Origin of the sequence: Cyanobium sp. NIES-981 (assembly GCF_900088535.1) — a bacterium.
Classification (GTDB): domain Bacteria; phylum Cyanobacteriota; class Cyanobacteriia; order PCC-6307; family Cyanobiaceae; genus NIES-981.
The window spans coordinates 2,029,703-2,084,668 of the sequence record NZ_LT578417.1 but is presented as its reverse complement, the minus strand read 5'-3'; the positions used below and the strand labels follow the sequence as shown (position 1 = coordinate 2,084,668).

Here is a 54,966-nt window from a genome sequence, read left to right as displayed (position 1 = left end):
GCGAGATGCTGGAACTCCAGCGCAGCTCGGGACAGCAGCTGAGTGCTCCGGTGATCTCCCGCGAGGCGGCCGGCTGGTGGCAGCAGCTGCTGATCGGCCGCGGTTCCCTCCAGGGTGTGGCGCCCGGGGATGCCGTGGTGGCTCCCGGCGGCCTGATCGGCCGGGTGGCCACGGTCACTCCCACCACGGCCACGGTGACCCTGCTCACGGATCCGTCCAGCCGGGTCGGCGTGTGGGTGGGCCGCTCCCAGCGGCACGGGTTGCTGGTGGGCACGGGCACCGCCCGACCCCTGCTCCGCTTCATTCAGAAGGACCTCAACCTGCGGCCGGGCGATGTGGTGGTGACCTCCCCGGCCAGCACCCTGGTGCCCCCCAACCTCACCGTGGGCGTGGTGCAGAGCGTCGATGACGATGCCGTACCCGCCCCGGAGGCGGTGGTGCAGCTCAGTGCCCCTGTGGATGCCGTGGACTGGGTGCAGGTGAGGGTGCGATGAGCGTGCTGTCCCGCCAGCGCTGGTGTGTGGCCACGGCTCTTCTGGTGCCGCTGCTCACCCTGGCCTCGCCCAGCCTGCTCAAGCTGGCCGGCGTGGCGCCGAGCTGGGCGGTGCTGTGGCTGTTGCCCTGGGCCCTGGTGGACGGCCCATCGTCCGGGGCTCTGGCCGGCCTGGCCCTGGGGTTGGCCCTCGATGCGGTGCATGCCGGCCCCGTCACCCAGATCCCCGCGCTGGTGGTGCTCGGATGGTGGTGGGGGCGGCTGGGGAGGAAGGCTCCCCCGATCGAACGCAGCTTCAACCTCGGTCTGCTGGCCCTGCTCGGTGCCGCCCTGCAGGGCGGCACGGTGGTGCTGCAGCAGCGCTGGCTGGGGCTGGACGGTGTGGCCTCCCTGCACACCCTGGCCGCCCAGACCCTGATCACCGCCCTGCTGGCACCGATGCTGTGTTCGCTGCAGCTGCTGCTGTGGCGCCAGCAGGCTCCGGGTCTGCGCACCGATCTGGGAGGAATGGGCCGATGGGGATGAAGCGCCGCCAGCTGCTGCAGGGGCTCGCTCTGGCCGGGGCCTCCGCCGGCCTCAGCGGTGCGCTGGCGGCCTGCGGGGGTTCGCGTTCCAACGGCGACGGGCGACGGGAACTCAACGTGTGGACCCTCGATCTGGCCCCCAAGTTCAACGACTACCTCAACGGGGTGATTCAGGCGTGGGAGCAGCGGAACCCCGGGGTGCGGGTGCGCTGGACCGATGTGCCCTGGGCCTCGGTGGAACGCAAGCTCCTGGCTGCCGTGTTCGCCCGCACCGCCCCGGATCTGGTGAATCTGAATCCCCCCTTCGCGGCCAATCTGGCCAGCAAGGGGGGGCTGCTCGACCTCACCCCGGTGCTGCCGGCCGGCGCCGCGGAGCTCTACCTGCCGCGCATCTGGCAGGCGGGGCGGCAGGGCGGCGATCAGTTCGCCATCCCCTGGTACCTCACGGCCCGGATCACGATGGCCAACCGCGGCCTGCTGCAGCAGGCGGGGTACGCCGCCCCACCGGCCCGCTGGCGGGATGTGCCGGCCTACGCCGAGGCGGTGCGGCGACGGACCGGGCGCTACGCCCTGTTCACCACCGTGGTGCCCGACGACTCGGCCGAGCTGCTGGAGTCGATGGTGCAGATGGGCGTGCGTCTGCTCGACGACCGCCAGCGGGCCGCCTTCGACACCCCGGCCGGCCGGCGCGCCTTCGCCTTCTGGAGCGATCTCTACCGCCGTGGCCTGCTGCCCCGGGAGGTGGTGAGCCAGGGGTACCGCCGGGCGATCGAGCTCTACCAGTCCGGCGATCTGGCCCAGGTGTCCACCGGGCCCGATTTCCTGCGCAACCTCCAGACCAACGCCCCCGGCGTGGCCGCCCGCACCGCCCCCTATCCCCCCCTCACGGGCGCGGACGGTGCCGCCAACGTGGCCGTGATGAACCTGGTGGTGCCCAGGCAGAGCGCCATGGCCGCCGAGGCGGTGAGCTTCGGCCTCTACCTCACCGACGCCGCCAACCAGTACCGCTTCGCCGAGCAGGCGCGGGTGCTGCCCTCGGCCACGGGGGCGCTGGAGCGGCTGCAGGCCAGCCTGCGGGACCCGGGTCCGCTGGATCCGCCCCAGCGGCTGGTGGAGCAGGCCCGCCTGCTCTCGGCCACCACGCTGGAGCGCGCCCAGGTGCTGGTGCCGGCGATTCCGGGCATCAAGCGGCTCCAGGCGATCCTCTACACGCAGCTGCAGCGGGCCATGCTGGGTCAGCTGGACAGCGACGTGGCGCTCCGCACGGCCCGGCAGGAGTGGGACCGCTACGCCACCGCCCGCTGGCCCTGACGGGGTGTCCTGGTCGGCCTGCGCGGCCTTAGCAGGACTGTGCCGTGCTGTCTGTTTCCAGAGAAATTCTTAAGTCTGGGGAGAGGCGCCAGGCCGGAATCGCACTGGGGGATGACCGTTCGGCGCTCTCAGGGGTATGGTTGCGATTCTTCACTCCGAAGGCGCCGCGCCCATGCCCTCTGCGGACATGTCGACCACGCCCGCAGAGCCCAAGGCCACGCTCCTTGTCGTGGATGACGAAGCCGCCGTCAGGCGTGTGCTGGTCATGCGGCTGCAGCTGGCTGGTTACCGGGTCATCTGCGCCGAAGATGGCGAGGAGGCCCTCACCCTCTTCCACCAGGAACAGCCCGACCTGGTGGTGCTGGACGTGATGCTGCCCAAGCTGGACGGCTTCGCCGTCTGCCGCCGGCTGCGGGCCGAATCGTGCGTGCCGATCATCTTCCTCTCGGCCCTCGATGCCATCGCCGAGCGGGTGTCGGGGCTCGATCTCGGCGCCGACGACTACCTCCCCAAGCCCTTCAGCCCCAAGGAGCTCGAGGCGCGCATCGCCACGATCCTGCGCCGTGTGGGCCGCGGCTCCGCCTCCGCCGAGCCCCGGGAGCAGCCATCCGGCACCGGTGTGCTGCGGCTGGGGGATCTGGTGGTGGACACCAACCGGCGTCAGGTGACCCGCGATGGCGAGCGCATCGCCCTCACCTACACCGAGTTCAGCCTGCTGGAGCTGCTGTTCCGCGAGCCGGGCCGGGTGGTGCCCCGCGCCGAGATCCTCGAGCAGCTCTGGGGCTATCCGCCCCGCCGCGCGGCTGATCTGCGGGTGGTGGATGTGTACGTGGCCCGTCTGCGCGGCAAGCTGGAGCCCGATCCGCGCAATCCCGAGCTGATCCTCACCGTGCGGGGCACGGGCTACGCCTCCCAGCGGGTGGGCGATGCCGGCCTCACGGCCGCCGGCTGATCGCGGCAGCGCGCTTCTGGGCGCCACGCTCCTGCAGGATGGCCCGCAACTGACTGTCCTGCCCCCGTGTCGGAGCTGCGCCAGACCCGCCTGGAGAAAGCCCGGACCCTCGCCAGCCTGGGCCAGGGGCCCTATGCCCTGCGGTTCGCTCCCAGCCACAGCACCGCGGAGCTGCAGCAGGCCCATGCCGACCTGCCCAAAGGCGAGGAGAGGGATGTGGTGGTGGCCGTGGCCGGCCGGGTGATGACCCGCCGGGTGATGGGCAAGCTGGCCTTCTTCACCCTGGCCGATGAGAGCGGCCCGATCCAGCTCTATCTGGAGAAGGCCACGCTGGAGGCGGCAGCGCCCGATGCGCCGCCGCCTGGGGCCTTCGGCCAGATCACCACCCTGGTGGATGCCGGAGACCTGATCGGCGTGGAGGGCAGCCTGCGCCGCACCGACCGGGGCGAACTCTCGGTGAAGGTGAAGGGCTGGACGATGCTGAGCAAGAGCCTGCAGCCCCTGCCGGACAAGTGGCACGGCCTGGCCGACGTGGAGAAGCGCTACCGGCAGCGCTACCTCGACATGATCGTGTCGCCCCACACCCGCGAGACCTTCCGCCGCCGGGCCCTGGCGGTGAGCGCCATGCGCCGCTGGCTCGACGAGCGCGGCTTTCTGGAGATCGAGACGCCGGTGCTGCAGAGCCAGCCCGGGGGCGCCGATGCCCGGCCGTTCGAGACCCATCACAACGCCCTCGATCTGCCCCTCACCCTGCGCATCGCCACCGAACTGCACCTCAAGCGGCTGGTGGTGGGTGGTTTCGAGCGGGTGTACGAGCTGGGTCGCATCTTCCGCAACGAGGGGGTGAGCACCCGCCACAACCCCGAGTTCACCTCGGTGGAGATCTACCAGGCCTATGCCGACTACACCGACATGATGGAGCTCACCGAGCAGCTGCTCGCCCATGTGTGCCAGCAGGTGTGCGGCACCACCGCCATCACCTACCAGGGCACCGCCATCGAGCTGGCCCCCCCCTGGCGGCGCGCCACGATGCACGCGCTGGTGCAGCAGGCCACCGGGCTCGACTTCACCACCTTCTCCACGCGGGCGGAGGCTGCCGCCGCCATGGAGGCCTGCGGGCTGGCGGTGCCGGAGCTGGCCGATTCCGTGGGCCGGCTGCTGGTGGAGGCCTTCGAGCAGAAGGTGGAGGACACCCTGATCCAACCCACCTTCGTGCTCGACTACCCGGTGGAGAATTCGCCGCTGGCGCGGGCCCACCGCAGCAAGCCCGGTCTGGTGGAGCGCTTCGAGCTCTTCATCGTGGGCCGGGAAACCGCCAACGCCTTCAGCGAGCTGATCGATCCGCTGGATCAGCGCCGGAGGCTGGAGGCCCAGCAGGCGCGCAAGGCCGCCGGCGACCTCGAGGCCCAGGGCGTGGACGAGGACTTCCTCCAGGCGCTGGAGGTGGGTATGCCCCCCACCGGTGGCCTCGGCATCGGCATCGACCGGCTGGTGATGCTGCTCACCGACAGCGCCTCGATCCGCGATGTGATCGCCTTCCCGCTCCTGAAGCCGGAACAGCCCGAGCAGGGCGGCTAGCCGGCGGGGCCGGCAGGGCGCAATGGGATAATGCTCACGGTAGGCAATCTCCCCCGACAGGGGCAACGATTCCATGAGTGGAGAGCGCGTCGGTTTTCGCTTCCAGCACGCAGACGCCGTTGTGAAGCGCAACCCCCAGGGACGCTCCCGCCGGGGCTGGGTGATGGAGCCCGTGGAGCAGACCACGAGCCGTGGCACCAAGATGCCCGCCTATCGGATCCGCTGGCGCGACAGCGAACGTCCGGAGATTGTGCTGCAGCACATGTTGATCGCCGATCCCGATCCCACCCCGCCGCCCGAGGGCGTGAGCCTGGTGCCCCCCGCTCCCAAGCAGTGAAGGGTGCCCGGGCAGGCTCAGCTCCAGCCCCGTAGGCGGTACACCAGCAGTCCGAGGTGCTCCTTGAGCATCACGCTGCTCAGATAGAGCGCTTCCGCGTCGGGCATCAGGCTGAGCAGCAGGCTTGCCGGGGTCGGGTTGCCGTAGCGGCTCCGTGCCGGCAGCTGGAAGTCCGTGGGCACAGCCACCACCTCCACCCCGCTGCGGCGCCGGAAGCTGGCCAGGGCCCGGGGCATGTGGGAGGCGCTGGTCACCAGCAGGACCCGCCTCCAGCGGCGGCTTCGCGCCAGTTCGCCGAGGTCGCGCGCTTCCTCGGCGGTGGTGCGGGATTCCCTGTTCAGCAGGATCCGCTCCGGGGCGACGCCGAGCTCCACGGCCAGATCCCGGGCCCACTGGGCTTCGGGGGGCGGCGGTTCCCCGGCGGTGAAGTGCACCCGGCCGCCGCTGGTGACCAGCAGGGGAGCCTTCCGCTGGCGAATCAGCCGTACGCCGGTGAGCAGCCGGTCGCCGGCTTCCCCCACTTCCACACTGCGGCGCGGGGGCAGGGCGGGACGCAGGCCGCCGCCGAGCACCACCACCGCATCCGCGGCCGGCAGGGAGGCCGGCCTCAGTGCGGCACTCCGCTCCTCCAGCCCCCAGATCAGCTGGCGGCTGGTGATCGGCATCGCGAACAGCCAGATCAGGCCCAGCCCGCCCCAGCCCAGCAGCCGGGCCCAGCGGCGCCGGCCGCCGGCTTCGCGGGCCAGCAGCAGCAGCAGGCCCAGCCCGAGGGGGTAGAGCCCCAGGGGCAGCAGCTTCGAGAGCAGAAATCCCACGGTGCCCTGCTCCTGCCGCCGCGGTGGTCAGCCCTGGCGGCGCCGCAGCCGCTCCAGCTCCTGCTCGGCCTCAAAGGCTGCCCATTCGCGTTCCAGGTCCACGCCCTGGCTGGAGCGGCGGGCTTCGGCCTGGCGGGCCGCCAGGGCCGTGATCGCCTGCTCCACCTCGGCGAAGCGCACGCCCAGGTCCGCCAGCTCCTGCCAGCGCCGGCGGCCCTGCTGCATCAAGGCCTCCAGATGGGCCTCGGCCCGATCCGCCAGGTCCGTGGCTCCGGCGGCCCGGGCCTTGCGGCAGCGTTCCTGCCACTGGCGGATCTCGCCGGCCAGCTGCAGCAGTCCATGCCGCTGGCGCTCGGCCTGGTTCTGCAGGGAACGGCGCTGGCTGAGCAGCTCGCGGCGGTGATCGCGGTCCTCCTGGTCCTGGAGCAGGGCCTCCTGGTCGGGATTGGCGGCCAGGAAGCGCTCCAGTTCCTGCTCCAGCTTCGTCTCCAGCTCGTCGAGCCAGCTCATGGGCTGCCGGATCCGGGGTGAGCCTCCCCGGCAGCGCGGGTGATCAGGGGAGCCTCGATCTCCTCCTGCAGCGGGGTGATCGCCGCTTCGCGGGAACGCAGCAGCAGCTGGGTGAGGCGGGCGATGGCGCCCTCGCCGAGGTCCTGGTCGCCGATGCGGTCGAAGGCGTTGCGGTACAGCTGCTCCAGTTCGTGGATCAGGCCTTCACGCACCTGCCGCATCGCCGCCCGTTGCTCCTCCCGACCCATGCCTCAATCCTCCCGCTGTTCCGGCCGCTGTTCCGGCGCTGTGCACTCCGAGTCTGCTGCCTGGGCGCCGGTCTGCAGGGATGGGGCCGGCACCAGCAGGTGGAGGCTGAGGTCGTCGGCCGGATCACTCCAGCGGCGGACCGCTCGCCAGCCCGAGGCGGCCGCCAGGCCGGCGAAGGCCTCGGGGCTGTACTTCACGCTGTACTCCGTGATCAGCTCCTCGCCGGCCCGGAAACGCCAGCGCCTGCCGGCCAGCTGCACCTCCTGGTCGCGCCGGCTCACCAGGGCCATGGCGATCCGGCTGGGCTCGGCCTCCCAGCGGGCCTGATAGCGAAAGGCCTCCGGCGCGAAGGTGCCGCCCAGGTCGCGGTTGAGCCGCACCAGCAGGTTGCGGGCGAAGGCGGCCGACACACCGGCCGCGTCGTTGTAGGCGGCTTCGAGCCGCCCGGGGGCCTTGGGCTGGTCGATGCCGATCAGCAGGGCGCTGCCGGGGCCCAGCAAGCGGCGGAACTGCGACAGCAGGTGCCGCGCCTGCGCCGGGCTGAAGTTGCCCAGGGAGCTGCCCGGGTAGAACCCCAGCAGCCGCTCACCATCCAGCAGCGGGTGGGGCGGCAGCTTCTCCAGAGCGCTGTAGTCGCAGCAGATGCCCAGCACCGGAACGGTCGGATGGCGGGCCTGCAGGGCCTCGCAGGCGGATTGCAGATGGTCGGCGCTGATGTCCAGGGGCACATAGGCCGGGGGCTGCAGGGCCTCCAGCAGCGGACCGACCTTGCGGGCGTTGCCGGCGCCGAACTCCACCAGCACGCCCGCGCCCAGGGCGGCGGCCAGATCGGCCGCCCGTGCCTCCAGCAGGGCTGTTTCCACCCGGGTGAGGCTGTATTCCGGCTGGGCGCAGATCGCCTCGAACAGCCTCGAGCCCTCGGCGTCATACAGCAGCCAGGCCGGCAGCTGGCGCGGCCGTTGCTCCATCCCTGCCGTGACCAGCCGCACCATGTCGGCCGGCTCGGGGTGCAGATCGATCAGGCGGGCCGTGGTGGAGGGAAGGGCTGTCACGCGGCGGGGGAATCGGGGACGGAGATGGGGTCAGCGGGGCCCTTGGCCAGCCTGAGGCCTGCGGCCATCCAGCGGCAGGCCGGCGGGTAGAAGTTGCGGTAAGTGGGCCGGGCATGGCCTGCCGGTGTGAGAAAACAGCTGCCCCGCAGCACCATCTGGGAACTCATGAACTTGCCGTTGTATTCCCCCACCGCGCCGGGGGCCGGCCGGAAGCCCGGATAGGGGCGGTAGGGGCTGGCGGTCCACTGCCACAGCACCCCCTCGGCCTGGGGCAGCCGGGGGGCCAGCACTTCCCACTCGGCTTCCGTGGGCAGCCGGGCCCCGGCCCAGCGGGCGTAGGCGTCGGCCTCGAACCAGCTGAGGTGCCGCACCGGCGCCGCGGGCTGGAGCGGCCGCAGGCCCGCCAGGGTGAACTCCTGGCCCTCGAGCGGGCGGTCGGCCCCGCCGCGCCAGTAGCGCGGGGCCTGCCAGCCCCGGCGGCCCACCTCCGCCCAGCCCTCGCTCATCCACAGCTCCGGCCGCCGGTAGCCCCCATCGGCGATGAAGGCCGCGACGTCGGCATTGGTCACCAGCCGCTCGGCGATGGCGAAGGGCTCGAGCCACTGCCGGTGGCGGGGCGTTTCGTTGTCGAAGTGGAATCCTGCGCCGCCGTGGCCGATCTCCACCAGGCCGCCGGGGTGCTCCAGCCAGCTGCCGCCTGCCTGGCCGTTGCCCCAGGCGGCCTCGTACCAGGTTTCGGGGGCCGGGCCGTAGGCCGGCGCCAGGGGGTTGCGGCTGAGGCCGTCCAGCAGGTCCATCAGCAGCAGTTCCTGGTGCTGCTGCTCGTGCTGCAGCCCCAGCTCGATCAGGGCCAGCTCGCACGGCGGCAGCTGCCCGGCCCCGCCGCTCAGCAGCAGCTCCAGCGCCCCGTCCACCCGCTGCCGCCAGGCCAGCACCGCCTCGATTGAGGGGCGGCTGAGCAGCCCCCGCTCCGGCCGCGGATGGCGGGCGCCGACGGCGTCGTAGTAGCTGTTGAACAGGTAGCCCCAGGCGGCGTCGGCAGGGGTGTAGGCCAGGGCGGCGCCGGCCTCGAGCCGCGGCTTCAGCACGAAGGTGTCGAAGAACCAGGTGGTGTGGCCCAGGTGCCACTTGGGCGGGCTGGCATCGGCCATCCCCTGCAGGCAGAAATCCTCGGGCTGCAGCGGTTCCACCAGCGCCACGCTGTGCTGGCGCACCTGGCGGAGCCGGGCCTGCAGGCCGGTGGTCATGGGTTCACCGGGTTCAGGCCCGACCTTAGGGAGCTTGCCTACGATCCCGCCACGCGGTTGTCAGGGCATGGGCGGGATCACGCAGGGGTTTGTTGGTGCGGTGGGTCACACTCCGCTCATCCGCCTGGCGGCCCTCAGCGCCCTCACGGGGTGCGAGATCCTCGGCAAGGCGGAGTTCATGAACCCGGGGGGATCGGTGAAGGACCGGGCCGCCCTGGGCATCCTGCTGGAGGCGGAGCAGGAGGGCACGCTGCAACCGGGGGGCACCGTGGTGGAGGGCACCGCCGGCAACACGGGCATCGGCCTCACCCACCTCTGCAACGCCCGCGGCTACAAGGCCCTGATCGTGATTCCGGACACCCAGTCGGCCGAGAAGATCGGCCTGCTGCGCAGCCTCGGGGCCGAGGTGCGCACCGTGCCCGCCGTGCCCTACCGCGACCCCAACAACTACGTGAAGCTCTCGGGCCGCATCGCCGCCGAGACCCCCGGGGCCGTGTGGGCCAACCAGTTCGACAACCTGGCCAACCGCCGGGCCCATTACGCCACCACCGGCCCGGAGATCTGGGAGCAGACCGGCGGCCAGGTGGATGCCTGGGTGGCGGCCACGGGCACGGGCGGCACCTACGCGGGGGTGGCCCTCTTCCTCAAGGAGCGCAACCCCCGGGTGTGCTGCGTGCTGGCCGACCCCTACGGCAGCGCCCTCTACAGCTGGGCCCGCACCGGCGAACTCAGCAGCGAGGGCAATTCGATCACCGAGGGCATCGGCAACAGCCGCATCACGGCCAACCTCGAGGGGGCGCCGGTGGATGACGCCGTGCGCATCGACGACCAGGCCGCCCTCGACACGATCTACCGCCTGCTGTGGCAGGAGGGCCTGTTCCTGGGGGGGTCGGTGGGCATCAACGTGGCGGCGGCGGTGGAGACCGCCCGGCGGCTGGGCCCCGGCCACACCATCGTCACCGTGCTGTGCGACAGCGGCGACCGCTACCGGTCGCGGCTCTACGACCGGGACTGGTTGGCGGCCAAGGGGTTGCGGCAACCTGAGCGGGCTCTGGCCGCGGCTGGCTGATGCCTCCTGATTCCGCCACACCGTCCGCCGCCTCGCCGGCGTCCTCGCCCCAGCCCGGCGCCCTCATCGGCGAGCGCTACCGCCTCGAGCAGCGCCTCAGCCAGGGCGGCCAGGGCAGCCTCTGGCGCGCCCGGGACCAGTTGGCCGGTGAGGGGCCCGTGGCGCTGCGGCAGCTCGGCCCGGAGTTCGACCACGGGGCGGCGGTGGCCCGCTGGAACCGGCTCCAGGGCGTGCTGCACCCCCAGGTGCCGCGGCTGGGCAGCCCGCTGCGCCAGGACGGCGACCTCTGGCTGGTGCGGGAGTGGCAGAGCGGCCGCACCTTCCAGCAGCTGCTGCAGGTGCGGGCCGAGCGGCAGATGGTGTTCGGCGCCGGGGAGGTGCTGCTGCTGCTGCGCCAGCTGCTGCCGGTGCTGGCGGTGCTGCATGGTCAGGACCTGGTGCATGGGGATCTCTGCCCGGCCAACCTGCTGCGCCGGGACAGCGACGGTCTGCCGGTGCTGCTCGATTTCGGCCTGGTGGCCGGGGGCGTGGTGGCCACCCCCGGATTCGCCCCGCCTGAGCTGGCCGAGAGCGGGCAGCCGCTGCCCTGGATGGATCTCCATGCCCTCGGGGTCACGGCGCTGGTGCTGCTCAGCGGCGACCCGCCGGCCGGCCTCTTCGACCCGGTGAGTTTCAGCTGGCGCTGGCCCGTGGCCCTGGCGGCCGAACCCGATCTGCAGCGGGAGCTGCAGCGGCTGCTGCAGCGCCAGCCCGACCAGCGCTTCCGATCCGCGGGTCAGGCGCTGGCGGCCTTCCAGGCGGTTCCGATGCCGGAGTCCACCGGGCCTGTCGCCCGGGCCGACCGCACCGTGGTGCTGGTGCCGCCGGCGGCACCCCCCGACCTGCCTCCTGCCGCTGAGGTGGCCGCGGGGCCTGCCGCAGCTCCCCCGGAGCTGCCCCCCCTGGGGGCTCCCGTGGCTGCCGTGACCCCGCTGAGCCGCGCCGAAGCCCGGGATGAGGCGGCCGAGGGAGGGATCTGGCCGGTGGTGATGGCTCTGGTGGTGTCGGCCGTGGTGGGCACCGCCCTGGGCTGGTGGTGGCTGAGCCGCGGCAAGCAGCCCCCGCCCACCACCCCCGAGGCGGCCCTGCAGCTGCCCAGCAGCCTGCCCCCTTCGGAGGTGGATCAGCGCCAGCAGCTGCTGAACCGGCTGCGGGCGATGCAGGTGGATCGTGGCTGGTTCCTCAAGCTGGTGGATGCCAGCCTGCTGGCCCAGTTCCCGGAGCGGGGCGGCCGGCTGCCCAGCGATGCCCTGGAGGACGCGCCGCTGCGCAAGATCTGGAATGAGCTGGCCGAGGAGTGGCTGGCTCGGGTGGAGCAGCTCCCCATCGAGCTGCGCCGCCGGCTGGGCAACTACAGCAACGGCGACTGGGAGCGACGCCAGAAGGCCCTGGTGAACCAGGGCATCAGCCCCGAGGTGCTGCGTCAGCTGGTGTCGGGCAGTGCCCAGAACCTGCTGCCCGGACGCTCGGGAGCGGCGATTCCGCCCGAACCCTTCCGCCAGCTGTGGTACGCCGCCGCCGAGCAGATCCTCGCCACGGTGCAGATCGAGGCGATCCAGGCCCAGCCCCTCCAGACCCAGGTGCTGTCGGCCGCGGTGGACGCCGGCGGTGCCCGCCTGTTTCCGGTGCGGCTCACCCCCGGCAACCGGCTGGTGCTGGGGGTGAACGGCTCGCCGCTGATGCAGATGAGTGTGTTCGCGGCCGATGGCAGCCTGCTGGAGCCGAAGGGACCGCTGCGGGTGGTGAGCCTGCCGGCCCAGACGCAGTCGCCGGTGCAACTGCTGGTCACCAACGACGGTGTGGCGCCGGCCATGATCACGCTCTCGCTGCGGGCCGATCCCCCGGCGGCGGCTCCCGCACCGGAGCCGCCCCAGCCCCTGGCGCCCGATCAGCTGTCCCGGCCCCAGTCCCTGCCGCCCGAGGCCGACCGCAACCCCGCCCCCCGGCCGGATCCAGCCCGGGGCCCGGATGCCGAGGGCCCGCCGGAGCCCCTGCCGCCCCTGTCGAACTGACCGGCAGGCGTTCCGGGGAGAGGACCGAAGGGAGGTTCAGTAGCGGGCGATCGCGGCCCGCGTTTCCCGGGCCTCCTGTTTGCGGCGCTCCTCCTGCCGCTTGTCGTGCAGCTTGCGGCCCTTGCCCAGCCCGAGCGTCACCTTGATCCAGGAGCCCTTCAGGTGCATGTTCAGCGGGATCAGGGTGAGGCCCTTCTGATCGAGGGCGCCGCGCAGCTTGTCGATCTCGCGGCGGTGGGCCAGCAGCTTGCGCACCCGCAGGGGGTCGTGGTTGAAGTAGGCCCCGGCGTGGCTGTGGGGCGAGATGTGCACGTTGTGCAGCTGCAGTTCGCCGTTCCTGATCAGGCAGAAGCCGTCGCGCAGATTCACCTGCCCCGCCCGGATCGACTTCACCTCGGTGCCGAGCAGTTCGATGCCGGTCTCGAGGGTGTCGAGGATCTCGTACTGATGGCGCGCCAGCCGGTTGTCGGCCAGCAGCCGGTTGGCGGCGTCCCGCCGGGCGCGGGCGGCGGCCTTCTTTGCTCCGCCCTTGGCCATGCCGTTCCGCCCTCTGGTTCCGATCCGCTCGACTCCCGACCCTAGGCAGAGGCCGGTACCCTCCAGGGATGGCGATCGTGTCCTCTGCCTCCCCGGCGCCCCGTCGCCGCCCACCCAGCCGTGGCGCCGCGGCCAACGCTGCTGGGGACGCGGCGGCGGCCCCGGTGCCGCGGGAGGATGGACTGCGGCCCCGGCGCCTGGCCGACTACATCGGCCAGGGGGAACTCAAACAGGTGCTCGGCATCGCCATCGAAGCCACCCGCGCCCGGGGGGAAGCCCTCGATCACGTGCTGCTCTACGGCCCCCCGGGGCTCGGCAAGACCACCATGGCCCTGGTGCTCGCCGAGGAGCTGGGGGTGCGCTGCCGGATCACCAGCGCGCCGGCCCTGGAGCGCCCGCGCGACATCGTGGGGCTGCTGGTGAATCTGCAGCCGCGCGACCTGCTGTTCATCGATGAGATCCACCGCCTCAACCGGGTGGCGGAGGAACTCCTCTATCCGGCGATGGAGGATGGCCGCCTCGACCTCACCGTGGGCCAGGGAACCACGGCCCGCACCCGCTCCCTGCCGCTGCCGCCCTTCACGCTGGTGGGGGCCACCACGCGGGCGGGCTCGCTGAGTTCGCCCCTGCGCGACCGCTTCGGGCTGATCCAGCGGCTGGAGTTCTACGGCCTCGACGACCTGCAGGCGATCGTGCTGCGCGCTGCCGGTCTGCTGGAGCTGGAGCTGGAGGCGGAGGCGGCCCTCGAGGTGGCGCGGCGCTGCCGCGGCACGCCCCGCATCGCCAACCGCCTGCTGCGCCGGGTGCGGGATGTGGCGGCGGTGGCCGGCCACCGCCGCGTCTGCGCGGTGGTGGTGCGCCAGGCCCTCAGCCTGCATCGCGTTGACGCCCGCGGCCTCGATGCCCACGACCGCCGCCTGCTCAGCCTGATGCTCGAGGCCTATGGCGGCGGGCCGGTGGGCCTCGACACCCTGGCGGCGGGGCTCGGGGAGGATCCGGCCACCCTCGAGACAGTGGTGGAGCCCTACCTGCTGCAGCAGGGCCTGCTGCAGCGCACGCCCCGCGGCCGCGTGCTCACCGAGGCGGGCCGTGCCCACCTCGCCAGCCTGGCCGAGGCGGCATGACCCGCCTCGCCCCCCTGCCCCCACGCCCCCCATCGGGCCCGCGACGCCGGCCGGCCCGGATCGTGCGGATGCTGCTGAGCGGCCTGCTGGTGCTCACCCTGCTGCTGGGCGGGGCCTGGGGCCCTGGGGCCGCCCTGGCAGCCGAGGCCGCCGACCACCAGCGGCTGTTCGAGCAGGCCCTCGAGGCCAGCCGCCAGGGCCGTTTCGCCGAGGCCCTGCCCCTCTGGGATCAGGTGCTGGCCCTCGCCCCCGACGATGCGGCGGCCTGGAGCAACCGCGGCAATGTGCGGCTGGCCCTCGGCGATGCCGAGGCGGCCATTGCCGACCAGAGCCGGGCGGCCGAACTCGATCCCTCCAGCCCCGACCCCCACCTCAACCGCGGCACCGCCGAGGAGGCCCTCGGCCGCTGGGAGGCCGCCGCCGCCGACTACGCCTGGATTCTTGCCCGCGATCCCGGCGACGCCTCGGCCCTCTACAACCTCGGCAATGTGCTCGGCTCCCAGGGGGACTGGGCTGCGGCCCGGGCCAGCTTCGAGGCGGCCGCGGCGGCCCGGCCGGGTTTTGCCATGGCCCGCTCCAGTGCGGCCCTGGCCGCGTTCCAGCTGGGCGACCTGGCCACGGCGGAGCAGGCCCTGCGCTCCCTGATCCGCCGCTATCCCCTCTTCGCCGACGCCCGTGCCGGCCTCACGGCGCTGCTCTGGCGCCAGGGGTCCCGCGGCGAGGCCGAGAGCAACTGGGCCGCCGCTTCCGGTCTCGATCCCCGCTACCGCCAGGAAGAATGGTTGCGACAGACGCGGCGCTGGCCGCCGGGTCCGGTGGAGGCTCTGAGCCAGTTTCTGGCTCTCGCCTGAGTCCCTCTTCCGCGTTGTTCTGACCCCATGACCCTCAGCCCTCCCGCTTTCAGCCCCGGCGCCGGCAGCTCCAGCCTCAGCTGGCAGGCCCTGGGGCTGGAGCAGGAGCTGGCCGGGATGCTGCCGGAACTGATCCAGCTGCGGCGCCACCTGCATCGCCACCCGGAGCTCAGCGGCCACGAGCAGCAGACGGCGGCCCTGGTGGCCGGGGAGCTGCGCCGCTGGGGCTGGCAGGTGCGCGAGGGGGTGGGCCGCACCGGGGTGGTGGCGGAGCTGGGCCCCGCCACCACCCCGGCGGGAGATCCTTCGCCCCTGGTGGCCCTGCGGGTGGACATGGACGCCCTGCCGGTGGAGGAGCGCACGGGTCTCGATTACGCCTCCACCGTGCAGGGGCTGATGCACGCCTGCGGCCACGACCTCCACACCGGCGTGGGGCTGGGGGTGGCCTGGCTGCTGAGTGCCGTGGCGCGCCACCATCCCGAGCATCTGCGCAGCCGCGTGCGGCTGCTGTTCCAGCCCGCCGAGGAGACGGCCCAGGGGGCGGCCTGGATGAAGGCGGACGGCGCCACCGACGGGGTGGAGGCCCTGTTCGGCCTGCACGTGTTCCCCAGCATCCCCGTGGGCTGCATCGGGGTGCGCAGCGGCAGCCTCACGGCCGCGGCCGGCGAACTGGAGGTGGAGGTGCTCGGCGAGGGCGGCCACGGCGCCAGGCCCCACCAGAGCACCGATGCGATCTGGATCGCGGCCCGGGTGGTGAGCGGGCTCCAGGAAACGATCTCGCGCCGCCTCGACGCCCTGCATCCGGTGGTGGTGAGCTTCGGCCGCATCGAAGGGGGAAAGGCCTTCAATGTGATCGCCGATCACGTGCGCCTGCTGGGCACCGTGCGCTGTCTGGACAACGACGTGCACGCCCAGCTGCCGGGCTGGATCGAGGAGACGGTGCATGCTCTCTGCCGCGGCCATGGCGGCGAGGCCCGCGTGCGCTACCGCTGCATCTCGCCGCCGGTGCAGAACGATCCGGTGCTTACCCAGCTGGTGGCGGCGGCCGGCTGCGAGCTGCTCGGCTCCGAGCAGGTGCTGTGGCTGGAGCAGCCCTCCCTCGGGGCGGAGGACTTCGCCGAGCTGCTCGACGGCACCCGCGGCACCATGTTCCGGCTGGGGGTGGCGGGCCCCGGGGGCTGCACGCCGCTGCACAGCAACACCTTCGCCCCCGATGAGGGCGCCCTGGCGGTGGGGGTGCGGGTGCTCACCCTGAGCCTGCTGCGCTGGATGGAGCAGCCCCGATGAGTCCGGCGGCAGGGCCTGGAGCTGGAACCGGGGAGATGCGCCAGCCGATGCCCACCCCCTCAAGGGGTCTGCTCAACACCCTGCTGGCCCTCTCCGCGCCCCTGCTGCTGCTGGTGGCCCTGGCGGTGCTGGTGCAGCGCCGCGGCCCCGACCGGATCCAGGCCGTGCCGGCCCTGGTGATCGGTGGGGTCCTGCTCGGCACCAGCCTCCACAGCCGCCGCCGCCGCCGCCGCCGCCTGCTGGCCGCCCTGCGCAGCGGCACGCCATCCGGCAGGCTGGAGCCATGAGCGATTCCACACCCCAACCCGCCGATCCCGGTCCTGTGGACCTGCAGGCCCTCGAGGCGGCGATCCTTTCGGGCGACCCGGCCCGCTCCATGCCGGCCCTGGTCGGCCTGCGGGAGGTGCCGGCCGAGCAGGCCGTGCCGCTGCTGCTGCGGGGTCTGGAGCAGTCGGCCTTCATCGTGCGCTCGCTCAGCTGCGCCGGTCTGGGCGTGAAGCAGACCGAGGCCGGCTGGACGGCGCTGGTGGAGGCGGTGCGCCACGACGAGGACGCCAACGTGCGGGCCGAGGCGGCCAACGCGCTGGTGAGCTACGGCCTGCAGCGGGCCTGGCCGGTGGTGCTGGAGGCCTTCCGCGCCGACAGCCAGTGGCTGCTGCGCTGCAGCGTGCTCTCGGCGGTGGCCGAACACCCGGAGGCGCGGGCCGCGGACCTGCTGGAACTGGCCGAGCTGGCCCTGGCCGATGCCGACGACACGGTGCGGGTGGGCGGCACCGAGATCCTGGGCCGGCTGGCCCAGCAGCAGGGTGGGAGCGGCGACGACCCAGCTGTGGCGGAACGGGCCCGAACCCTGTTGCGGGGCCTGCAGCAGGACGCCGACCACCGCGTGGTGGCCGCGGCCCTGAACGGGCTCCAGGGCTGAGACCAGGGCCGTTCCAGGGTCGGGCTTGCTAGGTTTTCAGCGTCACTAGGGGTGCCCGCTCACAGGCCGTTCCGGCCGGTGAACGAAGGGCTGAGATCACACCCTCCGAACCTGATCCGGGTCATGCCGGCGCAGGGAAGTGAGAACGAACTCCAGCTGCGCCCCGAATCCGTCCGCCTCCGTGCCGTTGCCTCGCTCCGGCCCGCCGCGACGGTTTCCCCATCGCCCCACCCCTCATGCGCAGCGCCTGGATCGAGAAGCGTCGTGGTCACGCCAATGTCAGCCAGATGCACTATGCCCGCCAGGGCGTGGTCACCGAGGAGATGGCCTTCGTGGCCAAGCGGGAGAACCTGCCCGAATCGCTGGTGATGGAGGAGGTGGCCCGGGGCCGCATGATCATCCCGGCCAACATCAACCACACCAACCTGGAGCCGATGGCGATCGGCATCGCCAGCCGGTGCAAGGTGAACGCCAACATCGGCGCTTCGCCCAATGCCAGTGATGTGAGCGAAGAGCTCAGGAAGCTCGAGCTGGCGGTGAAGTACGGCGCCGACACCGTGATGGATCTCTCCACCGGTGGCGTGAACCTCGATGAGGTGCGCACGGCGATCATCAGCGCCTCGCCGGTGCCGATCGGCACGGTGCCGGTGTACCAGGCGCTCGAGAGCGTGCACGGCTCGATCGAAAAGCTCAGCGAAGACGACTTCCTGCACATCATCGAGAAGCACTGCCAGCAGGGCGTGGATTACCAGACCATCCACGCCGGCCTGCTGATCGAGCACCTGCCCAAGGTGAAGGGCCGCCTCACCGGCATCGTGAGCCGCGGCGGCGGCATCCTGGCCCAGTGGATGCTGTATCACCACAGGCAGAACCCGCTCTACACCCGCTTCGACGACATCATCGAGATCTTCAAGCGCTACGACTGCAGCTTTTCCCTGGGTGATTCGCTGCGGCCGGGCTGCCTGCACGACGCCTCCGATGAGGCCCAGCTCGCCGAACTGAAGACCCTCGGTGAACTCACCCGCCGCGCCTGGAAGCACGACGTGCAGGTGATGGTGGAGGGTCCGGGCCATGTGCCGATGGACCAGATCGAGTTCAACGTGAAGAAGCAGATGGAGGAGTGCAGCGAGGCGCCCTTCTATGTGCTCGGTCCGCTGGTGACGGACATTGCCCCCGGCTACGACCACATCACCAGCGCCATCGGCGCAGCGATGGCCGGCTGGTACGGCACGGCGATGCTCTGCTATGTGACGCCCAAGGAGCACCTGGGTCTGCCCAATCCGGAAGATGTGCGCAACGGCCTGATCGCCTACAAGATCGCCGCCCACGCCGCCGACATCGCCCGCCACCGCCCCGGCGCCCGCGACCGCGATGACGAGCTCAGCCGCGCCCGCTACGCCTTCGACTGGAACAGGCAGTTCGATCTCTCGCTGGATCCGGAGCGGGCCCGCGAGTACCACGACGAAACCCTGCCGGCGGACATTTACAAGCAGGCCGAGTTCTGCTCGATGTGCGGGCCCAAGCACTGCCCGATGCAGACCAAGATCACCGAAGCAGACCTGGAAGGCCTGGCCGAAGTGCTGCAGCAGCAGAAGGCCGACCAGCCGAAAGGCGAGCAGGCCGTCACCCCGGTCTGAGGGGCGGGCCCAGGGCTCAGGGCCCTGGGGCATGAGCTCTGCGGGCGCTCAACCCTGCCCCGGAGCTCAGGGCCGGCTGGCTGAGCAGCGTGTGGATCAGAGCCATGACTTCCGGCAGCGTCAGCTTCCTGCTGCGGCTGGTCAGGCGGGGCTGGGCATCAACCCTCCCAGGCTGGGGTTGAAGCCAGGGCGGGGTGGAAGATGTCTGGCCCTGACGAGAACGATGTCATCACCTTGGGCCTGGGCGGCTGTGGCGCAGCCGCCCTTGGTCCTGGTCTGAATTCTTCGTGGTCAGGATTCTTCGTGGTCTGAATGGAATTCAGGCTGGAGGAGAATCCGGCTCACCCTCACCCTCGGCTTCGAACAGGTTGCGCCATTGCCGCTCCTGCGCGGCCGCTTCCAGGCTGCCTTCGCTGGGGAACTGGGGCAGGAAGTCCTTGTCGGCGGCGGGCTGGTAGGGGCCCTGCTTCAGCTCCAGCATCACCGCATCGGGGCTGAGGGCCACCAGGGTGTGGAACTGGCCTTCGGCCAGCTCGATCCCCTTCAGCGGGCCGGTGGCCTCCAGCCGTTCCCTGCCGATCACCTCCCCGGCCGCATTCAGCACCAGCAGCCCGATGGCGCCCTGGAGCACCACGAAGCACTCGAAGCCGCCGCCAGCTCCATCGCGCACGTGGCGGTGGGGGCGCACGTAGGTACCGGGTTGGAGGCCGTTGAGAAAGCGCTGCACACGATCCGGCAGCTGGTGCAGGTTGTGGTTGCGGCGCAGCCGCGGCGCCTGGCGGGCCCGTGCGCTCAGCTGATCGAGCAGGGCCTGATCGATCCGTTGCAGTGGCGGCCGGGGAGTGGCCGGCGGATCAGGATGGGGTGATTGTTGAGGGCACACGGCGGGCACCGGCATGGGCAGCGAGCGGCAGTTCACCACGTTTGCTCACTTCTACCCCTTCTATCTGGGCGAGCATGCCAACCGCACCTCCCGCCGGCTCCATTTCCTTGGCGCCAATCTGGCCATCCTGCTGCTGCTGGTGGCGCTCCTGAGCCGGCAGTGGTGGTTGCTGCCCGTGGCCCTGGTGCAGGGTTACCTGTTCGCCTGGGCAGGGCATTTCTTCTTCGAGCTGAACCGGCCGGCCACCTTCCGCTACCCCCTGTTCAGCTTCCTGGCTGACTGGTGTCTGTGGTGGGGGATCATCACGGGCCGGATCGGCCTATGAAGCCGCCGCCGGGCGCTCCGCCGGCCGCAGCCGCAGCAGCCGGCCCCGGGGTTCATCGGTGAGCACGTAGAGCTCCCCATCAGGCCCCTGCCGCACATCGCGCACCCGTGCTCCGATCGGCAGCACCGATTCCCCGATCACCACTCCTGCCTCATTGAGCTGCAGCCGCCGCACGCCCTGGGCCACCAGACCCCCCACGAACAGGTTGCCCTGCCACTGCGGTACCCGATCCCCCTGGTACACGGCCAGCCCCGAGGGGGCGATGGTGCCCATCCACACCCGGCGGGGGTCGGCGAATCCCGGCGCCGAGGTGCGGCCGGCCACGGGTTGGCCGCTGCCGTACTCCCTGCTGTGGGACACCACCGGCCAGCCGTGGTTGGCGCCGGCCCGGATCAGGTTGAGTTCATCGCCGCCCCGGGAGCCATGCTCCGTGGCCCACACCCGCCGGTGCACCGGGTCGTGGGCCAGGCCCTGGATGTTGCGGTGGCCGAGGCTCCACACCGCCGGATCGGCTCCTCGGCGTCCTACCAAGGGGTTGTCGGGGGGGGATGGAGCCGTCGTCGTTCAGGCGCACCACCTTGCCCAGGTGGCTGGCCGGGTTCTGGGCCTGGAGACGGATCCAGGCGCCGTCGAGGCTCACGGGCGGGTTGCCCCCATCGCCGATCGACACGAGCAGGGTGGCATCCGGCAGCCACAGCAGCCGCGAGCCGAAGTGCTGCCCGCCGCTCTTGCTGCGGTTCACCCGGAAGATCACCTGCCAGTCGCGCAGGGCGCGGCCATCGAAGCGGGCCCGGGCCACGCGGGTGCCGTTGGCCTCCCGGGTGCCATGGGCATAGCTGAAGTAGATCCAGCCGTTCTCGGCAAAGCGCGGATGGGGGGCGATGTCCAGCAGTCCCCCCTGGCTGGCGGCGAACAGCTGGTCGGCCTTCACGTCCGAGGCCACCGGAGCCACCCCCGGCACGGGCTTCGGGTCGAGCCGGCCGGAGCGCACGATGCGCAGCCGTCCCGGCCGCTCGGTGATCAGCAGAGTGCCGTTCGGTAGCCAGGCCATGCCCCAGGGGTGTTCCAGACCCTCCACCACCGTCGTGAGCGTCACCGCCTCCACCGGCAATCCGGCGGGATCGGGGCTGAGCAGCGCCACCGGCTCCCCGCCGGCGTCGCCCCCCAGGGCGCCCGAGGGGGTGGGAGTGCCGGGTTGCACCGAACAGTGCCCGATCCCGGCGGTGAAGGCCACCACGGCCGCCCAGCGCATCCCAAGGCTGAGCCACCACTGGGGCGAAACAGGGGGGCAGCGCAGCGATGGGGTCAGCACGGTGCGGGGGATGGCGGTGTCCACTCTGCCCAGAGCCCGATCGGAGCTGGGCGGGGTTCGGACACCAAAAAGCCCCGCCTGAAGGCGGGGCAGGGTGCTGGCCCTTGGCTTGGGGGCAGGGGATCCGATCAGCCCAGCGCCTGGGCCCTGGCCACCACGTTCTCCACGGTGAAGCCGAACTGCTCCATGCACACCGGACCGGGAGCGGAGGCGCCGAAGCGGTCGATGCTCACGCTGGCGCCATCGAAACCGGTGTACTTGTGCCAGCCGAAGGAGCAGGAGGCCTCCACCACCAGGCGCTTGCGGCAGGCCGCCGGCAGCACGCTCTCGCGATAGGCGGCGTCCTGCTCCTCGAACAGCTCCACACAGGGCATCGACACCACGCGCACGTTCTTGCCGGCGCTGCGGAGTTCAGCGGCGGCCTTCACGCACAGATCGAGTTCGGTGCCGGTGCCGATCAGGATCAGATCGGGGGTGCCGTCGCTGTCCTCGAGGATGTAGCCGCCCTTCGCCACGGCGGAGGCGGTGGAGTTGGCCTGGTTGGCCATCCCCTGGCGGCTGAGGATCAGGGCGGTGGGGCGGTTCCGGTTGGCGATCGCCACCTGGTAGGCGCCGCTGGTCTCGTTGCCGTCGCCGGGGCGGATCACCAGCAGGTTGGGCAGGGCGCGCAGGCTGGCGAGGGTCTCGATCGGCTGGTGGGTGGGGCCGTCTTCGCCCAGTCCGATCGAATCGTGGGTGAGCACGTAGATCACCCCCAGTTCGCTCAGGGCCGAGAGGCGGATGGCGCCGAGGGCATAGCCGGCGAAGACGGCGAAGGTGCCGCCGTAGGGGATCAGGCCGCTGCCGTGGTAGGCGATGCCGTTGAGCACGGCCGCCATGGCATGCTCCCGCACACCGAAGTGGAGGTAGCGGTTGGCTTCGCCGCCCTTCTGGAAGCTGGCCTCACCCTTGATGTCCGTGAGGTTGGAGTGGGTGAGGTCGGCGGAGCCGCCGATCAGTTCGGGCAGCTTCGGCCCGATGGCATTGAGGCAGTTGTAGGAGTGCTGCCGGGTGGCCAGGCCCTTGTCGGCCGGGGTGTAGCTGGGCAGAGGGGCATCCCAGCCCTGGGGCAGCTCGCCGCGCAGCATCCGCTCGAACTCGGCCGCCTCGGCGGGGTATTGGCTGCGATAGCTCGCCAGGGTGGTGGTCCACTCGGCCTCGGCCGCCTCGCCGCGGCTGATGGCCTGGCGCCAGTGGTCGTAGGCCTCCTGGGGCACCTCGAAGGCGCCGTAGCTCCATTCCAGGGCCTTGCGGGTGAGTTCGGCCTCATCGGCGCCGAGGGCCGCGCCGTGCACGCCGGCGGTGTTGGCCTTGTTGGGGGAGCCGTAGCCGATGGTGGTGGTCACCTTGATCATCGAGGGCCGGTCGGTGACGGCCTTGGCCTCCTCGATCGCCCGGGCGATGGCGGCCACATCGGTGTTGCCGTCGGGCACGTGGATGGTGTGCCAGCCGTAGGCCTCATAGCGCTGCAGCACGTCTTCGGTGAAGGACACCGCCGTGTTGCCGTCGATGGTGATGTGGTTGTCGTCGTAGAGGGCGATCAGCTTGCCCAGGCCCAGGTGGCCGGCCAGGGAGGCGGCTTCGCTGCTCACACCCTCCTGGTGGCAGCCGTCGCCCATGATCACGTAGGTGTAGTGATCCACCAGCTGGGCGCCGGGCTTGTTGAAGCGGGCCGCCAGATGGGCCTCGGCGATCGCCAGGCCCACGGCGTTGGAGATGCCCTGGCCGAGGGGGCCGGTGGTGACCTCCACGCCGGGGGTCTCGAAGGTTTCCGGGTGGCCAGGGGTCTTGGAGCCCCACTGGCGGAACTGCTTGATGTCGTCCAGCGTCACCGACTCGTAGCCGGTGAGGTGCAGCAGTGCATAGAGCAGCATGCAGCCGTGGCCGGCCGAGAGCACGAAGCGGTCGCGGTTGAACCACTTGGGGTTCTTCGGGTTGTGCCGCAGCGCCTTGTCCCACAGGGCGAAGGCCATGGGGGCACACCCCATGGGCAGGCCCGGGTGCCCCGAGTTCGACTTGTTGATGGCGTCGATGGCCAGGAACCGGATGCTGTTGATGCAGAGCGTTTCCAGCTGGCTGGCGGACGTCATGGACGGGGTGGGGGTGGCGACCATCGGGGGAGAACTAGGGGTAGGGGTGGATCGGGGGGTGTACGCAACAGGCACAACCGGCCGGTGCAGCGAACGGGCCAGGGAGCTAACAGACCATCAGCTCATGACAGGGGGGCCAGCTCATGGCAGGCGCCGGAAGGCCAGGCAGACGTTGTGGCCACCGAATCCGAAGGAATTGGAGAGAACCACATCGAGTGTCCGTTCGCGGGCCTGGTTGGGCACGACATCCAGATCACAGGCCGGATCCGGATTTTGGTAATTGATCGTAGGGGGCACCACGCCGTGCTTCATGGCCAGCACCGCGGCCACGGCCTCGATGCCGCCGCTGCCGCCCAGCAGGTGGCCCGTCATCGACTTGGTGGAGCTCACCGGGATCCGATGGGCATGGGCGCCGAGGGCGCTCTTGATGGCGGAGGTCTCGTTGCTGTCGTTGGCCTGGGTGCTGGTGCCATGGGCGTTGACGTAGTCGACGGCCTCGGGCTCCAGCTCCGCGTCGGCGAGGGCCAGCCGGATCGCCTGGGCACCGCCCACGCCGCCGGGGGAGGGGGCGGTGATGTGGTGGGCATCGCAGCTCATGCCGTAGCCCACCACCTCCGCCAGCACCGTGGCACCACGGGCCTCCGCATGGGACAGGCTTTCCAGCACCAGCACACCGGCACCCTCGCCGATCACGAAGCCGTTGCGCTCGGCATCGAAGGGGCGGCTGGCGGTGGCGGGGTCGTCGTTGCGAAAGGAGAGGGCCTTGGCGCTGGCGAAGCCGGCCAGCCCCAGCGGCGTGATCGCCGACTCGGCGCCGCCGCACACCATGGCGTCGGCCAGCCCCAGCTGGATCAGGCGGTAGGCATCGCCGATGGCGTTGGACCCGGCGGCGCAGGCGGTGGCCACGGCCGAACTCGGCCCCTTGGCGCCCAGGGCGATGGCGGTGAGCCCCGTGGCCATGTTGGGGATCATCATCGGCACGCAGAACGGGCTCACCCGGTCGGGCCCCCGGTCGGCGAGCACATGGGCCTGGGTCTCCATCATCAGCAGGCCGCCCACGCCCGACCCGATCGAGGTGCCCACCCGGTGGGCGTTGCTCTCGTCGATGCAGAGACCGGCATCGGCCACCGCCTGCTTGGCGGCCACCACCCCGAACTGGCAGAAGCGATCCCAGCGCTTCGTCTCCTTGGGCTCCAGCCAGCCGCTGGGGTCGAAGTTCTTCACCTCGGCGGCGAAGCGGCAGGCATGGCGGCTGGCATCGAAGAGGGTGATGCCGGCCACCCCGTTACGACCGCTGCTCAACCCTTCCCAGTAGCTGGGAACGTCATTGCCGATCGGAGTGACTGCGCCGAGGCCGGTGATGACGACCCGCTGGAGACCCTGGACCATGGAGCGGTTCAGGCCTGCTTGTCCTGGATGTACTTGACGGCATCGCCGACGGTGGTGATGCCCTCGGCGGCCTCGTCGGGGATTTCGATGTCGAAGGCCTCCTCCAGGGCCATCACCAGCTCGACGGTGTCGAGGGAGTCGGCGCCCAGATCGTTCTGGAAGTTGGACTCGGGCTTCACTTCGGCCGCGTCGACGCTGAGCTGTTCAGCAACGATGGAGCTCACTTTCTCGAAGATCGCTTCCTGGGACATGGCCGCTGTGTGGGTCGAAGCACTCTACGGGTCGCCCTGTCAGCCCTCCCCCGATTGCCCTCCAGCGCCGGCCTGGCGGCCGGCGTATGAACAAGGGTGAAGGGCTGGTGTCGCGGAGCGGTGGAGCCCGAACGGCTTGGGTACCTTTGCCACACGCCGAGTCTCAGCACACCGGAGTCCAGATGTCCCACGCCGTCAAGATCTACGACACCTGCATCGGCTGCACCCAGTGCGTGCGGGCCTGCCCCCTGGACGTGCTGGAGATGGTGCCCTGGGACGGCTGCAAGGCCGGACAGATCGCCTCCTCCCCCCGCACCGAGGACTGCGTGGGCTGCAAGCGCTGCGAAACGGCCTGCCCCACCGACTTCCTCTCCATCCGCGTGTATCTCGGCGACGAGACCACCCGCTCCATGGGCCTGGCCTACTGAGGCCCCTGCCACCAGGCTGAATCCATCGCCGCCCGGCCCCGCCGGGGCCACCCATTCAGCTCTCATAAGCTCAGGCCCGGCCCCGCCGGGCTTTTTTGTTGCTCCTGCCCTATGTGCGGCATCGTTGCCCTGATCGGTTCCCGCGAGGTGGCTCCCCAGTTGCTGGAGGGGCTGCGCCAGCTGGAGTACCGCGGCTACGACTCCGCCGGCATTGCCACGGTGGAGTCGGCGGCCGATGCCGCTCCGCTGGCCGGCGCCGCCCGCCTCCACTGCCTCCGGGCCGAGGGCAAGCTGATGAACCTCGTGGCCCGTGTTGAGCAGCAGGGCGCTCCCGGGCACTGCGGCATCGGCCACACCCGCTGGGCCACCCACGGAAAGCCCGAGGAACGCAACGCCCACCCCCACCTGGACGGCAGGGGCCAGGTGGCCGTGGTGCAGAACGGGATCATCGAGAACCACCGCAGCCTGCGGGAGACACTGCAGGCCGAGGGGGTGGAGTTCCGCTCGGACACCGACACCGAGGTGATCCCCCACCTGCTGGCCCGGCAGCTGGACCGGCTGCAGGCCGGCGGCCTCGTGGCCGGCGGTGCCCTGCTGCTGAAGGCGGTGCAGCAGGTGCTGCCCCAGCTCCATGGCGCCTATGCCCTGGCGGTGGTGTGGGCCCAGGCACCCGGGGCGCTGGTGGTGGCCCGCCGCGCCGCCCCCCTGCTGATCGGCCTGGGGGAAGGCGAATTTCTCTGCGCCAGCGACACGCCGGCCCTGGCCGGGTTCACCCGCACCATCCTGCCGATGGAGGACGGTGAGGTGGCCCTGCTCACCCCGCTGGGCATCGAGCTCTACGACGCGGCCGGCGAACGGGTGCAGCGCACCCCGAGCCTCCTGAGCGGCACCCAGCACGTGGCGGACAAGCGCAGCTTCCGCCACTTCATGCTCAAGGAAATTCACGAGCAGCCTGAAACCGCGGCGCTGTGGATGGCGCGCCATCTGCCGGCGGCGTCCCAGGGCCCCCTGGTGGCCCTGCCCCTGGATGAGTCCGTGTATGGGGGCGTGGAGCGGATCCAGATCCTGGCCTGCGGCACCAGTCGCCATGCCGCCCAGGTGGGGGCCTACCTGCTGGAGCAGCTGGCCGGCATCCCCACCAGCGTGTTCTACGCCAGTGAGTTTCGCTACGCGCCGCCGCCCCTGGCCCCCCACACGCTCACCATCGGCGTCACCCAGTCGGGCGAAACGGCCGACACCCTGGCCGCCCTGGCGATGGAGCGCGACCGCCGCCAGCTGGTGGCCGATCCCGCCTTCGTGCCGCGGCTGCTGGGGATCACCAACCGGCCGGAGAGTTCGCTGGCCCGGATGGTGCCGCACCTGCTCGACATCGGGGCCGGCATCGAGGTGGGGGTGGCCGCCACCAAGACCTTCCTGGGCCAGCTCCTGGCCTTCTACGGCCTCGCCCTGGCGTTCGCCGAGCGCCATGGCGGGGCTCCGGGGGCCGGCGGCCCGGAGCAGCTGCGCCGCCTCGTGGCCGAACTCCGCACCCTGCCGGAACTGCTCAAGCAGCTGGTGATCGACCTGGACCAGCGCTGTGAGTCCCTGGCGCACCTGTTCGCCGACACCCAGGACATGATCTTCCTGGGCCGGGGCATCAACTATCCGATCGCGCTGGAGGGGGCCCTCAAGCTCAAGGAGATCAGCTACATCCACGCCGAGGGCTACCCCGCCGGCGAGATGAAGCACGGGCCGATCGCCCTGCTCGATGCGCGGGTGCCGGTGGTGTCGATTGCGATGCCGGGCACGGTGTTCGACAAGGTGCTCAGCAACGCCCAGGAGGCCAAGGCCCGCGATGCCCAGCTGATCGGGGTGGCCCCCGAGGGGCCGGACACCGGGCTGTTCGACGTGCTGCTGCCGGTGCCCGAGGTGGATGAGCTGCTCAGCCCCCTGCTCACCGTGATCCCGATGCAGCTCCTCAGTTATCACATCGCCGCCCACCGGGGCCTGGATGTGGATCAGCCCCGCAACCTGGCCAAGAGCGTCACCGTGGAGTGAGGCCGGCTCCCGGCTTGCACCTCATGGGCGCAGGGCCATGTCGCTCCGCCCGTAGCGGTCCTCGAAGCGCACGATGTCGTCCTCGCCGAGGTAGGAGCCGCTCTGTACCTCGATCATCTCCACCGGGATCTTGCCCGGGTTGCTGAGCCGGTGCCTGGCCCCCAGCGGGATGTAGGTGCTCTGGTTCTCGCCCACCAGCTCCTCGTGGCCGTCCTTCTCCACCACGGCCGTTCCCTTCACCACCACCCAGTGCTCGGCGCGGTGGTGGTGCATCTGCAGCGACAGGCTGGCGCCGGGATTCACCACGATCTTCTTCACCTGCCAGCGCTCGCCCTCCACGACGCCGTCGTAGGAGCCCCAGGGCCGGTAGATCTTGCGGTGGGCCCGGCTCTCGGGAGCCCCCGCCCGCTCCAGCAGGCCCACCACGGTCTTCACGTCCTGGGCCCGCTCCCGGTGGGCCACCAGCACCACGTCGTCGGTCTCCACCACCACCAGATCCTCCACGCCCAGGCCCACCACCAGCCGGTGCTCGCTGCGCAGATAGCAGTTGCGGCTCTCCTCGCTGATCACCCGGCCGCGCAGCACATTGCCGGCGCTGTCCTGGTCGGCGGTTTCCCACAGGGCGCTCCAGCTGCCCACGTCACTCCAGCCCGCCTGCAGCGGCAGCACGCTGCCCAGCTCCGTCTTCTCCATCACGGCCACGTCGATCGCCACGCTGGGGCAGCCGGCGAAGGCCTCCCGCTCCAGCCGCAGAAAATCGAGGTCGGCGGCGTCGTGCTCCAGAGCGGCGCGGCAGGCGCTCACCACCTCCGGTGCCAGCCGCTCCAGTTCCGCCAGAACGGCGCTGGCGCGGAACAGGAACATGCCGCTGTTCCAGGTGAAGCGGCCGGAGGCGAGGAAGCCTTCGGCCGTGGCCCGGTCGGGCTTCTCCACGAAGCGGGCGATCGGCACGGCCCGGGGCGCGCTGCCGGCGGCCACGGCCAGGGGCTCGGCCGCCTCGATGTAGCCGTAGCCGGTCTCCGGGGCGGTGGGCACGATGCCGAAGGTCACCAGGCGGCCCGCTTCCGCCGTGGCCAGCCCGGCGGTGACCGTCTGCCGGAAGCGGGCCGGATCGCGCACTAGGTGATCCGCCGCCAGCACCAGCAGCAGGGGATCGTCGCCCTTGGCCGTGGCCTGCAGGGCGGCCACCGCCACGGCCGGGGCGGTGTTGCGGCCGATCGGTTCGAGCAGGATGCCGGCCGGCTCCACCCCGATCTGGCGCATCTGTTCGGCCACGATGAAGCGGTGGTCCTCGTTGCAGATCAGCAGCGGCGGTGCCAGGCCGGCCAGGCCCTCCAGGCGCTGCACGGTCTGCTGCAGCAGGGTCTCGTCGCCGTCGCCGCCCAGGGCCCAGTACTGCTTCGGATAGCTCGCCCGCGAGAGGGGCCAGAGGCGGGTGCCCGTGCCGCCGCAGAGAATCACGGGAACCAGGGAGGTGGTGCTGCTGGGACTGGTGCTGGCACGACTGGTGCTGGGACTGGTGCTCATCGGACCCGAAGCCTCGCCCCCATTCAACGGCAGCCGGCCAGGGGCCTGCTGTTCATGGCACTCAGAGCTCGAGCAGCCCCGGCGGCGGCGTGATGCCGATCCACCCTTCGGCGAGCTTCACCTCCGGCACGATCGCGCTCACGAAGGGAATCAGCAGCTGGCGGTCGCCGGCGGCCACGGCGAGCAGGTCGTTGCCGGCGTGGATCAGGTCGGTCACGGTGCCCACCACCTCACCGCTGGCGAGCAGCCGCACCTCCAGCCCCACCAGGTCAAGCAGATGGAATTCCCCCTGCGCCAGCCTGGGCCGGTCGCCCGCCTGCACCAGCAGCTCCTGCCCCACCAGCGCCTCGGCCGCCTCGCGGCTGTCCACCCCGGCCAGACGCACCACGAACAGCTCCTTGCCCGGCAGCTGGCGTCCCCCCAGCAGCTCCACCTCCCGGGGCTCGGCGCCGCGCTGCTGCAGCCAGCGGGCGCCAGGGCGGGTGAAGCGCTCGGGGAAATCGCTCATGGGCAGCACCCGCAGCTCCCCGCGCAGACCCTGGGCCGCCACCACCTTGCCCACTACCAGGAGCTTGTGCATTCCGATCAGGCCCGATCCGGCTGTTGCGCCCGATAATGGCGCCACGCCAGCTCCTTCCCATGCCCGACCTGCCGATCCTGCCGGGCACCACCGTGGTGGTGCGCGACGTGCGCTCGATCTACAACGGCTACAAGGGGTTCGTGCAGCGCATCAGCGGCAGCCGTGCCGCCGTGCTCTTCGAGGGCGGCAACTGGGACAAGCTGGTGACCATGCCGCTCACGACCCTCGAGCAGATCTGACCCAGGCCAGGGCCAGGCGGGCGGCATCCTGCTCCGCCGCCCGGCGCGAGCGGCCCCAGCCCTCCCAGCTCTGCGCCTCCCCTGCCGCCAGCGTCAGCCGGCAATGGAACCGGCGGGGATCGGCATGCCGGGTGCTGCGCTCCTCGCAGCTGTAGCTGGGCAGGCCGAGCCCCTGGCCCTGGGTCCATTCCTGCAGGGCCGATTTCCAGTTGTGGCGGTCGGGATCGGCCAGCATCTCCTGGCTGGCCAGCTGCCAGTGGGGGTTGAGCCAGGCGTGCACCGGCTCGAGGGAGTCGCCCCAGCAGCGGTAGATCGCACCGATCAGGGCCTCGCACAGCTCGGCGCGCACGGTGGCCAGGCCGGCCCGGTCGCCACGGGCCATCGGCCCGATGCGCCACACCGTCTCCAGGCCGCAGCTGTCGGCCAGCTCGGCCAGCCAGCGGTCGCTCACCAGCTGGCTGCGCAGGGCCGACTGGCTCCCCACGCTGAGCTGCGGGTGGTGGCGGTGCAGGTATTCGGAGGCGGCCAGCCGCAGCACTGCATCGCCGAGGAACTCGAGCCGCTCGTGGTTGCAGCGCTGGCGGGCCGAGGTGTGGGTGAGGGCCTCCTCGATCGGGGCCAGCACCGCGGCGGCATCACCGGGGCCGCCTTGCCGGCGGGGATCGATGCCGAGGCTGGCCAGGAAGGCCACCAGTTGGCGACGGCGATCGGGGGTCACGGGGCGCTTCGGGTCGGGTGGCGTGGCGGCGCCGAAGGGGGGGAAAGCAGGACGTAAGCCGGGTTCTGTTCCGGATGGGGCGAACCCCTCCCGGGGTGATCATCTGTCTGGGACCGCCGTCACCGGCGGCCTCGAGCGGCGCACTTGGGGCGGGACCGGTGTTCATGGCCAACCGTTGGTCCCTGGGCCTTGCTCCCGGCCGGGGTTTACCGAGCCAGCACCTCTCGATGCTGCTGGTGCGCTCTTACCGCACCTTTGCACCCTTGCCTGTGCACAGGGCAGGGCCCCGGCCATCGGCGGTGTGTTTCTGTGGCACTCTCCTCGCGGTCACCCGCACTGGGCATTACCCAGCAAGCCTGGCCATTGGGGAGCCCGGACTTTCCTCAACCGGGCTGGGGCCCGGCCCGAAGGCCTGCCTCACCCGATCGCGATCACCTCGCCTGCTTTCACCCCCCATGATGCCTGCTGATGCGGTGCGGGCCGACGACAGGGTGCTGGCTGGCGCCCCGGCCGCATAATGGCGGCGCCGGGGGCTGTAGCTCAGCCGGATAGAGCGACGGTTTCCTAAACCGTAGGTCGTGGGTTCGAGTCCCGCCAGCCCCGTGATTGTCCAACCGGTAGTTGGCGCTACCGGTGGTGCCATGGCGATTCCAGCCACTGCCGCTAGCGTAGACCGAGTCGCGGGATGCCGATGACGCCCCTGCATGATCTGCGCCTGCGCCTGCTGGTGCAGCAGGAGAGCGAGCGCCTGGCCGATGGCCAGCTCGATGAGATCGACCTTTCGGTGGTTCAGGCCCGTTGCCTCTGCTGGCTGGCCCTGCTGGCCGAGGCCCACGAGGAGCAGGCCGGCGATGCGGAGCGCCGCGGCGACACCGAGCAGGCCATGGGCTGGTTCGCCGACTCCATGCGGCTGCGCGATGTGATCCAGGTGGTGAGTTCGATTGAGATCCCCCTGCCCGCCGCCTGCGACGACGACCGGGATGAACAGGCGGACGGGGAGAATCTGGTGGCCTGAGGCCGTCACGGCCCCCCGCTGGCCCTCGGTGCCATGATGGGGACTGACTTCCCTGGGGAGCGCGGTGCCCGAAGAGCCCTGCCAGTGCCCTGATTGCCAGCGGTTTTATCGGGAACACGACCGATTGATCCGTGAAAATCCCACCTTGCGGCAGCAGCAGGAGCTCAACTGGGCTGCTCTGCAGTCGTTCCGCACCCTGGCGGGTCGGGTGATGGAGGAGCTCCAGAAGCAGGCGGATGCCGCCGGCGATGCACCGGCCCAGCAGCCTTCCACGCCGGCGGCGGCGGATGCCCGTGGCGCCGCGGTGGCGCCCGATGCGGCCCCTGAGCCGGATTCCCTCCAGCAGGCCATGGCCGACCTGGAGAACATCAACGCCCACCTCTTCTCGATCGAGGCGCTGATGGAGCGCATCTTCGATGTGCGCATGCCGGAGGAGGTGGAGCAGAAGTTCCGCGAGGTGGCAGGTGAGCTCGCCCCCGATCCCCTCAATGCCGATCGCCTGCGGCTCAACCGGCTCCTGCACCAGACACCGGACCTGCCCGACCGCAGCTGAACCCGAAGGCTTTCAGTCGGGATCGTCCTCGATCTCGCAGGTGATCGCCACCGGGTAGGGGGTGACCTGCCAGATCTTCTCGGCGTACTCCCGGATGGAGCGGTCGGAGGAGAAGAAGCCGGTGCGGGCGGTGTTCAGCAGCGACATGCGGTTCCAGCGCGGGCGATCGACCCAGGCCTTGCCCACGGCAGCCTGGGCCCGCAGGTAGTCGTTGAAGTCGGCCAGCACGAAGAAGGGATCCCGGCCGGTGAGGTTCTCCAGCAGCGGACGGAACAGCTCGCCGTCGCCGTTGCTGAAGTGGCCCTGTTCCACCAGCCGCAGCACCTCGGCCAGCTCGGGCATCGAGCCGATCAGCTCCCAGGGCCGGTAGCCGGTGCGGTGCAGCGCGTTGATCTCCTCGGTGGTCTTGCCGAACAGGAAGAAGTTGTCCTCCCCCACCTGCTCGCGGATTTCGACGTTGGCGCCATCGAGGGTGCCGATCGTGAGGGCGCCATTCATGGCGAACTTCATGTTGCCGGTGCCGGAGGCCTCCTTGCCCGCGGTGGAGATCTGCTCGGAGAGGTCGGAGGCCGGATACACCCGCTCGCCCAGCTTCACGTTGTAGTCGGCCAGGAAGATCACGCGCAGCCGGCCGTCCATGTCCGGATCGGCATTGATCGTGTCGGCGATGCCGTTGAGAAAGCGGATGATCAGCTTGGCCATGTAGTAGCCGGGCGCGGCCTTGCCGCCGAAGATCACCGTGCGGGGCGGCAGATCATCGCCTTCGCCGTTCTTGATGCGCAGGTACTGGGCGATCACCTGCAGGGCATTGAGGTGCTGCCGCTTGTACTCGTGGATCCGCTTCACCTGCACGTCGAACAGGGAGGAGGGATCCACCAGCACGCCGTTGTGGCGGTGGATGTAATGGCTGAGCTGGGTCTTCACGGCCAGCTTGGTGGTTTCCCAGCGCTCCAGAAAGGCGCTGTCCCCGGCGTAGCTCTCCAGCTGCCGCAACTGCTCGAGGTCCTTCACCCAACCCTCGCCGATGGCCTCGTCCAGCAGGGCGGCCAGCTGCGGGTTGGCCAGGGCCATCCAGCGCCGCGGGGTGACGCCGTTGGTCACGTTGGTGAACTTCTCGGGCCAGAAGGCGGCGAACTCGGGGAAGAGGTCGGTGGTCACCAGCCGGCTGTGCAGCGCGGCCACGCCGTTCACGTGGTGGGACCCCACGGTGGCGAGGTTGGCCATCCGCACGGCCTTGCCGCCCTGCTCGTCGATGATCGACATTCGCGCCAGCACCCCTTCATTGCCGGGGTAGCGGATGCGCACCTGCTGCAGGAACCGCCGGTTGATCTCGTAGATCAGCTCCAGGTGGCGGGGCAGCAGCGAACCGAACAGATCCACGCCCCACTTCTCCAGGGCCTCCGGCAGCAGGGTGTGGTTGGTGTAGGAGAGGGAGCGGCGGGTGATGTCCCAGGCGGTGTCCCACTCCAGCTGCTTCTCGTCGATGAGCAGCCGCATCAGCTCGGCCACCGCGATCGAGGGGTGGGTGTCGTTGAGCTGCACGGCCCAGTGGTCGGGGAACTCCTCGAGCGGCAGGCCGCGGCCCTCCAGGCTGCGGATCATGTCCTGCAGGGAGCAGCTCACGAAGAAGTGCTGCTGCTTCAGGCGCAGGCGGCGGCCCTCATCGGTGCCGTCGTTGGGGTAGAGCACCTTGGAGAGGGTTTCGCTGCCCACCTTCTCCTCCACGGCGCCGTAGTAGTCGCCGATGTTGAAGGCGTAGAAGTCGAACGATTCGGTGGCGTCGGCGCGCCAGAGGCGCAGCCGGTTGCAGGTGTTCACCCGGTAGCCCAGCACCGGCACGTCGTGGGGGATGCCGATGGCGTGCTCGGCGGGAATCCAGCGCACCCGCTGGTCGCCGTGGGTGTCGCGGTAGGTCTCGGTGCGGCCGCCGAAGCCCACGAAGCAGGCCTGGTCCGGCTGGGGCAGCTCCCAGGGCCAGCCCGCCTTCAGCCACTTGTCGGTGATCTCCACCTGCCAGCCGTCGCGGATCAGCTGGTCGAAGATGCCGAACTCGTAGCGGATGCCATAGCCGGAGGCCGGAATCTCCAGGGAAGCCAGCGATTCGAGGAAGCAGGCCGCCAGGCGGCCGAGGCCGCCGTTGCCCAGCCCCGGTTCCTCCTCCACATCCAGGATCTGGTTGATGTCCTCGATGCCGAAGCGGCGCAGGGCCGCCGCCGCTGAGTCCTGGATGCCGAGCATCAGCAGGTTGTTGCCCAGCTGGGGGCCGATCAGGAACTCGGCCGAGAGGTAGGCCACCACCCGGGCCGGCGTGGCCCGCAGGGCCTCGAGGCCGGCGAGGTAGCGGGTCATCAGCCGGTCGCGCACGGCGTAGCTGAGGGCCACGTAGAGGTCGTGGCGGGTGGCGGTGGGAGCGAGCTTGCCCAGGCTGTAGAAGAGGTGCTCGGTCATGCCGTCGAACACGTCCTCCGGTTCCGCACCGCTGCGGTGGGGATCGGCGTAGCAGCCCGGTGTGGGCAGGCGCAGGGCGCGGGGTCGGATCGTGGTCATGCCTCGGGGGTGCTCCAGCGCCAGTGGGTGATCTCGGGGGCGTCCATGCCGTGTTCATGGGCATGGGCGCGGTTCGCCAGGATGGCGTTCTTCATGCGTTCCTTCACGTGGGCCGCCCGTGACCCCAGGGAGGGAACGCGGTCGATCACATCGATCACCAGGTTGAAGCGGTCGATCTGGTTGTTCATCGCCAGCTCCAGCGGGGTGTTGATGTTGCCCTTCTCCTTGTAGCCGCGCACATGGAAGTTCCGGTGGTTGGTGCGGCGGTAGGTGAGCCGGTGGATCAGCCAGGGGTAGCCGTGGAAATTGAACATCACCGGCTTGTCGGTGGTGAACAGGCTGTCGAAATCCCGGTCGCTCAGGCCGTGGGGATGCTCGCTGGGCTGGGTGAGGGCGAAGAGCTTCACCACATTCACCACCCGGATCTTCAGCTGGGGGCATTCACGGCGGAGGATCTGCACCGCGGCGAGGGTCTCCTTGGTGGGGATGTCGCCGGCGCAGGCCATCACCACATCGGGATCGTCGGGTTCGGTGCCGTCATCGTCGTTGCTGGCCCACTCCACCAGGCTGATCCCCTTGGCCACGTGCCGGCGCGCCTGCTCGAGGCTGAAGTACTGGAGGTGCTTCTGCTTGTCGGACACGATGATGTTGCAGACGTTCGTCTCCACCAGCGCCTCCTCCGCCACCGCCAGCAGGCTGTTGGCATCGGGGGGCAGATACACCCGCACCACCTCGCCGCTCTTGTTGCCCGCCAGGTCGATGAAGCCCGGGTCCTGGTGGGTGAAGCCGTTGTGGTCCTGGCGCCACACGGTGGAGGAGATCAGGCAGTTCCAGGAGCCCACCGGCGCCCGCCAGGGCGCGTGGTGGATGCAGCTCTCCAGCCACTTGGCGTGCTGGTTGAACATCGAGGCGATCACGTGGGCGAAGGCCTCGTAGGTGTGGAAGAAGCCGTGGCGGCCGGTGAGCAGGTAGCCCTCCATCATCCCCACCAGGGTGTGCTCCGAGAGCATCTCCACCACGCGGCCCTCGCGGGCGAGCTCACCGCCGTTCATGTCCTCCGGCAGGAAGTTCTCCATCCACACCTTCTTGCTCACCGCGTAGATGGCCTGCAGCCGGTTCGAGGCCGTTTCGTCGGGCCCGAACACCCGCAGGGAGTCGGGGTTGCGGGCGATGCTGTCGCGCAGCAGGGCCCCCAGCGGGGCGGTGTTCTCGTGTTCCGAACGGCCGGGCTGCTCCACCGGCACGGCGTAGGCCTCGATCGGCGGCAGGCGCAGGCTGCGGCGCAGCCGGCCGCCGTTGGCATGGGGGCTGGAACCCATGCGCCGCGGCCCCCGGGGCGAGAGGGCCTGCAGGTCCGGCAGCAGGGTGCCGTCGGCGTCGAACAGCTCCTGCGGCCGGTAGCTGCGCAGCCAGCCCTCGAGCATGGCCAGCTGCTCGGCGTCGTGCTTCGGCCCGGGCAGGGGCACCTGATGGGCGCGCCAGAAGTTCTCGAGTTTCTGGCCGCGCAGCGCGTGCGGGCCCGTCCAGCCCTTGGGTGAACGCAGCACGATCATCGGCCAGGCCGGCCGCACCGCCTCGCCGCTGGCCCGGCAGGTGGCGCGCACCTGCTGAATGGCGTTGACGGCCAGGTCCATGGCGGCCGCCATGGCGCGGTGCATGGCCATGGGCTCATGACCCTCCACGAAGATCGGTTCCCAGCCGTAGCCGCGCAGGAGGTTGGCCAGTTCCTCGCGTGGGATGCGGGCCAGCAGGGTGGGGTTGGCGATCTTGTAGCCGTTCAGGTGCAGCACCGGCAGCACGGCGCCGTCGCTGATCGGGTTGAGGAACTTGTTGATGTGCCAGCTGGTGGCCAGGGGCCCGGTTTCGGCCTCGCCATCGCCCACGCAGGCCAGAGCGATCAACCCGGGGTTGTCGAACACCGCCCCGCAGGCGTGGGAGAGCACGTAGCCGAGTTCCCCGCCCTCATGGATCGAGCCGGGCGTTTCGGGGGTGCAGTGGGAACCGATGTGGCCCGGGAAGGAGAACTGCTTGAAGAAGCGCCGCATCCCCTCGGCATCGCGGGAGATGTCGGGGTAAACCTCGCTGTAGCTGCCGTCGAGGTAGGTGGGCGCCAGCACGCCGGGAGCGCCATGGCCGGGCCCGGAGAGGTAGAGCATCTCCAGATCCCGCTCCCGGATCACCCGGTTGGCGTGGGCCCAGATGAAGCTCTGGCCAGGACTCGACCCCCAGTGGCCGAGCAGGCGGTTCTTGATGTGATGCGGTTGGAGCGGCTCCTGGAGCAGGGGATTGTCCTGCAGATAGATCATGCCCACCGCCAGGTAGTTGGCGGCGCGCCACCAGCGGTCGATCAGGGCGAGGTGCTGATCCGAAGGGCCGGAGGCCAGCGGGGGGAGGGGGCTGGCGAGGCAGGGGATCGTGGTGTCGAGAATCGCTCCCATCGCGTTCAGCTGCCGGCAATGGCCTAGTCGGACGGTAGCGATGGTGGCCACGGGCGCAGGGCGTGACTGCCTAGAGATCTGCGTCCGAACATCGGCACCGGCGGTACCGTCGGCGCCATCAGCAGACCTTCATGACCTTGCCAGCCCTGTTGCTCGAGGTGGGCAGCCACCAGCTCGAGGTGGCCGAGACCCTGATCTCCGTCGGCGAATTCCTGGTGATCTTCGTGGCGGCCCGCATCCTTGCGGAGCTGATGGTGCGCATCCAGCTGCCCACGATCCTCGGGGAACTGGTGGCCGGCGTGCTGATCGGCGTGTCGGGTCTGCACCTGATCGTGCCGCCCGACACCCAGGCGCAGCTGAGCAGCTGGGGCCTGGGGCTGCTGGGCTCCCTCTCCGATCTCACCCCCCAGGCGGTGCAGGGGCTCTATGAGGAAACCTTCCCGAATCTCCAGTCGGTGTCGGAGATCGGGCTCTACGCCCTGCTCTTCCTCACCGGCCTCGAGAGTGAGCTCGACGAGCTGGTGGCGGTGGGGGCCCAGGCCACCACCGTGGCGGTGACCGGCGTGGTGCTGCCCTTCGCGATGGGCACCCTGGGGCTCTACTACCTGTTCGATGTGCCCTTGATCCCGGCGGTGTTCGCCGGCGCGGCCATGACCGCCACCTCCATCGGCATCACGGCCAGCGTGTTCGGCGAACTGAAGTTCCTCAAGACCCGGGAGGGGCAGACCGTGATCGGCGCCGCGGTGCTCGACGACATCCTCGGCATCGTGATCCTGGCGGTGGTGGTGAGCCTGGCGGGGGGCGGCGGCTTCAGCTTCGGCCCGATCCTCAGCCTGGTGGTGGCCGCCGGGGTGTTCGTGGCCGCGGCCCTGTTCCTGAGCCGCACCGCCGCCCCCGCCTTCGACTGGGTGCTGGATCGGCTCAAGGCCCCGGGCGAAGTGGTGGTGGCCTCCTTCGTGGTGCTGTCGCTCTCCTGCTTCGCCGCCCAGGCGATCGGCCTGGAGGCGGCGCTGGGGGCCTTCGCCGCGGGGCTGATCCTCAGCGGCTCGAAGCACAACCATGCCATCCAGGGCACGGTGCAGCCCCTGGTGGCGCTGTTCGCCACGATCTTCTTCGTGCTGATCGGCACCGGCATGGACCTCTCGGTGCTGAACCCGCTCGATCCCGCCAACCGCGAGGGCCTGATCATCGCCGGCTTCCTGCTCACGGTGGCGATCCTGGGCAAGGTGGCGGCCGGCTGGAGCTACCTCAGCAAGGAGAAGACCAACCGGCTGGTGGTGGGGCTGGGGATGATGCCCCGCGGCGAGGTGGGCCTGATCTTCCTGGGCCTGGGCAGCCAGGCCGGCCTGCTGAGCAAGCCCCTGGAGGCGGCGATCCTGCTGATGGTGATCGGCACCACCTTCCTGGCCCCGGTGCTGCTCAGACTGGTGCTGGGCGGCCAATCCGGAGGACCAGACCTTGACCCCCTCGCCGAAATCCCCACCTGAGCGCTCCCCGGCCCCAGGCAAGCTGCTGCAGCGCTGGGGCCTCACCTGGGCGGGCTGGCGCGACAACCGCCGCGGTGAGTGGTGGCTGCTGGCCCAGCTGCTGCTGATCGCCGCCCACCTGCTGCCGCCCTGGCCGGCGCCCGGGGCCTGGGGCTACGCCTGGCCCCTGCCCGTGGCGATCGGCGGGGTGGCGCTCTTCCTGGTGGGCCTGGGGCTGGCGCTGCAGGGGTTCCTGAACCTGGGCCCCAGCCTCACCCCCCTGCCCGAGCCCATGCCCGGCGCCGCGCTGGTCACCAGCGGTGCCTATGGCCGCTGCCGCCACCCCCTGTACCAGGCGGTGCTGCTCTGCTCCCTGGGGGTGACCCTGGCCCTGGGCAGCCTGCTGCATCTGGCCCTGCTGCTGGCCCTGGCGGGGGTGCTGGGGGGCAAGGCCCGCCGCGAGGAGCGGGCCCTGGCCGCCGTGCATCCGACCTACGCCGCCTACCGCGCCGCCACGCCGGCGATCATTCCTCGTCTTCCCTGGCTCGACTGGCGAACGCTGTGAACAGGCCCCACACCACGGCGATCAGGCCGAGGCTGGAGGCCCAGCCGGGCCCCAGCGCCAGGCCCAGCCCCAGCTCGGTGAGAGTGCCGAGCGCCAGGGCCAGGGCCAGGCTGGCCACCACCAGCAGCAGCTGCTGCACGCCTTCCGGCAGGGAGCCGGCCGCCAGCACCTCCTCCAGGCGCGCCAGGGGCAGGCTGAGGGGCAGGTAGAGGGCCAGGGCCCAGAGGGCGATGCCCGGGGCCAGGGCGATCCAGTCGAGGCTGGCGTAGGGCAAGGGGAACCGGCGGGGCTCCCTAGCATCGACCCTCCCCGCCGGCCCGTGGTGCCTGATCAGCCGATTGCCCAGCCCTGGAGCTACCAGGGCCACCCCGTGCACGCCGTGGTGGCGGGGCCCGAGAACCCCGAGGGGCCAGCGGTGCTGCTGGTGCATGGCTTCGGCGCCTCCACGGACCACTGGCGCCACAACATCCCCGCCCTGGCCGCCACCCATGAGGTGCATGCTGTGGATCTGCTGGGCTTCGGCCGCAGCGCCAAGCCGGCGGGGCTGGCCTACGGCGGCGCCCTGTGGCGGGATCAGCTTCTGGCCTACGTGCAGGAGCGGATCGGCCGGCCCGTGGTGCTGGTGGGCAACTCGCTCGGCGGCTTCGCCTCCCTGGCGGCCGGGGCGGCCCTGGGGGAGCAGGCGGCGGGGGTGGCCCTGCTCAACGCGGCCGGTCCGTTCAGTGATGAGCAGGCCCCGCCCCGGGGCTGGGGGGCGATCACGCGGCAGACGATCGGCTCCGCCCTGCTGAGAAGCCCTGTGCTGCAGCGGCTGCTGTTCGAGAACCTGCGGCGCCCGGCCACGATCCGCCGCACCCTGAACCAGGTGTACATCGACCGCACCAACGTGGATGACGCGCTGGTGGAGGCGATCCGGCGGCCTTCCCTCGATCCGGGCGCCTTCGGGGTGTTCCGCACCGTGTTCGACATCCCCCGGGGCCAGCCCCTCGATGAACTGTTCGCCCAGCTGGGCTGCCCGCTGCTGCTGCTCTGGGGCATCCGCGATCCCTGGATCAACGCCGCCGGCCGCCGCGCCGCCTTCCAGCGCCACGCCCCGGCGGCCACCACGGAGGTGGTGCTGGAGGCGGGCCACTGTCCCCACGACGAGGTGCCCGACCAGGTGAACACCGCCCTGCTGCAGTGGCTGGCGGGCCTCAGCCAGCCGGCGGCGGCTCCGCAACCCCAGGCGGCTCCACCCCCGGCAGCCGACCCCGTGCCAGCTGCTGCTTCGGATCGAACTGCCGCTTGACGGCCTCGATCAGGGGCCGCGATGGTGCATCCAGCCAGGCGGGGATGCTGCTCCCGCCCGGCTGCCGCAGCACCGTGACCATGCCCCCGGCCTCACGGCAGTGGCGGCGCAGGGCCTCCACGCGGTGGACCGGCACGGCGGCGCTCCCCCAGGCATGGCCGAGGCCGCTGCCGGCGCCCAGCACCAGCTCCAGGCCGGCCAGGGCCGGGGTGGTGAGCAGGTCGGGCACCCGCTCGGGGCGCACGCCGAGCCGCAGCAGCCAGGCGGCGCCGGCAGCAGCGTCGCTGCCCGCGCCGGGGCCAGCGCCGGGGCTGGGGGCCTCCGCCGCTGCCAGCTCGTCCGCCGCCAGGCGGTGGACAAGGAGGGACCCGCTGTCGGCCCCCGCCGCTGCGCCGGGGGCCGCCCCAGCCTTCTCCTCGATGCAGGCGATCTGCTCCTGGAGGGTCTGGGCGCTGATGCTGGCCAGGCTGATCAGCAGGGTGTCGGCGCCGGGCCCGGCGCCTGAGCCGGCGGCGCCCAGCCGCTGCCAGTCGATCCGCTCGGGGCTGAGGCTGGAGCCGAGCAGCCAGCGGCTGAAGGCCGCCAGGGCGGCGGTGGGGCCCTGCAGCCGCAGCCCCTGGCGGTGGGGCGGGATCGGCTGGGTGCGCAGGGTCACGGCGGTGATCAGGGCGAGGGAGCCCCAGCTGCCGCACAGCAGCCGCATCAGGTCGTAGCCGGCCACGTTCTTCACCACCTTGCCGCCGGCGCGGGCGGCCACGCCGTCGCTGCGCAGCAGGTGGATGCCGATCATCTGGTCGCGCACGCCCAGGTAGCGCTGGCGGTAGCCGCCGGCCTGGCCGCGGGCCACCAGGCCGCCGATGGAGCCGGAGCCCTCGCCGGCCGGGCCGCTGCCCCAGGGCCAGTCCAGCGGCAGCCACTGCCCGTGGGGTTGAAGCGCCTGCTGCACTGCTACCAATGGTGTACCGGCCTCCACCGTGATGGTGAAGTCGCCGGGGTTGTGCTCCAGGATCCGGTTCAGCCGGGCGCAGCTCAGCACCGTGTGGGGCCGGGCCACCGGCGGCCCCCAGTCCAGCCGGCTGGCCAGCCCGGCGGGCAGCCACGGCCGGTTGCGCTGGTGCAGGTCCTGCACCAGGTGCGGCAGCTCGCGGGGCTCGGGGGTGATCACGGCACGATGGTGCCATGAAGGTTGTGGTGCTCGACGACGACCCCACCGGATCGCAGACGGTGCACGGCTGCCCGCTGCTGCTGCGCTGGGATCCGGCCACCCTGCGGCGGGGTCTGGCCCACCCCTCGCCGCTGCTGTTCGTGCTGGCCAACACCCGCGCCCTGGCGCCGGCGGCGGCGGCGGAGCGGGTGGCGGAGATCTGCCGCGCCCTGCGCCGGGCCGTGGCGGCGGAGCAGGCCGAGGGCCGCTGCCGCCACTGGCTGATCGTGAGCCGGGGAGACTCCACCCTGCGCAGCCACTTCCCGCTGGAGTGCGACGTGATTGCCGCGGAGCTGGGCGGGGAGGGGGGCGCGGGCGGTGGGCCATCGCAGGGCTTCGAGGCCACGTTCCTGGCGCCGGCGTTCCTGCCGGGGGGCCGCACCACCGTGCACGGCGTGCATCTGCTGAACGGGGAGCCGGTGCACACCACCCCCTTCGCCCGCGACGGCCTGTTCGGCTACGGCAGCAGCGATCTGGCGGAGTGGGCCGAGGAGAGGAGCGGCGGCCGGATCGCGGCGGCCAGCGTGGAGAGGCTGGGGCTGGTCGAGCTGGATGCGGCGGCGGCCTCGGCCGAGGGCCACGCGGCGCTCTGCGCCCGGCTGGCGGCGCTGGAGGGCAACCGGCTGGTGGCGGTGGATGCGGAGCGGCCGCGGCAGCTGGCGGCCCTGGGAGCCGCGGTGCGGGAGCTCACGGCGCCAGCCGCGGCTGAGCGCTGGGGCCGGCCGCGGCGGTTCCTGTTCCAGTCGGCCGCCAGCCTGCTCAACGGCTTGGTGGCGCTGCCGAGCCAGCCCCTCGATGCCGCCGGCCTGGCGGGCCTGCGGCGACGCGGACCCCAAGGGCCGCTGCCGGGCCTGGTGCTGGTGGGCTCCCATGTGCCCCTGGCCGATGCCCAGCTGGCGGCGCTGCTGGCCGAGCCGGGCTGCCGGGCGGTGGAGCTGCCGGTGGCGCGCCTGGCCCGGGTGCTGGAGGGGCCCCTGCCGGCGGAGCTGCTGGCCTCGCTGGAGCAGGCCTGGCGCGGGCAGCTGCTGACCTGCCTTGCCGACGGCCTCACCCCGGTGCTGCACACCAGCCGCGGCGAGCTGCGCTGCGCCAGCCCCGCCGAGCGGCGGCGGCTGGGGGAGGGTCTGGCGTCCCTGATGGCGCGCCTGGCCGGGGCCCTGGCGCCGCGGCTGGGCTACGTGATCAGCAAGGGGGGCATCACCACCCAGGCGCTGCTGAGCGAGGGGCTGGATCTGGCGGCGGTGGAGCTGCAGGGGCAGCTGCTGCCCGGCCTCTCGCTGGTGCTCACGCCCGATGGCCCCCCGGTGCCGCGGCTGCCGGTGCTCACCTTTCCGGGCAATCTGGGGGAGGCGGGCACCCTGCGGCAGGCTTGGCAGCTGATGGAGGGGCAGCGGCAGGACCGGCAGCGGCAGGAGGGGCTTCCGCCTGCCGCCGCGGAATGAGCAGCCCCACGGCGGCCAGCGCCAGGGCGGCGAGGCTGTTGGTGGTGTCCTGCAGCAGGGCCGCGGTCAGGAACGCTGTGGACACCAGGGCGATCAGCAGCGGCGCCAGCGGGTAGGCGGGCAGCCGGAACGGCCGCGCCAGCCCGGGTTCCCTGAGCCGCAGGGTGATCAGGGCGGCGATGCCCACCAGGGGCAGGCCCACGTAGAGGAAGGCGGCCATGGCCAGCAGGTGCTCGAACGAGCCGGCCAGCACCAGCACGGCGGTGAGGGCCAGGGTGAGGCCGAGGGCGCCGGTGGGGGTGCCGCCGGCGTTCACCGCCAGGGCGGTGGCGGGGAAGAGACCGTCGCGGCTGAGGCCGTAGAGGATGCGGGGGGCGGCCATCACCACGGTGTTGATCAGCCCCAGCAGGGCCACCAGGGCCACCCCGGTGATCAGCACCCCGCCGCCGGCGCCGGCCAGCAGCTTGGCGGCATCGGCCGCAGGCAGGGGCGAGTCCGCCAGCTGGGCCGGGGAGAGCACGTGCAGCAGGGCGGCGTTGATCAGCAGGTAGAGCGCCAGCACGGCCAGCACGCCGCCGATCAGGGAGCGGGGCAGGTCGTGGGCGGGATCGGTGAACTCCTCGGAGAAGTAGATGGGGCTGGCCCAGCCGTCGTAGGTGGTGATCACCGGCTGCAGGGCGGCCAGCAGGGCCAGGCTGAGGCCGCCCCAGGCCAGCGGCGGTGGCGCCAGGTCCGGCGCGGTGGCGGCGTCGAGGCCGGCGTCGAGGCCGGCCTCGACAGGCAGCAGGAAGCAGGCCAGCACCAGGGCGAGGAAGGCCGCCGCCTTGGCCAGGCTGAGCAGCTCCTGGCTGGCGCTGCCGGCCTTCACGCCGCGCCACTGGATCAGGCCGAAGGCGGCGATGGCGAGCAGGCTGATCAGCTGCGGTGGCAGGGCGGCAGCGGGCAGCAGCAGGGCCACCAGCTCGCCGGTGGTGGTGGCCACCCAGGCCAGGCCGATGCAGTGGGCGAGCCAGTCGGTCCACCCCACCAGGCCGCCGGCCCGCAGGCCGAAGGCCCGCTCGGCGTACACGTACCAGCCGCCGGCCCGGGGCAGGCTGCTGGCCAGCTCGGCCACGCACAGGGCTCCGAGCACGGCATAGAGCCCGCCCAGCAGCCAGGCGGCCAGGATCAGCCAGGGCGCGGCCAGCTGGGCGGCCACCAGGCCGGGGGTCACCAGGATGCCGGCGCCGATGGTGCCGCCCACGGCGCCGGCCAGCCCGAACCCCAGGCCCAGCACCTGCTGCAGCTTGCCGGGGGCGGGGGAGCTCATGGGCGGAGTCTGGCGGGTTCTGGTAGGTTCTCGCCCGGATTTCCAAGCGATGCTCCCCTTTCACTGGCTTACCCAGACGCTCGCCTACGGGCTCGGCATCGCGTTCAGTCCGATCAACATCGCCCTGGTGGCCCTGCTGATGCTGGGCCGGCAGCCGCTGCGGCGCTGCGCCACCTACCTGGGGGGATGGGTGCTGGCCAACGGCGGCGCCCTCGGCGCGGTGGTGCTGATCGGCAGCCGCTTCAGCTGGGCGTTGCATCTGGGCACCAGGGCCCAGGTGCAGCTGGATCTGCTGAGCGCCGGTGCGCTGCTGGGGCTGGGGCTGTTCCAGCTCACCCCCGCCGTGACCCTGGGGGAGGAGAACTGGGCGATGCAGCTGATGGCCCAGCTGCCGGAGCTGGAGTGGCTGCCGCTGCTGGGGCTCGGGGCGGGCTGCGCCCTGGTGAGCCCGGAGAACCTGGTTTTCTACCTCAAGGAAGGGGGGATGCTGCTGACCAACCACACCAGCCTGTGGGGGGATCTGGAAGTGGGCGCGGTGTTCGTGGCCGTCACCACCTCGCTGCTGCTGCTGCCGCCGCTGGCCTGGTGGCTGAGCGGCGGCAGGGTGCGCCACCTGTTCACCGCCCTGAACGACTGGCTGATCCACCGGGCGGAGTGGCTGGTGGGGGTGCTGGCGCTGGTGCTGGGGCTGTACCTGGGCTGGGAGGGCATCGAGGGCCTGCACCACCTCACGGTGATCACGCTCGGCCAGGGATGAGGGGCGCCCAGTAGAGCGCTCAGTGGAGCTCCGTGCAGGTGGGCGTGGGGGTGAGCTTCATCAGCGTCCAGAGGGCGTCGTACTGGGCGGCACTCACCGAGAGTTCCTGCTGCATGCGCCGTCCCATCGGTGAGCCGGGGGCGGCGGTGGCGCCCAGCTCCCGGTTGATCACGGCCAGGCCCTCGCACATGGTCTCGATGTCGGGGTTGAGGTCGTTGTCGGCCCCGCTGGCCGCCGGTTGCAGCAGCAGCACCAGCAGCAGCACTGGCACCCGCAGGTCGAGCAGATAGAGGCTCAGTTCCTGGGGCGCTCCACCCGCTTGTAGCGGCCCTTGGAGCCGAAGCGGCACTCGAACACTTCGGTGGTGTTGGCGGAGGTGGGGCGGGCGATGGCCTGCACGGTGTAGCTGCCGTTCGGCTGTTTCTCAGCGTCCAGAACGGAGATGGCGCGGGGGTTGAGCCTGAACTCCTCGGCCACCATGCCGCGGCAGAAGCGGGGCATCTCCGACACCGGCATCGGCTCGGAGCGCCCAGCGCCGCTGGCGCGCTGGTCGGCGGTGGTGCGTACGCCGGTGAAGCGGCGGCCGTTGTCGAAGCTGCACACGAAGAACAGGGCCGACTCGCCATCCGCCGGGGTCTGGCCGTACACCACGTAGCCACTGCCGAGCCTGCGCTCCACCGGCAGGGTGCGGATGGCCCTGGGGCTCACCCTGAAGGCCGAGGCCGCTTCGCCCTGGCAGAAGCGCTGCATGTCGCGGGCCTCGGGAGGCAGGGGAGCGGCCGGGGCCGGGGCGGCGGCGGCCAGCATCAGTCCCACCAGCAGGGCCCCAAGGGCTGGGGCGGGCGGCAGGGGCGAAGCGGTGGGGAGGGGCATGGGAGGGGATGGCTGACGCAGCGACGGCTGACGCAGGGGAATGGTCGGGTGATCAGGCGCCGCGGGCCTGGCGGGCCAGGCGCATCTGGCGGCCCACGTGGTGGCCGATCAGGTAGGCGGTCATCTGGGGGCTGACGCGGGGTAGCGGTGCTGCGGACAGATCAGCCACGTGGATGTTGCTGGAACCCAGCACCAGCCCCGTGCGGGCGGGATCCTCCAGGCCCCGGTCGAGGGCTGTGCCGAACAGGCAGCCACCGGAAAGGTGCTGCTCGGTGAGCAGGTCGTGGCGACGGTAGTGGTTCACGTAGCCCTTCACCTGATCAGGCCGGTAGGGCAGGGGGGCCAGCAGGCGGATCAGACGCTGCACCAGCGGATGGGGGGGCACCCCGAGGGAGTTCATCAGGGGCAGGTGCCGGTCGATCACCGCCTCCGCCACCGCGGCATCGGCGGTGCCCGGCGCGAAGCAGTTCAGGCTGATCGGCAGGGGCTGGGGGTCTGGGCGGTCGGGGTTTCGGGGCGCGCCGGGGCTGCGGTACTGCCCGGGGCGGGCCATGTTGAATTTGAGAATGGCGGCGATCACGGTGCGGGGCTCACGCCGGGCGCCGAAGGGATGGTGCAGCAGGCGCACCAGCTGATCGAGCCTGTCGAACAGGGCCACGAGCGCGAGGCTGAGGGTTTTGAGCAGCGTGAACAGTGGTGGCCAGCGCACCATCCAGCGCTTCCAGGCATTGGGCAGCCAGAAGGCGATCAGCAGGTGGGCCAGCAGGTTGAGCAGGGTGCCGAGCTCCCCGGCGAAGAAGTCGAGATTGGCCACCACCGGCGGCTGGGCGAGCGGATCGTCGCCCGAGGCGGTGGGATCGCCTGGCCAGTCGGTGGCCATCAGCCCCACGTACTGATCCTTCAGCGACACCGGCTGATCGCACGGCAGCAGATAGATGCCGAACGGCAGCAGGATGTGGTCGTTCACCTCAAGGCCGATCGCCGGATTGCCGAGGTCGTCGCGGTGCTCCAGCAACAGGGCGGGTGAGCCAGCCCCGGCGCAGAGGATCAGCCGGGCCTCGGCCGCAAGCGGCAGCTCGCGCCGCCGACCGCTGGCAGGCTCCCAGAGCTCCAGACCCACGCAGCGTTGCCCGTCGGGGCCAGGCTCCAGCAGCAGCTTGCTGACGCGCTGGCCCGTGCAGAAATCCAGCTGCGGGTTGCCCTCCCACTCGAGCAGGGAAACGCCGCTGTGCACGCGCTGGCCAAAGGCATCGAACGGGGTGGGGAAGGGGTGGATCAGGGGCTGATGCTGCTCCGGCAGCACAGGCACCGGACCCACCCGATCAGGGTTCAGCGTGTAGCCAGCCTCCTGCAGCCTGCCGAGCACATGCTCCGCGAGGGGCGTGAGCACGGGGTCCCGTGGCTGCAGGGCCGCCACCAGCTCCTGCATGCAGTCCTGCCAGTAGGCAGGCTCGTGGCCGACATGGTCCTGCAGCCATGCGGGCGACTCGAAGATCATCGTGTAATTGATCGAGCCCCCGCCGCCCATCGTGCAGGCGCGGCCGCAGAGCACCGGCAGCCCATCGGCGGTGAGGGCGTGGTGCAGGCGAAAGATGTCGCCCTCGGCGTAGGAGCGGCTCCAGTTGCGCTGGTGGGTGATGTCGCTGGTTTCGAAGAAGTTGTCGCCCTCCTCGAGCACGAGCACCCGTGGTGGCGCGTTCCCCCGCAGCACCTGGTCGAGGAAGCCGCAGGCGCCGTTGCCTGACCCCACCACCACCAGCTGGTAATCCGCGAGGCTGCTCAGGCTGGGGAGACAGGGCATGGACCGGATCGTCCTGGCACGGCCATGGCCAGACTGGTGAGGGAGAGGCGAAATGGCAAGCGGCACCGCAGGCGGTCAACGGCCGCGCTGGATCCTGCGATCAGCACGCCCTGCCCCAGAGCGCTGATGGCCGAAGGCCGCCTGGACGGCCGCCTGATTGATGCAGCGGTTCCCGTCAGGCATGGCACCAGCTCAGCGTGGGCTTGATCGCCAGCAAGCGGCAGCAGGCCGCCTCCATGGCAGAGGACGAGAGCGCTGCGTTGGTTGTTCCTACACGTCGTCGCGCGCAGAGCTCACACCGGTTGTGATGGAGCTGGCCAGGCAGTGTTGTCTTCTTCAACGATCATCTTCAAGGCTCATCTTCAGCGGTCAGCTTCAGCCTTCCGAGCGGTCGTTCAGATCGAGGCGTTGCCTCTAAGCATGATCGGCTGGGATGCGGAAAATGTGGATCGACTGATCCTTTGATGCGTCGCCCTTGCTCTGGTCTTTCTTGTTGTGATCGTTCTTGCGTCGATCGGACACCATGACAAGTTCGTTGTCGCTCAGCCAGGACACCCCTTCAACGTTGGCATAGTGCTTTGAGGGAAAACGATAGACTATGCCCGCGTCAGCAGCAAAGCCGTCTGCGGCTTCGTTCAGCTTTCCGATCCAGATCCTTCGCGACGACTGGGAGAGCACGGTAACCTGATTGCCACGCTTGGCAATGGCAGCGTAATCCTTGAATTGCGCTGTTGAAGGTAATTCAATGGCAAATTCTTTTGTCCAGGCGCCGTCGTCAGCCTTCAGGAAGAGATGCAGCAGGCCCGTGCCTTGGCGTTGATCGTCCTGATTCAACGCGTCCTCCCACAGGCCCACAAGGTATTCGTTGCCATCGCGCCACAGGTGCTCCACCCCTTCGAAGCCCTTGTTCTTCTTGGCGAAGGCGACATCCAGCAGCCTGCAGCTGCAGAATGTGAGGTCGCGCTTGTACTCCCCTGCAAGCCCATGGAAATCACCGTTGGCATCCTTCAGGGCTTCAATGATGAGATAAAAGATTTCCTTGTGTGGGTCATAGGTGATGTCCTCAAAGCCTGTGCCCACGTTAAGAACAGGGATGATGCGATTCTGGCTCTTGCTTTTCAATGAAGTGTCAATCAGGGCCACTTCGTTGAGGTTGTCAAAGATCACATAGCAGGTCGATTCGTTGATCGCATAAACCCCACTAGCTTCAAGTCTGCTCCGTGGGTTCTTGCCGGGCAGCAGCTTATGGAGTTTCTCCTCACGAATGAGTTCAAGCTTCCTGCTGCCCATCGTGGCTTCCCTCCAATGTCGATTTCAGGTGAATGAGGCTGCTGAGGCCCTTGATGGCTGCTCCTCCCCATGCGTCTGCTCCATGGTCCAGCAGGCCATATCACAGTGGATCACACGGGTTACCACATCATCACGGCTGTTTCTCCTGGTCTGTCGGCGTAGTAGAGGCGAACTCTGAGCACGTAGTTTCTGCCCCGGATCAGCTTGTACCGGAAGGAAGCATTGAGATCCTCCCCGCTGTCATCGGCTCCTATGCGGTAGCGGAGCTGCCCATGATCTTCCTCGAACAACACCATCACGGTGTCTGAGGTGCCAAAGGTCTGGAACTGGTAATAGCGAGACTCGTTTGAACTCACCCTGAAGTGGCGCTGCTCACCGGCTGCAATATGGAGCAGTACAGATTGCGAGGGGCGTAACGTCTCCTCCTCCTGCTGCGCGGGTGGGTACAGAGACCTGACCCAGGCATTGTCTTTGGCCGAGAGGCCTCCTGCCGGCTGCAAACCGCTGGCATACTGCTCCGGCTTCCTGATGAGCCCCGGCCCGAATGGATAGTGCATCACGGAGTCTGGATCCCACGTGGTGCCCTCCACTTCATTGGGGGAGAGTTTGCGGATGATGTTCCAGAATGTCGTCTGGCGATCCCAGCCATTCGGAGGTTGGGCCAGGGCGGCGTAGACGGCTTCTTCGTTCCATTCAATTCCTGCCTTTGGATTCTGGTGTTCGTGCGGAAAGCCAAGGGTGTGGCCGATCTCATGGATCGCGGTGTCGATTTCACCCGGCCTAGTTGTGTTTTCTCACCAGGTCATTCAGCGATCAGCAATCGCTGGAGGGACTGCTGAGGCGTGAGGCCACCGAGAGCCATGTGGCACCTGTTGCCGTTATAGATGGCCAGATAGCGACGTAGCCAGCGGTTGCGTTCCTCTGATGTCTGGTAGGCGATCACGTAGGCCCATTCCGCCAGGATCGTTTTGATAAACCGCTCGGCCTTGCCGTTGGTTTGCGGCGTATAGGGCTTGGTGCGGATGGGTTTCAGATCCAATGCCCGGCAGGCTTTTCGCCAATCCCCTGAGCGGTAGGCGGAGCCGTTATCCGACAGGATCCTCCGGCAGGTGATCCCCTGCTCCGAGAACCAACCGACTGCACGGGCCAGGAATCCAACAGTCGTTGCCCTCTGCTCGTCGGCCAGCACCTCCACATACGCCAGGCGGGTGGCGTCGTCGATGGCGACGTGCACCTTCTCGTAGCCGGCGCCTCGGGAAGAGCCTTGACGACGGTCACCGGTGATCCGGTGACCGACCCGCTCAAACCTGGCCAGCTGTTTGGTGTCGACATGGATCATGTCGCCAGGCCGCTCCCACTGGTAGCGGCGAACTGGAACCTTGGGTTCAAGATTTCTGAGCCGTCCCAGCCCCAGGGCATTCATCACACGTCCGACGGTCGAGAGGGGCGCCTTGACGGCCCTGGCGATGCGCCGGAGAGTGCAGCGCTGGTGCCGTAGATCCACAGCCTGCTGCAGTTGCTGCGGATCGAGCGTCCGCCGCTGGGTGCGGCGAACACTCCGTCGATCCGCCAGTGCCGTTACGCCGCCATCACGGAAACGCGCCAGCCACTTGTAGGCGCTGCGCAGGCTGATCCCGGCTTGTGCCGCAAGGGCCTTGAGCGGCACGCCCTCATTGAGGTGCCGACGAATCAGGCGTTCCCGACTGATCGGCGTCAGTCGGGCATTGGGGTGGCTATGCATGGGGTGTGAGGTCTTGGGATGGGCGGTGACACCCCGACCCTGGCGACCTCACACCCAATCGTCAGCTGAACAACGTGGTGGGACTACACACCTAGTCAGATCCCAGCCGAAGTTCATCGTGCGCTCATTCGGTCCATGCTCGAGGATGTCCCGGCCCAGCCAAGACCAGGCACCGTCTCCACGCATGAAACCAATGCGAATCTCTGCCTCCTCGCGTTCACTCACTTCCTGAAACTCGATGCCGATCCCCACCGTCTTCCAGGCTTCGAAGCCGCGGCGCACCACGGCCTTCTGCTCTTCGGCACCCACCCAGCTTCGCCATTCACTGGTGCCATCAGAGAGCAGCACGTTCTGGCCGTCGGTGTTCCGGTCGAAAAAGTAATAGCGAAGCACCGTTCCGCTCACCCACTTGTTGCCGAACAGATTGATGAGGCGAACACGCTCAGCGGATACGCCCGGGTCAAAGACCCGTGTGGGTCTTTCAATCAATCCACAGTAAAAGCGTCCAGGGCCTGGGAGCGAAGAATCCCCCATGTCGGAGTGGGACTCAGCCGGCTGCGTTACTGCGCCTGGATCCTGCTGTTGTTCTGCCATCATGCTGCCCCATGAAGGTATGAAACTGAATACCTGAAGCCTGAACAGCCCCGCCAAGATGTCAACGTTCCATACACACAAGTTATCAGACGTTCACCTCATGACCGTTGTCTGTTGTTCTGAGGGGACGCTGGACTTCTGTGGCGATGGCCAAGAGTTGCTTTTTCCTGGGCGGCGTCTGGGTTAACCAGCGCATGGCTGGCGGGGAGCTTCTGTCCTATGCGAGATCCCTATATTGGTTAGCAGGACAAAGAGTTCTTGAGCCCGATTAGGCTTTGCACTAAGCGATACATAGCCAGAGCCAGGGTTGATGGACAGGCAGGTTTTCCTGCCTGCCTATGGGAGACATGGCATGTTGGTCTTGCTTCGACTGCCCATGCCAACGCAACCCCTGAGTGGTTGGTAATGAGCTGGAGAAGCAAAGAAAGAGTGTTTGGTGGTGGCTTGTCCACCATAGGGGTTTGTTGGCCAGTAAGTCACATTGTGGGCACGCCGGGATCTGCCCATCCAAGTTTGTTCCATGAACTAGCAACCCCGCTACTATTCATAAAAAAGGCATTTAAATCACCATTTGGACTGCGAAATAGGATTTCTTCCCCTGGCGAATTTACATTCACATTTCCAAAGCCGATGAGTTTGTGAGTTGGATCTGCCCAGCCGACCTTATAATATTGCACCGCAACGCCTGAGCTGTTGATCCTGAAGGCGCCGACGTCCCCGTTGTTTGCCCTAAAGATAATTTCATCTCTATTGTCGCCATTAATATCGGCAGGGCCTATGACTCGCATGCTTGGATCTGCCCAGCCAACTGAAAAATAGTTAAGGGCGACGCCGGATGAGCTAGTGTTAAATGCTCCAATATTTCCGTCTAATCCGCCAAAAATAATTTCATCTTTACCGTCTCCTGTTATATCGCCAACCCCAATCACTTGTCTGTCCATTCCGACAGACCCAACATTTCTAAATGTAGTCGCAACGCCATTCATGTCCGTGTGAAACGCTCCAATGGAGCCTCTAGACCGGAATATAATCTCATCTTTGCCATCACCTGTGATGTCCCCAATTCCTTGAACTTGCTGATCTGAGCCAACCCCTCCAACGCGATACCATTGAGTTGCTACACCATCCTCGCCAAGTCTAAATCCGTAAATCTCACTCTGCGGCGTCCGAAAAATCAGTTCGTCGTTCGACTGGGTAGATCCTGAGATATTGCCAGAGCCAATAAGCTTTTGCTCGGTTCCAGTAGATCCAATCTTGTGGTAAAGGAACGCCAGTCCCGATGAATTAGCTAGAAATGCGCGAACATCTCCATTCCCCGGCCTGAAAATCACCTCACTCTGACCACTCACTCCATTGACTTTCGAAATATCGGCAACAGGGCTGAAAAGAACGGGGTCCACATTCCAGTTGCTGCCTGAATTGGTAGATGTCCATGTTTCCCCCTTAAAGGTGCCAATAGAAAGGTCATCTGTAAAGTCAATTCTAGCGGAAGTGCCTCCTGATATTGTCCACGTGTTGTTCAACTGACTAGTCTGTCGTACACTTACTGAACCCTGTCTTCGTTCAAAGTGTAAATGAGCTGCTGTTGAGTTCCCTGAGCTACCCATAAGACCTAGCGCTTGACCTGCGCTTACTGATTGTCCTGTTGCGACTCTGAATGTATTTTTTAGTAGATGACCATAAATATCGACACCTGTGCTATGTCGAATTACTACTGTATACCCATATCCAGAAGTCTCTGATCCATTGAGCCCGGCAAAGAGCACAACCCCATCGGTAGCGCTGGTAATTGTTGTATCTCCTGATGCTACTAGGTCGTATGCAATCATTCCGGGGAACCCAGAATGGTTAGTGGTCTCGTCTCCCTGCGTAACCCTTACCCTCGCACCAGCTCGAAACGGTGTCCTAACCATAAACAGTAAATGAGTTCCACTAATATTAATTCCGAAAACGCAAGGGCGCTTGGGAGTCATAATTATTTACATCTTCTGACGTGACTCCCTTTATCGGCCCAGGCCTTATGAGAGTGGATGGGTGTGGTCATGCGGCAGCTCCCTGTTGAACTGCCTCCAGGGGCGTCAGCCCCTGGAGGGCCGAGTGCGGCCTGAGCGTGTTGTACTCCCAGCGCTAGCGATCGGCCAGGATCTGCGCCTACGGAGCTGTGGTGAACAGCTCCGTGTTGAGGAACTCATCGCGGAAGCGGTCGTTGAACGACTCGGCAAAGCCGTTCTCCCTTGGTGAACCCAGCTCGATGTACGCCGTGGCGGTGCCACTGGCCTCGCACCAGTCCCGTAGAGCCTGGGCAATGAACTCAGGGCCGTTGTCCGATCGGATGAACGCTGGCGCCGGGTAGAGGCTGGTGAGTTCCTCCAGCACAGTCACCACGTCTTTGGCCTTGCACCGCCTGCCCACCCGGATCGCCAGGCAGAGGCGGCTGTGCTCGTCGATCACGTTCAGGAACTTGAGTCTGCGGCCATCGGCGGTGGCATCGAACTGGAAATCCATGGCCCACACCTGGTGGGGATGCTGGGCCCGGTGACGCCTCACCGAGCCGTCTGCCGGCCGTGCCCGCTTTCGGTTTCTGGGAGTCGGCCGCTGCAGGCCTTCCTCCCGCCAGAGTCGTTGCATGCGCTTGTGATTGACGGTCCAGCCCTCCCGCCTGAGCAGCCGGTAGGCCATCCGGCGGCCCCAGCGGATGTGCTCCGCTGCGATTTCGCGGAGGCGATGGCGGAGTTTGGCCTCCTCCAGGTCGATGACCTTGCCGCCCTGGCGCTGGGTGCTGCGGTGCTGGCCCACCACCCGGCAGACGAGGCGTTCAGAAGCCCGGTAACGCTCCTGCAAGACCGTGACAGTGACGTGACCCCCTTTATCGGTCCAGGGCTTATGAGAGTGGGTGGTCATGGTCATGCTGCAGCTCCTTGTTGAGCTGCCTCCATGGGCGTACGCCCTTGGAGGGCCGAGTGTGGCCTGAGCGTGTTGTACTCCCATCGCCAGCGATCGGCCAGGATCTGAGCCTCCGGGGCTGTGGTGAACAACTCGGTGTTGAGGAACTCATCCCGGAACCGGCCGTTGAACGACTCGGCAAAACCGTTCTCCCACGGGGATCCTGGCTCGATGTAGGCCGTGCTGGTGGTGGTACTGGTCTCACACCAGTCCCGTAGAGCCTGGGCAATGAACTCAGGGCCGTTGTCCGATCGGATGAACGCTGGCGCCGGGTAGAGGCTGGTGAGTTCCTCCAGCACAGTCACCACGTCTTTGGCCTTGCACCGCCTGCCCACCCGGATCGCCAGGCAGAGGCGGCTGTGCTCGTCGATCACGTTCAGGAACTTGAGTCTGCGGCCATCGGCGGTGGCATCGAACTGGAAATCCATGGCCCACACCTGGTGGGGATGCTGGGCCCGGTGACGCCTCACCGAGCCGTCGGCGGGCCGTGCCCGCTTCCGCTTCCTGGGAGTGGGCCGCTGCAGCCCCTCCTCCCGCCAGAGCCGTTGCACCCGCTTGTGGTTCACGGTCCAGCCCTCCCGACGCAGCAGGCGGTAGGCCATGCGGCGGCCCCAGCGGATGTGCTCAGCTGCAATCTCCCTCAGGCGGTGCCGAAGCTTGGTCTCCTCCAGGTCGACGACCTTCCCGCAATGGCGCTGGGTGCTGCGGTGCTGCCCCACAACACGGCAGGCCTGGCGCTCTGATGCCCGGTAACGCTCCTGCAGGACCGTGACGGC

The 54,966-nt window shown here is 69.5% G+C and carries 52 protein-coding genes, 1 tRNA gene, 1 other RNA gene, 2 pseudogenes and 1 riboswitch (2 of these 57 only partly in view); of the genes and pseudogenes, 26 read left to right on the top strand and 30 right to left on the bottom strand.

Annotated elements, in window-relative coordinates:
• From mreC to CBM981_RS10570, 6 genes are all read left to right on the top strand, one after another.
• Nucleotides 1–494, top strand: the 3' portion of a protein-coding gene (gene mreC, locus CBM981_RS10595; protein ID WP_087068375.1) for a rod shape-determining protein MreC. It extends 247 nt beyond the left edge of the window; 494 of the gene's 741 nt are visible here — the last part of the coding sequence; its start codon lies off the left edge, out of view; its stop codon occupies nt 492–494.
• Nucleotides 491–1,018, top strand: coding sequence for a rod shape-determining protein MreD (gene mreD / locus CBM981_RS10590; protein ID WP_087068374.1), 528 nt, complete (start codon nt 491–493; stop codon nt 1,016–1,018). Before mreC ends, mreD begins: the two co-directional genes overlap by 4 nt.
• Nucleotides 1,015–2,328: a sugar ABC transporter substrate-binding protein gene (locus CBM981_RS10585; protein WP_087068373.1), complete on the top strand. Its 1,314-nt coding sequence runs from the start codon at nt 1,015–1,017 to the stop codon at nt 2,326–2,328. The genes mreD and CBM981_RS10585 overlap by 4 nt, the downstream gene beginning before the upstream one ends.
• 187 nt (nt 2,329–2,515) lie before the next feature.
• Entirely contained in the window at nt 2,516–3,280 is a 765-nt protein-coding gene (gene rpaB / locus CBM981_RS10580) for a response regulator transcription factor RpaB (protein ID WP_225867350.1), read from the top strand.
• 66 nt (nt 3,281–3,346) lie between these two features.
• The gene (gene lysS, locus CBM981_RS10575) at nt 3,347–4,858 is read left to right on the top strand and encodes a lysine--tRNA ligase (RefSeq protein ID WP_087068371.1); all 1,512 of its coding nucleotides are present in this window, start codon (nt 3,347–3,349) and stop codon (nt 4,856–4,858) included.
• Between the two features lie 73 nt (nt 4,859–4,931).
• Complete coding sequence (locus tag CBM981_RS10570) at nt 4,932–5,195, top strand: hypothetical protein (protein ID WP_043368954.1); 264 nt, start codon at nt 4,932–4,934, stop codon at nt 5,193–5,195.
• 17 nt (nt 5,196–5,212) lie between these two features.
• Here CBM981_RS10570 and CBM981_RS10565 read toward each other — a convergent pair whose 3' ends face one another.
• From CBM981_RS10565 to egtB, 5 genes are read right to left on the bottom strand one after another with little or no spacing between them, the layout of a single operon-like run.
• On the bottom strand, nt 5,213–6,010 hold the full coding sequence (locus CBM981_RS10565) for a YdcF family protein (RefSeq protein WP_087068370.1): 798 nt from the start codon (nt 6,008–6,010) through the stop codon (nt 5,213–5,215).
• A 27-nt stretch (nt 6,011–6,037) separates the two neighbouring features.
• A complete protein-coding gene (locus CBM981_RS10560; RefSeq protein WP_087068369.1) occupies nt 6,038–6,520 on the bottom strand; it encodes a hercynine metabolism protein in 483 nt (160 codons plus the stop codon).
• Nucleotides 6,517–6,768 carry a hercynine metabolism small protein gene (locus CBM981_RS10555; RefSeq protein WP_087068368.1) on the bottom strand — a complete coding sequence of 84 codons (252 nt, stop codon included), beginning with the start codon at nt 6,766–6,768 and terminating at the stop codon, nt 6,517–6,519. The genes CBM981_RS10560 and CBM981_RS10555 overlap by 4 nt, the downstream gene beginning before the upstream one ends.
• Before the next feature lie 3 nt (nt 6,769–6,771).
• Complete coding sequence (gene egtD, locus CBM981_RS10550; RefSeq protein ID WP_369801606.1) at nt 6,772–7,821, bottom strand: L-histidine N(alpha)-methyltransferase; 1,050 nt, start codon at nt 7,819–7,821, stop codon at nt 6,772–6,774.
• On the bottom strand, nt 7,818–9,068 hold the full coding sequence (gene egtB, locus CBM981_RS10545; protein ID WP_087068367.1) for an ergothioneine biosynthesis protein EgtB: 1,251 nt from the start codon (nt 9,066–9,068) through the stop codon (nt 7,818–7,820). Before egtB ends, egtD begins: the two co-directional genes overlap by 4 nt.
• 67 nt (nt 9,069–9,135) lie before the next feature.
• Here egtB and CBM981_RS10540 point away from each other — a divergent pair, with 67 nt between their 5' ends.
• On the top strand, nt 9,136–10,137 hold the full coding sequence (locus tag CBM981_RS10540; protein ID WP_087068366.1) for a cysteine synthase A: 1,002 nt from the start codon (nt 9,136–9,138) through the stop codon (nt 10,135–10,137).
• The gene (locus CBM981_RS10535; protein WP_087068365.1) at nt 10,137–12,188 is read left to right on the top strand and encodes a serine/threonine protein kinase; all 2,052 of its coding nucleotides are present in this window, start codon (nt 10,137–10,139) and stop codon (nt 12,186–12,188) included. The genes CBM981_RS10540 and CBM981_RS10535 overlap by 1 nt, the downstream gene beginning before the upstream one ends.
• 36 nt (nt 12,189–12,224) lie before the next feature.
• Here CBM981_RS10535 and smpB read toward each other — a convergent pair whose 3' ends face one another.
• Nucleotides 12,225–12,725 carry an SsrA-binding protein SmpB gene (smpB, locus tag CBM981_RS10530; protein ID WP_087068364.1) on the bottom strand — a complete coding sequence of 167 codons (501 nt, stop codon included), beginning with the start codon at nt 12,723–12,725 and terminating at the stop codon, nt 12,225–12,227.
• A 68-nt stretch (nt 12,726–12,793) separates the two neighbouring features.
• On the opposite strand from smpB, the gene ruvB reads away from it, so the two are divergent.
• The 6 genes from ruvB to thiC all read left to right on the top strand — a co-directional run bounded on the left by ruvB (nt 12,794) and on the right by thiC (nt 18,546).
• Nucleotides 12,794–13,849 carry a Holliday junction branch migration DNA helicase RuvB gene (gene ruvB / locus CBM981_RS10525; protein ID WP_087068363.1) on the top strand — a complete coding sequence of 352 codons (1,056 nt, stop codon included), beginning with the start codon at nt 12,794–12,796 and terminating at the stop codon, nt 13,847–13,849.
• 68 nt (nt 13,850–13,917) lie between these two features.
• Nucleotides 13,918–14,700 (top strand): tetratricopeptide repeat protein, encoded by a 783-nt coding sequence (locus CBM981_RS10520; protein ID WP_087068362.1) that lies wholly within the window; start codon nt 13,918–13,920, stop codon nt 14,698–14,700.
• Between the two features lie 117 nt (nt 14,701–14,817).
• On the top strand, nt 14,818–15,987 hold the full coding sequence (locus tag CBM981_RS10515) for an amidohydrolase (RefSeq protein WP_087069355.1): 1,170 nt from the start codon (nt 14,818–14,820) through the stop codon (nt 15,985–15,987).
• On the top strand, nt 15,984–16,274 hold the full coding sequence (locus tag CBM981_RS10510) for a DUF3188 domain-containing protein (protein ID WP_225867349.1): 291 nt from the start codon (nt 15,984–15,986) through the stop codon (nt 16,272–16,274). The genes CBM981_RS10515 and CBM981_RS10510 overlap by 4 nt, the downstream gene beginning before the upstream one ends.
• The gene (locus CBM981_RS10505; protein WP_087068360.1) at nt 16,271–16,909 is read left to right on the top strand and encodes a HEAT repeat domain-containing protein; all 639 of its coding nucleotides are present in this window, start codon (nt 16,271–16,273) and stop codon (nt 16,907–16,909) included. The genes CBM981_RS10510 and CBM981_RS10505 overlap by 4 nt, the downstream gene beginning before the upstream one ends.
• A gap of 37 nt (nt 16,910–16,946) precedes the next feature.
• A riboswitch (TPP riboswitch) is annotated at nt 16,947–17,064 on the top strand.
• Nucleotides 17,065–17,145: 81 nt separating this feature from the next.
• Complete coding sequence (gene thiC / locus CBM981_RS10500; RefSeq protein ID WP_087068359.1) at nt 17,146–18,546, top strand: phosphomethylpyrimidine synthase ThiC; 1,401 nt, start codon at nt 17,146–17,148, stop codon at nt 18,544–18,546.
• Nucleotides 18,547–18,865: 319 nt separating this feature from the next.
• On the opposite strand, the gene CBM981_RS10495 is transcribed toward thiC, so the two are convergent.
• Nucleotides 18,866–19,444, bottom strand: coding sequence for a WbuC family cupin fold metalloprotein (locus CBM981_RS10495; RefSeq protein WP_087068358.1), 579 nt, complete (start codon nt 19,442–19,444; stop codon nt 18,866–18,868).
• On the opposite strand from CBM981_RS10495, the gene CBM981_RS10490 reads away from it, so the two are divergent.
• Complete coding sequence (locus tag CBM981_RS10490; protein WP_087068357.1) at nt 19,443–19,754, top strand: Mpo1-like protein; 312 nt, start codon at nt 19,443–19,445, stop codon at nt 19,752–19,754. The two genes, CBM981_RS10495 and CBM981_RS10490, sit on opposite strands and share 2 nt — an antisense overlap.
• Here CBM981_RS10490 and CBM981_RS10485 read toward each other — a convergent pair.
• The 4 genes and pseudogenes from CBM981_RS10485 to acpP form a co-directional block, all read right to left on the bottom strand.
• Nucleotides 19,749–20,925: pseudogene (locus CBM981_RS10485) on the bottom strand (PQQ-dependent sugar dehydrogenase); the annotation flags it as partial. The gene CBM981_RS10490 and the pseudogene CBM981_RS10485 overlap by 6 nt on opposite strands.
• A 269-nt stretch (nt 20,926–21,194) precedes the next feature.
• On the bottom strand, nt 21,195–23,195 hold the full coding sequence (gene tkt / locus CBM981_RS10480) for a transketolase (protein WP_087069354.1): 2,001 nt from the start codon (nt 23,193–23,195) through the stop codon (nt 21,195–21,197).
• A gap of 141 nt (nt 23,196–23,336) precedes the next feature.
• Nucleotides 23,337–24,584 carry a beta-ketoacyl-ACP synthase II gene (gene fabF, locus CBM981_RS10475; RefSeq protein WP_087068356.1) on the bottom strand — a complete coding sequence of 416 codons (1,248 nt, stop codon included), beginning with the start codon at nt 24,582–24,584 and terminating at the stop codon, nt 23,337–23,339.
• An 8-nt stretch (nt 24,585–24,592) separates the two neighbouring features.
• Complete coding sequence (gene acpP / locus CBM981_RS10470) at nt 24,593–24,835, bottom strand: acyl carrier protein (protein ID WP_087068355.1); 243 nt, start codon at nt 24,833–24,835, stop codon at nt 24,593–24,595.
• 182 nt (nt 24,836–25,017) lie between these two features.
• On the opposite strand from acpP, the gene psaC reads away from it, so the two are divergent.
• Together psaC and glmS are read left to right on the top strand one after the other, a co-directional pair.
• Nucleotides 25,018–25,263: a photosystem I iron-sulfur center protein PsaC gene (psaC, locus tag CBM981_RS10465; protein WP_006850103.1), complete on the top strand. Its 246-nt coding sequence runs from the start codon at nt 25,018–25,020 to the stop codon at nt 25,261–25,263.
• Nucleotides 25,264–25,374: 111 nt separating this feature from the next.
• Nucleotides 25,375–27,300, top strand: coding sequence for a glutamine--fructose-6-phosphate transaminase (isomerizing) (gene glmS, locus CBM981_RS10460; protein ID WP_087068354.1), 1,926 nt, complete (start codon nt 25,375–25,377; stop codon nt 27,298–27,300).
• Between the two features lie 21 nt (nt 27,301–27,321).
• Here glmS and CBM981_RS10455 read toward each other — a convergent pair whose 3' ends face one another.
• Nucleotides 27,322–28,827 (bottom strand): mannose-1-phosphate guanylyltransferase/mannose-6-phosphate isomerase, encoded by a 1,506-nt coding sequence (locus tag CBM981_RS10455; RefSeq protein ID WP_087068353.1) that lies wholly within the window; start codon nt 28,825–28,827, stop codon nt 27,322–27,324.
• A gap of 61 nt (nt 28,828–28,888) precedes the next feature.
• Entirely contained in the window at nt 28,889–29,407 is a 519-nt protein-coding gene (gene rimM, locus CBM981_RS10450) for a ribosome maturation factor RimM (RefSeq protein ID WP_172820874.1), read from the bottom strand.
• Between the two features lie 59 nt (nt 29,408–29,466).
• Between rimM and CBM981_RS10445 the strand changes: the two genes are divergently transcribed.
• Nucleotides 29,467–29,646 carry an NAD(P)H dehydrogenase subunit NdhS gene (locus CBM981_RS10445; RefSeq protein WP_087068352.1) on the top strand — a complete coding sequence of 60 codons (180 nt, stop codon included), beginning with the start codon at nt 29,467–29,469 and terminating at the stop codon, nt 29,644–29,646.
• On the opposite strand, the gene CBM981_RS10440 is transcribed toward CBM981_RS10445, so the two are convergent.
• Both CBM981_RS10440 and rnpB read right to left on the bottom strand, forming a co-directional pair.
• A complete protein-coding gene (locus CBM981_RS10440; RefSeq protein WP_087068351.1) occupies nt 29,624–30,364 on the bottom strand; it encodes a ribonuclease III family protein in 741 nt (246 codons plus the stop codon). The two genes, CBM981_RS10445 and CBM981_RS10440, sit on opposite strands and share 23 nt — an antisense overlap.
• A 38-nt stretch (nt 30,365–30,402) precedes the next feature.
• An RNA gene (gene rnpB, locus CBM981_RS10435) (RNase P RNA component class A) lies at nt 30,403–30,812 on the bottom strand.
• A gap of 81 nt (nt 30,813–30,893) precedes the next feature.
• On the opposite strand from rnpB, the gene CBM981_RS10430 reads away from it, so the two are divergent.
• The 3 genes from CBM981_RS10430 to CBM981_RS10420 all read left to right on the top strand — a co-directional run bounded on the left by CBM981_RS10430 (nt 30,894) and on the right by CBM981_RS10420 (nt 31,932).
• Nucleotides 30,894–30,967 (top strand) — tRNA-Arg (locus CBM981_RS10430).
• Between the two features lie 88 nt (nt 30,968–31,055).
• On the top strand, nt 31,056–31,379 hold the full coding sequence (locus CBM981_RS10425) for a hypothetical protein (RefSeq protein ID WP_087069352.1): 324 nt from the start codon (nt 31,056–31,058) through the stop codon (nt 31,377–31,379).
• 64 nt (nt 31,380–31,443) lie between these two features.
• Complete coding sequence (locus tag CBM981_RS10420; protein ID WP_087068350.1) at nt 31,444–31,932, top strand: hypothetical protein; 489 nt, start codon at nt 31,444–31,446, stop codon at nt 31,930–31,932.
• Nucleotides 31,933–31,944: 12 nt separating this feature from the next.
• On the opposite strand, the gene CBM981_RS10415 is transcribed toward CBM981_RS10420, so the two are convergent.
• Nucleotides 31,945–34,479, bottom strand: coding sequence for a glycogen/starch/alpha-glucan phosphorylase (locus tag CBM981_RS10415; RefSeq protein ID WP_087068349.1), 2,535 nt, complete (start codon nt 34,477–34,479; stop codon nt 31,945–31,947).
• Nucleotides 34,476–36,917, bottom strand: coding sequence for a phosphoketolase (locus CBM981_RS10410; RefSeq protein WP_225867650.1), 2,442 nt, complete (start codon nt 36,915–36,917; stop codon nt 34,476–34,478). Before CBM981_RS10410 ends, CBM981_RS10415 begins: the two co-directional genes overlap by 4 nt.
• Before the next feature lie 131 nt (nt 36,918–37,048).
• On the opposite strand from CBM981_RS10410, the gene CBM981_RS10405 reads away from it, so the two are divergent.
• Nucleotides 37,049–38,404 carry a cation:proton antiporter gene (locus tag CBM981_RS10405; RefSeq protein WP_087068348.1) on the top strand — a complete coding sequence of 452 codons (1,356 nt, stop codon included), beginning with the start codon at nt 37,049–37,051 and terminating at the stop codon, nt 38,402–38,404.
• Nucleotides 38,376–38,948 carry an isoprenylcysteine carboxylmethyltransferase family protein gene (locus tag CBM981_RS10400; protein ID WP_087068347.1) on the top strand — a complete coding sequence of 191 codons (573 nt, stop codon included), beginning with the start codon at nt 38,376–38,378 and terminating at the stop codon, nt 38,946–38,948. Before CBM981_RS10405 ends, CBM981_RS10400 begins: the two co-directional genes overlap by 29 nt.
• Here the strand turns inward: CBM981_RS10400 and CBM981_RS10395 are convergent.
• Complete coding sequence (locus tag CBM981_RS10395; RefSeq protein ID WP_087068346.1) at nt 38,908–39,222, bottom strand: hypothetical protein; 315 nt, start codon at nt 39,220–39,222, stop codon at nt 38,908–38,910. The two genes, CBM981_RS10400 and CBM981_RS10395, sit on opposite strands and share 41 nt — an antisense overlap.
• 45 nt (nt 39,223–39,267) lie before the next feature.
• Between CBM981_RS10395 and CBM981_RS10390 the strand changes: the two genes are divergently transcribed.
• Nucleotides 39,268–40,236 (top strand): alpha/beta fold hydrolase, encoded by a 969-nt coding sequence (locus CBM981_RS10390; protein ID WP_225867348.1) that lies wholly within the window; start codon nt 39,268–39,270, stop codon nt 40,234–40,236.
• On the opposite strand, the gene CBM981_RS10385 is transcribed toward CBM981_RS10390, so the two are convergent.
• Nucleotides 40,142–41,401 (bottom strand): FAD-binding oxidoreductase, encoded by a 1,260-nt coding sequence (locus CBM981_RS10385; RefSeq protein ID WP_087068345.1) that lies wholly within the window; start codon nt 41,399–41,401, stop codon nt 40,142–40,144. The genes CBM981_RS10390 and CBM981_RS10385 overlap by 95 nt on opposite strands.
• 14 nt (nt 41,402–41,415) lie before the next feature.
• Between CBM981_RS10385 and CBM981_RS10380 the strand changes: the two genes are divergently transcribed.
• The gene (locus CBM981_RS10380) at nt 41,416–42,882 is read left to right on the top strand and encodes a four-carbon acid sugar kinase family protein (RefSeq protein ID WP_087068344.1); all 1,467 of its coding nucleotides are present in this window, start codon (nt 41,416–41,418) and stop codon (nt 42,880–42,882) included.
• On the opposite strand, the gene CBM981_RS10375 is transcribed toward CBM981_RS10380, so the two are convergent.
• Nucleotides 42,764–44,191: an APC family permease gene (locus CBM981_RS10375; RefSeq protein WP_225867347.1), complete on the bottom strand. Its 1,428-nt coding sequence runs from the start codon at nt 44,189–44,191 to the stop codon at nt 42,764–42,766. The genes CBM981_RS10380 and CBM981_RS10375 overlap by 119 nt on opposite strands.
• A gap of 49 nt (nt 44,192–44,240) precedes the next feature.
• Between CBM981_RS10375 and CBM981_RS10370 the strand changes: the two genes are divergently transcribed.
• Nucleotides 44,241–44,948, top strand: a complete 708-nt coding sequence (locus CBM981_RS10370) for a GAP family protein (RefSeq protein ID WP_087068343.1) — start codon at nt 44,241–44,243, stop codon at nt 44,946–44,948.
• A gap of 19 nt (nt 44,949–44,967) precedes the next feature.
• On the opposite strand, the gene CBM981_RS10365 is transcribed toward CBM981_RS10370, so the two are convergent.
• The 10 genes and pseudogenes from CBM981_RS10365 to CBM981_RS10320 all read right to left on the bottom strand — a co-directional run.
• A complete protein-coding gene (locus CBM981_RS10365) occupies nt 44,968–45,219 on the bottom strand; it encodes a hypothetical protein (RefSeq protein ID WP_157665413.1) in 252 nt (83 codons plus the stop codon).
• Between the two features lie 23 nt (nt 45,220–45,242).
• Nucleotides 45,243–45,821 carry a hypothetical protein gene (locus CBM981_RS10360; RefSeq protein WP_087068341.1) on the bottom strand — a complete coding sequence of 193 codons (579 nt, stop codon included), beginning with the start codon at nt 45,819–45,821 and terminating at the stop codon, nt 45,243–45,245.
• 52 nt (nt 45,822–45,873) lie between these two features.
• Nucleotides 45,874–47,622 carry a hypothetical protein gene (locus CBM981_RS10355; protein WP_087068340.1) on the bottom strand — a complete coding sequence of 583 codons (1,749 nt, stop codon included), beginning with the start codon at nt 47,620–47,622 and terminating at the stop codon, nt 45,874–45,876.
• A 414-nt stretch (nt 47,623–48,036) separates the two neighbouring features.
• A complete protein-coding gene (locus CBM981_RS10350) occupies nt 48,037–48,912 on the bottom strand; it encodes a hypothetical protein (protein WP_157665412.1) in 876 nt (291 codons plus the stop codon).
• Between the two features lie 119 nt (nt 48,913–49,031).
• Nucleotides 49,032–49,469, bottom strand: coding sequence for a hypothetical protein (locus CBM981_RS10345; protein ID WP_157665411.1), 438 nt, complete (start codon nt 49,467–49,469; stop codon nt 49,032–49,034).
• Nucleotides 49,470–49,714: 245 nt separating this feature from the next.
• Nucleotides 49,715–50,653: an IS481 family transposase gene (locus tag CBM981_RS10340; protein WP_087067884.1), complete on the bottom strand. Its 939-nt coding sequence runs from the start codon at nt 50,651–50,653 to the stop codon at nt 49,715–49,717.
• A 48-nt stretch (nt 50,654–50,701) separates the two neighbouring features.
• A complete protein-coding gene (locus tag CBM981_RS15355; RefSeq protein WP_157665410.1) occupies nt 50,702–51,304 on the bottom strand; it encodes a hypothetical protein in 603 nt (200 codons plus the stop codon).
• 419 nt (nt 51,305–51,723) lie between these two features.
• Nucleotides 51,724–53,076, bottom strand: coding sequence for a VCBS repeat domain-containing M23 family metallopeptidase (locus CBM981_RS10330; protein ID WP_157665409.1), 1,353 nt, complete (start codon nt 53,074–53,076; stop codon nt 51,724–51,726).
• 211 nt (nt 53,077–53,287) lie between these two features.
• Nucleotides 53,288–54,148: pseudogene (locus CBM981_RS10325) on the bottom strand (IS3 family transposase).
• A 2-nt stretch (nt 54,149–54,150) separates the two neighbouring features.
• Nucleotides 54,151–54,966 (bottom strand): IS3 family transposase gene (locus tag CBM981_RS10320; protein WP_369801604.1) (it continues 299 nt past the right edge of the window). Within the gene, nt 54,151–54,966 belong to an annotated coding region that runs on past the window's edge; the region does not span the whole gene.

What these genes read in the sequence shown, in the direction of transcription:
- CBM981_RS10340 (WP_087067884.1), bottom strand. Translation starts at nt 50,653, where the DNA reads ATGCATAGCCACCCCAATGCCCGACTGACGCCGATCAGTCGGGAACGC.
- CBM981_RS10495 (WP_087068358.1), bottom strand. Translation starts at nt 19,444, where the DNA reads ATGCCGGTGCCCGCCGTGTGCCCTCAACAATCACCCCATCCTGATCCG.
- rimM (WP_172820874.1), bottom strand. Translation starts at nt 29,407, where the DNA reads ATGCACAAGCTCCTGGTAGTGGGCAAGGTGGTGGCGGCCCAGGGTCTG.
- CBM981_RS10345 (WP_157665411.1), bottom strand. Translation starts at nt 49,469, where the DNA reads ATGCACTATCCATTCGGGCCGGGGCTCATCAGGAAGCCGGAGCAGTAT.
- CBM981_RS10380 (WP_087068344.1), top strand. Translation starts at nt 41,416, where the DNA reads ATGAAGGTTGTGGTGCTCGACGACGACCCCACCGGATCGCAGACGGTG.
- smpB (WP_087068364.1), bottom strand. Translation starts at nt 12,725, where the DNA reads ATGGCCAAGGGCGGAGCAAAGAAGGCCGCCGCCCGCGCCCGGCGGGAC.
- CBM981_RS10585 (WP_087068373.1), top strand. Translation starts at nt 1,015, where the DNA reads ATGAAGCGCCGCCAGCTGCTGCAGGGGCTCGCTCTGGCCGGGGCCTCC.
- CBM981_RS10330 (WP_157665409.1), bottom strand. Translation starts at nt 53,076, where the DNA reads ATGATTGCATACGACCTAGTAGCATCAGGAGATACAACAATTACCAGC.
- tkt (WP_087069354.1), bottom strand. Translation starts at nt 23,195, where the DNA reads ATGACGTCCGCCAGCCAGCTGGAAACGCTCTGCATCAACAGCATCCGG.
- CBM981_RS10370 (WP_087068343.1), top strand. Translation starts at nt 44,241, where the DNA reads ATGCTCCCCTTTCACTGGCTTACCCAGACGCTCGCCTACGGGCTCGGC.
- CBM981_RS10405 (WP_087068348.1), top strand. Translation starts at nt 37,049, where the DNA reads ATGACCTTGCCAGCCCTGTTGCTCGAGGTGGGCAGCCACCAGCTCGAG.
- CBM981_RS10375 (WP_225867347.1), bottom strand. Translation starts at nt 44,191, where the DNA reads ATGAGCTCCCCCGCCCCCGGCAAGCTGCAGCAGGTGCTGGGCCTGGGG.
- CBM981_RS10515 (WP_087069355.1), top strand. Translation starts at nt 14,818, where the DNA reads ATGCTGCCGGAACTGATCCAGCTGCGGCGCCACCTGCATCGCCACCCG.
- CBM981_RS10510 (WP_225867349.1), top strand. Translation starts at nt 15,984, where the DNA reads ATGAGTCCGGCGGCAGGGCCTGGAGCTGGAACCGGGGAGATGCGCCAG.
- CBM981_RS10425 (WP_087069352.1), top strand. Translation starts at nt 31,056, where the DNA reads ATGACGCCCCTGCATGATCTGCGCCTGCGCCTGCTGGTGCAGCAGGAG.
- CBM981_RS10535 (WP_087068365.1), top strand. Translation starts at nt 10,137, where the DNA reads ATGCCTCCTGATTCCGCCACACCGTCCGCCGCCTCGCCGGCGTCCTCG.
- CBM981_RS10570 (WP_043368954.1), top strand. Translation starts at nt 4,932, where the DNA reads ATGAGTGGAGAGCGCGTCGGTTTTCGCTTCCAGCACGCAGACGCCGTT.
- mreD (WP_087068374.1), top strand. Translation starts at nt 491, where the DNA reads ATGAGCGTGCTGTCCCGCCAGCGCTGGTGTGTGGCCACGGCTCTTCTG.
- CBM981_RS10520 (WP_087068362.1), top strand. Translation starts at nt 13,918, where the DNA reads ATGCTGCTGAGCGGCCTGCTGGTGCTCACCCTGCTGCTGGGCGGGGCC.
- psaC (WP_006850103.1), top strand. Translation starts at nt 25,018, where the DNA reads ATGTCCCACGCCGTCAAGATCTACGACACCTGCATCGGCTGCACCCAG.
- CBM981_RS10410 (WP_225867650.1), bottom strand. Translation starts at nt 36,917, where the DNA reads ATGGGAGCGATTCTCGACACCACGATCCCCTGCCTCGCCAGCCCCCTC.
- CBM981_RS10360 (WP_087068341.1), bottom strand. Translation starts at nt 45,821, where the DNA reads ATGCCCCTCCCCACCGCTTCGCCCCTGCCGCCCGCCCCAGCCCTTGGG.
- CBM981_RS10455 (WP_087068353.1), bottom strand. Translation starts at nt 28,827, where the DNA reads ATGAGCACCAGTCCCAGCACCAGTCGTGCCAGCACCAGTCCCAGCAGC.
- CBM981_RS10560 (WP_087068369.1), bottom strand. Translation starts at nt 6,520, where the DNA reads ATGAGCTGGCTCGACGAGCTGGAGACGAAGCTGGAGCAGGAACTGGAG.
- CBM981_RS10445 (WP_087068352.1), top strand. Translation starts at nt 29,467, where the DNA reads ATGCCCGACCTGCCGATCCTGCCGGGCACCACCGTGGTGGTGCGCGAC.
- CBM981_RS10555 (WP_087068368.1), bottom strand. Translation starts at nt 6,768, where the DNA reads ATGGGTCGGGAGGAGCAACGGGCGGCGATGCGGCAGGTGCGTGAAGGC.
- thiC (WP_087068359.1), top strand. Translation starts at nt 17,146, where the DNA reads ATGCGCAGCGCCTGGATCGAGAAGCGTCGTGGTCACGCCAATGTCAGC.
- ruvB (WP_087068363.1), top strand. Translation starts at nt 12,794, where the DNA reads ATGGCGATCGTGTCCTCTGCCTCCCCGGCGCCCCGTCGCCGCCCACCC.
- CBM981_RS10490 (WP_087068357.1), top strand. Translation starts at nt 19,443, where the DNA reads ATGGGCAGCGAGCGGCAGTTCACCACGTTTGCTCACTTCTACCCCTTC.
- fabF (WP_087068356.1), bottom strand. Translation starts at nt 24,584, where the DNA reads ATGGTCCAGGGTCTCCAGCGGGTCGTCATCACCGGCCTCGGCGCAGTC.
- CBM981_RS10350 (WP_157665412.1), bottom strand. Translation starts at nt 48,912, where the DNA reads ATGGGCAGCAGGAAGCTTGAACTCATTCGTGAGGAGAAACTCCATAAG.
- CBM981_RS10355 (WP_087068340.1), bottom strand. Translation starts at nt 47,622, where the DNA reads ATGCCCTGTCTCCCCAGCCTGAGCAGCCTCGCGGATTACCAGCTGGTG.
- CBM981_RS10540 (WP_087068366.1), top strand. Translation starts at nt 9,136, where the DNA reads ATGGGCGGGATCACGCAGGGGTTTGTTGGTGCGGTGGGTCACACTCCG.
- rpaB (WP_225867350.1), top strand. Translation starts at nt 2,516, where the DNA reads ATGTCGACCACGCCCGCAGAGCCCAAGGCCACGCTCCTTGTCGTGGAT.
- acpP (WP_087068355.1), bottom strand. Translation starts at nt 24,835, where the DNA reads ATGTCCCAGGAAGCGATCTTCGAGAAAGTGAGCTCCATCGTTGCTGAA.
- CBM981_RS10415 (WP_087068349.1), bottom strand. Translation starts at nt 34,479, where the DNA reads ATGACCACGATCCGACCCCGCGCCCTGCGCCTGCCCACACCGGGCTGC.
- egtB (WP_087068367.1), bottom strand. Translation starts at nt 9,068, where the DNA reads ATGACCACCGGCCTGCAGGCCCGGCTCCGCCAGGTGCGCCAGCACAGC.
- glmS (WP_087068354.1), top strand. Translation starts at nt 25,375, where the DNA reads ATGTGCGGCATCGTTGCCCTGATCGGTTCCCGCGAGGTGGCTCCCCAG.
- CBM981_RS10505 (WP_087068360.1), top strand. Translation starts at nt 16,271, where the DNA reads ATGAGCGATTCCACACCCCAACCCGCCGATCCCGGTCCTGTGGACCTG.